A 57,671-nucleotide genomic window follows, 5' to 3' on the forward strand; every position below is an offset into this window, starting at 1 on the left:
TTGATTAATCGAAATAATTTTCATTGATTGATTGGTTTAAATTACTCGAAGTTTATTTGAGCGAAATTTAAGTCAGTAATTGATGAGCCAGAATTGGTACCTTGTCTTTAAATAAGGTACAAAATGATTTTAACTGAAGAGTTTGATCATGGCTCAGATTGAACGCTGGCGGCAGGCTTAACACATGCAAGTCGAGCGGAGAGAGGTAGCTTGCTACTGATCTTAGCGGCGGACGGGTGAGTAATGCTTAGGAATCTGCCTATTAGTGGGGGACAACATCTCGAAAGGGATGCTAATACCGCATACGTCCTACGGGAGAAAGCAGGGGATCTTCGGACCTTGCGCTAATAGATGAGCCTAAGTCGGATTAGCTAGTTGGTGGGGTAAAGGCCTACCAAGGCGACGATCTGTAGCGGGTCTGAGAGGATGATCCGCCACACTGGGACTGAGACACGGCCCAGACTCCTACGGGAGGCAGCAGTGGGGAATATTGGACAATGGGGGGAACCCTGATCCAGCCATGCCGCGTGTGTGAAGAAGGCCTTATGGTTGTAAAGCACTTTAAGCGAGGAGGAGGCTACTTTAGTTAATACCTAGAGATAGTGGACGTTACTCGCAGAATAAGCACCGGCTAACTCTGTGCCAGCAGCCGCGGTAATACAGAGGGTGCAAGCGTTAATCGGATTTACTGGGCGTAAAGCGCGCGTAGGCGGCTAATTAAGTCAAATGTGAAATCCCCGAGCTTAACTTGGGAATTGCATTCGATACTGGTTAGCTAGAGTGTGGGAGAGGATGGTAGAATTCCAGGTGTAGCGGTGAAATGCGTAGAGATCTGGAGGAATACCGATGGCGAAGGCAGCCATCTGGCCTAACACTGACGCTGAGGTGCGAAAGCATGGGGAGCAAACAGGATTAGATACCCTGGTAGTCCATGCCGTAAACGATGTCTACTAGCCGTTGGGGCCTTTGAGGCTTTAGTGGCGCAGCTAACGCGATAAGTAGACCGCCTGGGGAGTACGGTCGCAAGACTAAAACTCAAATGAATTGACGGGGGCCCGCACAAGCGGTGGAGCATGTGGTTTAATTCGATGCAACGCGAAGAACCTTACCTGGCCTTGACATAGTAAGAACTTTCCAGAGATGGATTGGTGCCTTCGGGAACTTACATACAGGTGCTGCATGGCTGTCGTCAGCTCGTGTCGTGAGATGTTGGGTTAAGTCCCGCAACGAGCGCAACCCTTTTCCTTATTTGCCAGCGAGTAATGTCGGGAACTTTAAGGATACTGCCAGTGACAAACTGGAGGAAGGCGGGGACGACGTCAAGTCATCATGGCCCTTACGGCCAGGGCTACACACGTGCTACAATGGTCGGTACAAAGGGTTGCTACACAGCGATGTGATGCTAATCTCAAAAAGCCGATCGTAGTCCGGATTGGAGTCTGCAACTCGACTCCATGAAGTCGGAATCGCTAGTAATCGCGGATCAGAATGCCGCGGTGAATACGTTCCCGGGCCTTGTACACACCGCCCGTCACACCATGGGAGTTTGTTGCACCAGAAGTAGCTAGCCTAACTGCAAAGAGGGCGGTTACCACGGTGTGGCCGATGACTGGGGTGAAGTCGTAACAAGGTAGCCGTAGGGGAACCTGCGGCTGGATCACCTCCTTAACGAAAGATTGACGATTGGTAAGAATCCACAACAAGTTGTTCTTCATAGATGTATCTGAGGGTCTGTAGCTCAGTTGGTTAGAGCACACGCTTGATAAGCGTGGGGTCACAAGTTCAAGTCTTGTCAGACCCACCATGACTTTGACTGGTTGAAGTTATAGATAAAAGATACATAACTGATGATGTAAGCTGGGGACTTAGCTTAGTTGGTAGAGCGCCTGCTTTGCACGCAGGAGGTCAGGAGTTCGACTCTCCTAGTCTCCACCAGAACTTAAGAGAAGTTCGGATTACAGAAATTAGTAAATAGAGATTTCGGTCTTGGTTTATTAACTTCTGTGATTTAAGTATCACGGTATTAAGCATGACCTGACGAAGGCGTGTTTATTCATTAACAGATTGGCAAAATTGAGTCTGAAATAAATTGTTCACTCAAGAGTTTAGATTAAGTAATTAATCTAGATGAATTGAGAACTAGCAAATTAACTGAATCAAGCGTTTTGGTATATGAATTTAGATTGAAGCTGTACAGTGTTTAAGTACACAGTACTCTAAACTGAAATGTTGAAGTTACTAACTTGTAGGTAACATCGACTGTTTGGGGTTGTATAGTCAAGTAATTAAGTGCATGTGGTGGATGCCTTGGCAGTCAGAGGCGATGAAAGACGTGATAGCCTGCGAAAAGCTCCGGGGAGGCGGCAAATATCCTGTGATCCGGAGATTTCTGAATGGGGGAACCCACCTACTTTAAGGTAGGTATTGCAACATGAATACATAGTGTTGCAAAGCGAACGAGGGGAAGTGAAACATCTCAGTACCCTTAGGAAAAGAAATCAATTGAGATTCCCTCAGTAGCGGCGAGCGAACGGGGATCAGCCCATTAAGTTATGTGTGTTTTAGTGGAACGCTCTGGGAAGTGCGAACGTAGAGGGTGATATTCCCGTACACGAAAGGGCACACATAATGATGACGAGTAGGGCGAGGCACGTGAAACCTTGTCTGAATATGGGGGGACCATCCTCCAAGGCTAAATACTCCTGACTGACCGATAGTGAACCAGTACCGTGAGGGAAAGGCGAAAAGAACCCCTGTGAGGGGAGTGAAATAGATCCTGAAACCGCATGCATACAAGCAGTGGGAGCCGACTTGTTCGGTGACTGCGTACCTTTTGTATAATGGGTCAGCGACTTATATTCAGTAGCGAGGTTAACCGTATAGGGGAGCCGTAGAGAAATCGAGTCTTAATAGGGCGTTTAGTTGCTGGGTATAGACCCGAAACCAGGCGATCTATCCATGAGCAGGTTGAAGGTTGGGTAACACTAACTGGAGGACCGAACCCACTGTCGTTGAAAAGCCAGGGGATGACTTGTGGATAGGGGTGAAAGGCTAATCAAGCCTGGTGATAGCTGGTTCTCCCCGAAAGCTATTTAGGTAGCGCCTCGGACGAATACCATAGGGGGTAGAGCACTGTTTCGGCTAGGGGGTCATCCCGACTTACCAAACCGATGCAAACTCCGAATACCTATGAGTACTATCCGGGAGACAGACTGCGGGTGCTAACGTCCGTAGTCAAGAGGAAAACAATCCAGACCGCCAGCTAAGGCCCCAAAATCATAGTTAAGTGGGAAACGATGTGGGAAGGCATAGACAGCTAGGAGGTTGGCTTAGAAGCAGCCACCCTTTAAAGAAAGCGTAATAGCTCACTAGTCGAGTCGGCCTGCGCGGAAGATGTAACGGGGCTAAAACTATGTGCCGAAGCTGCGGATTTGACATTAGTCAAGTGGTAGGGGAGCGTTCTGTAAGCCGATGAAGGTGTATTGAGAAGTATGCTGGAGGTATCAGAAGTGCGAATGCTGACGTGAGTAACGACAAAACGGGTGAAAAACCCGTTCGCCGAAAGACCAAGGGTTCCAGTCCAACGTTAATCGGGGCTGGGTGAGTCGACCCCTAAGGCGAGGCCGAAAGGCGTAGTCGATGGGAAATTGGTTAATATTCCAATACTTCTGTGTAATGCGATGAGAGGACGGAGAAGGTTAAGTCAGCCTGGCGTTGGTTGTCCAGGTGGAAGGATGTAGGTATGTATCTTAGGCAAATCCGGGGTACTCTATACTGAGATCCGATAGCAAGCTGTACTTGTACAGTGAAGTGGCTGATACCATGCTTCCAGGAAAAGTCTCTAAGCTTCAGTTACACAGGAATCGTACCCGAAACCGACACAGGTGGTCAGGTCGAGTAGACCAAGGCGCTTGAGAGAACTCTGCTGAAGGAACTAGGCAAAATGGTACCGTAACTTCGGGAGAAGGTACGCTGTTGTTGGTGATGGAACTTGCTTCCTGAGCTGATGACAGCCGCAGAAACCAGGCCGCTGCAACTGTTTATTAAAAACATAGCACTCTGCAAACACGAAAGTGGACGTATAGGGTGTGATGCCTGCCCGGTGCTGGAAGGTTAATTGATGGGGTTAGCGTAAGCGAAGCTCTTGATCGAAGCCCCAGTAAACGGCGGCCGTAACTATAACGGTCCTAAGGTAGCGAAATTCCTTGTCGGGTAAGTTCCGACCTGCACGAATGGCATAATGATGGCGGCGCTGTCTCCAGCAGAGGCTCAGTGAAATCGAAATCGCTGTGAAGATGCAGTGTACCCGCGGCTAGACGGAAAGACCCCGTGAACCTTTACTGCAGCTTGACACTGAACTTTGACCTTACTTGTGTAGGATAGGTGGGAGGCTTTGAAGTTGGAACGCTAGTTCCAATGGAGCCGTCCTTGAAATACCACCCTGGTAATGTTGAGGTTCTAACTCTGTCCCGTTATCCGGGACGAGGACCGTGTCTGGTGGGTAGTTTGACTGGGGCGGTCTCCTCCTAAAGAGTAACGGAGGAGTACGAAGGTGCGCTCAGCGTGGTCGGAAATCACGCGTAGAGTATAAAGGCAAAAGCGCGCTTAACTGCGAGACCCACAAGTCGAGCAGGTACGAAAGTAGGTCTTAGTGATCCGGTGGTTCTGTATGGAAGGGCCATCGCTCAACGGATAAAAGGTACTCTGGGGATAACAGGCTGATACCGCCCAAGAGTTCATATCGACGGCGGTGTTTGGCACCTCGATGTCGGCTCATCTCATCCTGGGGCTGAAGCAGGTCCCAAGGGTATGGCTGTTCGCCATTTAAAGAGGTACGCGAGCTGGGTTTAGAACGTCGTGAGACAGTTCGGTCCCTATCTACCGTGGGCGCTGGAAATTTGAGAGGATCTGCTCCTAGTACGAGAGGACCAGAGTGGACGAACCTCTGGTGTACCGGTTGTGACGCCAGTCGCATCGCCGGGTAGCTATGTTCGGAAGGGATAACCGCTGAAAGCATCTAAGCGGGAAGCCTACCTCAAGATAAGATTTCCCTAGGAATTTATTCCTCTAAAGAGCCGTTCGAGACTAGGACGTTGATAGGTTGGATGTGGAAGCATAGTGATATGTGAAGCTGACCAATACTAATTGCTCGTGAGGCTTGACTATACAACACCCAAGCAGTTGTATATAAAGCATCAATCGATTCATAAATCTACAAACAAACTTGATTTAGTTACTTCACTAGATAAAATGAACAAGTCAGATTCAATCAGCCCAATCTGTAAAGATTTGGAAAACGCTTCGGCAATCAATAAGACCAAAGCAAGTATCCATAAACAGTTGTGCTGGCGACCATAGCAAGAGTGAACCACCTGATCCCTTCCCGAACTCAGAAGTGAAACCTCTTAGCGCTGATGGTAGTGTGGGGTTACCCATGTGAGAGTAAGTCATCGCCAGCTCATTATTCAAACACCCCGGTCTCGAAAGAAACCGGGGTGTTTTTTTATGGATAATAAAAAAATAAAGATAAAAAACAACTCTAAAAGAACATTTGTACAGCCGCTCTGATTCACAGATATAGTGTCTTAATTCAATTAAATTGCCTTGTAATAAAAAAACATTTCATAATATTCCAATATTTGCTTACTCTATAAATAGTTAAACTTGAGTTTTCATCTATGCAGTTCAAAATTATCGCAGCCCAAGATCTAGATAAAAATCAACGTCATCAGATTGCTGAGTTATGTTTTTCTGCTTTTGATGAAGATCCATGGAGCCAATATGCTTTCATGCAAAAAGCGATTCATGTCGTTGGTATATTGGACAATCAAATTGTCTCACATGCCTTATGGACGGATAGAGTTTTTACCATAAATGGTAGTTCCGATGTAAAAACAGCTTATGTAGAGTATGTGACCACTGATTACACGATGAGAGGTAAGGGGCTTGCATCACAATTATTAAAACATTTAGTTGAAGCGTTAACTGACTTGGAATATGGACTTGCTGCATTACAACCGGAAGATGAAGCATTTTATAAAAAATTAGGTTGGACTACTTGGCGGGGTGATTTGTACATCAAACAAGATACATCTACTTATCTGACTGATGACTATGAAATTATGCTATATCCTTTGAGTATCCATATGAAAGATCTACTCTCACATAGTTCAGAGGACGATAGTATTTCCGCAGAATGGCGAGAGGGTGAGGTTTGGTAGTTCTAATGATCTAATAAATTCATTTTTTTATTCTGTCTAAAATAGATGTAGCTGTCATTTTTTCATATTACTTAACTTTTTCTACTTTCCTGTTTATTAGACAAGCCTATAATGATTCAGAATCATTCCAAATCTAATAAGGATATAACATGTCTACCGATCAGCAATTTCCAACTCCCAACAATTTAGGTATCGCGGTATATTCAAATAATGCCGAAGCCATTGGTAATACACCTTTAGTACGTATTAACCGATTGATTAAAACAGGTGCAACCGTATTAGCAAAAGTGGAAAGCCGTAACCCTGCATTTTCTGTGAAATGCCGCATCGGAGCGGCACTTATTGCAGATGCGGAAAAGCGTGGTGTATTAAAAGAAGGTATGCATATTGTTGAGCCAACCAGTGGTAATACTGGTATTGCATTGGCGTTTGTTGCTGCGGCAAAAGGTTATCCAATTACTCTAACTATGCCTGCAAGTATGAGCCTTGAGCGCAGAAAAGTACTAAAAGCTTTAGGTGCTAATTTGGTATTAACTGAACCCGCAAAAGGAATGAAAGGTGCAGTTGATGAGGCTGTACGATTAGCAACTGAACAGCCAGATCTTTATTTCTTGCCACAACAATTTGAAAACCCAGCGAATCCACAAATTCATGTAGACACAACTGGTCCTGAAATTTGGCAAGCTACAGGTGGGCAAGTCGATATTTTAGTTGCGGGCGTCGGTACTGGCGGTACGATTACGGGTATTTCTCGTTATTTTGAACAGGTTCAAAATAAACCTTTGTATTCAGTAGCAGTTGAACCTGCTGAGTCTCCAATTATTACTCAAACTAAAAATGGTGAGAACATTACACCTGCACCGCATAAAATTCAGGGAATTGGTGCGAACTTTATTCCAAAGAATCTTGATTTGGACCTTGTAGATGAAGTCTTACCCGTGACTAGCGAAGAAGCAATTCAATGGGCGAGAAACTGTGCAACTCAAGAAGGTATTTTAGTGGGTATTTCAAGTGGAGCTGCATTAGCAGCCGCTGCAAAAATTGCAGAGCGTCCTGAAAATGCTGGTAAAACTATTGTTGTTATTCTGCCAGACAGTGGGGAGCGTTATTTGTCTTCTGTGTTATTTGAAGGTTTATTTGACGAATAAAATTAGTCGCATAAAAAAGCCCATCTATTGATGGGCTTTTGTTTAAGCTTATTTATAAGGCACTTTTTAAATTTTTTTGATGGTGCTTAATAGATCGAGCATATTTTTTCGCTTTGTGACGGATCCAGAAGCTTCGCTCATATCCTGTTGGTCCAACATTATAATAGGCCGTGGCTTTAAACCAGCTATCTGCGGTTTGATAGTAATGATTTAAAATATAAGCACCACATTGGATATTTGTAGATTCATCATACAAATTACCAGCACAAGTTTGTTGCCAATAGCTTGGAATAATTTGAGTTAAACCAACAGCCCCAGTCGGAGAGCGGGCATTACTATTGTAATTCGACTCTTTTCTTATAACTGCCGCGAGTAAAAGTGGAGGAACATTATATTTGTCAGCACTTTGAATAATCATTGGAGATAATCGATTGGCTGTACTCGGTGGAACCGAATAAGCTTTTTGTAAACCAGATGATAGCTTATTTGAACGCCAAGTAAATGAGCCACTATTAGGGCCTAAGCTTGTACATCCTGTCATTATGATCATTAAAAAAGTTATGAAAAATTTCAGACCAAGAATGTGTAATTGTGATGGTTCAAAACGATTTTGGGTTAAAGATGAGGTAAGCAAAATACAAAACCAATAATGAAGTTTCAAATGAAATAATCGTATTTAGCCGTACTTATCGGATCAATATTAGTTCTGTTGCTCAGCACATCTAAAAAGTAAGAATTTTGTATAATTGAAATGAAAAAACCCCGACATCCTGTCGAGGTTCCTTCGTATTCAGCTTTATGTAGCTAACTCCTGTCAACTACCGCTTCCTGCGTTCTTATTCTTCTTCAATGAGACATCCTGTCTCTCTATGATTCATATATTATGAAATAATACTAAAACTGAATATCCGCAAATCACCGCAATTTTTGTACGTTTTAACTTACAGATCAACTTACTTAAATACGATGTCGACTAGTTTCTGGGCGATAGGAGCACAAATCAATACACTTGGAAAAGCTAATATCCATGCAATAATCTAAGCTGATACCCACAATGAAACGAGGTGATGATTTAGTTCTACTACTTTAAAAGTTGAAACACCTGAAACGATAAAAGACATCATTCCCATAAAATGAAGAGGAATAAAAGTTTCTGTGCTTTCATGGATTTATATTCCTTGATAAGCACTTAAGGTCAATGCAAAATTTTCTCCAAATTGTTGAGCAGTTTTAATATCTCCTTCATCAAACCTATCGGCATTACTGCCATGTTCAGCCTGAGCCATTAAGCCTGACCATGAACCGAGACGGTTGGCTGCTTGAGTATAAGGAATACCTTGGTGTTGCTCAGGTATAATCGGGTTGCCGACCCATAACATGCCGTGTTGCATACAGAAGGTAAAAATCGAAATTAGTGTCGATTGTTTATCACCTGCGGGAAGAGAGGAAACGGTAAATCCAGCTGTTAGCTTTCCTTTAAAACTCTGTTTTTTCCATAATGGTCCCGTCGCATCCATGAGTTGTTTTAACTTGGAAGACACGCCACCTAAATAAGTAGGAGACCCCCAAATTAAACCATCATATTTAATTAGTGTTTCTGGGTTTTCGACGAGATGTTCGGCATTGAGTAAATCTACTTCAATATCTTGATGACTCAAAATACCAGTTTGAATTTGCTGAGCGATAAATTGTGTATGCCCTTGGCGACTATAGTAAATAATGGCAACAGTTTTCATGGATAGTTTCCTTTTTATTTAAATTTGAAAAATTTTTGCAGTGAGATATAAGCCATAACCAAAAACACTATGATTCATCAAACTTTTTAGACAGTTCAAAAAAGGATGAGGTGTTTTTGATGAAGCAAAACCACTACCCATGGCGGGTTGCATAATAAAAAAAGGGATGAGAACGGTGACTACACCAAATACTAGTGCTGAGAAAAACTGAGGATGACTAAGCCAAGTTGAGCCAACAATGAAAAGAAAGCTAGATGAAAAGATTAGCCCGACACTACAGTGAGCAATCCAACCTAAAAAATATTCACCCTTAATTTGAGGGCTTTGAGCTATAGATTGATGGATAAGTTTTCCTTGAAACATCCAGCCTACCCAGCGTCCGAGAAAAGCAAAATTTAAGGTTGGGATCTTAAATATTTTTAGTATTAACAGCCATATATCCATAATGACTGTTGCACCAATACCAAGACATAAAGCTTGGAAGAATAATGTGGAGGTATTCATTTTTACACCTTGCTTTTATACGTATGAAACGTGATAAATTTATTGTGCAAGTTCAAGTTCACTTGAAGTCAAGAGGTGATTATGGATATTGGTGAAGTTGCTAAAAAGGCAAAAGTCACAACCGCTACACTACGTTTTTATGAAGAGAAGGGGCTAATTAAGTCGATTGGGCGGCAAGGTTTACGTCGGCAGTATGGTAAGCAGGTGCTTGATCAACTGGCACTTATTGCTTTAGGACGTGCTGCGGGTTTTTCTTTAAATGAGATCGCTACCATGTTTGGACAAGATGGTAAGCCTGATCTTGATCGTCAGAAACTAAAAGATAAAGCTGAACAACTAGAGCACATGGCAAAGCGATTACATTTTATTAGTCAAGGATTAGAACATGCTGCTGTATGTCCTGCTGAAAATCATATGGAATGCCCAACGTTCCAGAGCTTTTTAAAAGCAGCAATTGCTGGAGAATATCAGCCAACGAAACTTTAATTCTTTTTGATGAAGTCATTTAGTTTGTGTTTGTATTGAACAGTTGAGTTTGTCATATTTTCGCCATAAAGATTTCATCTTTTTGAAGTAAAAACTTCATATAAGCTTGATTAAATTTGCTTAATTTTTTACCAAACGTACAAATTTATGAGCAAAAAAACTTTAGTGGCATTATTATGCTGCGCCAGTTTAGGATTGTCGGCATGTAATGATGACAACGACCAAGAACAAACCTCACCTACCGAAAATGTTACTGAACCAACTTTAATTTCTTTTGCCAAATTGCCTGTAGAAACTTATGCTGCTGGCCCAGACTCTGGTGCATATGTAAAAGGTGCAAATGGAATTTATCCTCCATTTAAAGGCCAGCCTGTACAAGGTTTTTCGGCTGCATTAAAAAATGAAGATGGTAGCTATATGGCAATGGCCGATAATGGCTTTGGTACACAAGATAATTCAGCAGACTTTTTGCTTCGTATTTATAAATTAAAACCTGATTTCAAAACTAAAACCAAAGGTACAGGGCAGGTTACTGTACAAAGCTTTATTCAATTGCGTGATCCAAACAAGTTAATTCCTTTTAATATTGTGAATGGTAACACGCCTGAGCGTCTATTAACGGGTGCTGATTTTGACCCAGAGTCAATGCAACGTACTAGCGATGGCACTTATTGGATTGGGGATGAGTTTGGACCTTATTTACTTCATTTTTCAGCCGATGGTGTGTTACTAGATACACCTATCGCTTTACCAAATCCATTAAATCCGACCCAAGAATTACGTTCACCACAAAATCAGTTTAATAAAGCGCAAATTAATTTTGTAGAGCCTTTGGTTCAGCAAAGTGGTGGTTTTGAAGGAATGGCAATTTCACCAGATGGGCAGTATCTTTACCCGCTTATAGAAAAGCCAATTAAATCAATTCGAGAAACGGAAAGACAGTTGCTGATTTCTCAATTCGACATTAAGAAAAAAGCGTATACAGGGAAATATTATTGGTTCCAATTAGACAGCAAGGCAACCAATATTGGTGACTTCCAACTCTTTAATAATAAAGAAGGCATTATTATTGAGCGTGATGCGACTCAGAATAATTTAGGCGGATATAAAAAATTAATCCGTATTAAATTGAATGAGTCAGGTCAGCTAGTAAGCCGTGAAGATTTAGTCGATTTAATTAAAATTGCTAACCCGAATATGTTGTATGGCACAGCTAGAGCAGGGGATATTGGTACGGGACAAGTTTTTGCTTTCCCGTTTGAAACTATTGAAGATGTGATTATTGAAAATGGCACAACGCTCACGGTACTAAATGACAATAATTTCCCTGGTTCGACAGGACGTAACGCAAAACTGGCTGACGATAACGAAATTATTCAGATCCGTTTGCCAAAAGCTTTGTTCTAATACCTATAAATAAATTGTGTTAAGACTACGGCGGATTTAATTCCGCCGTATTTATTCCGAGAATAAAATATTGGATAAACTTTAATCAAATTAATTTCTATATTATTGTTTTCGTATGTTTTATAAACAAGGAAAATGAATGGAATTCATGTTAAAATGATCGGCTTTCATCTTTAGATGTCTCTCCTTCATCTGCTAGCCGAGATTCGCAAGCCATGTCTACCGCTTATACCATGCAAACTGCGCCAAAAGCGCTGTTTGATTACGACAAATATTGGGCGTCGTGTTTTGAACCAGCGCCATTTTTGCCGATGTCACGAGAAGAAATGGACCAACTCGGCTGGGATGCGTGTGACTTTATTTTAGTCTGTGGTGATGCTTATATTGACCACCCATCATTTGTATCGGGTGTGATTGGGCGTGTACTTGAAGCACAAGGTTTCCGTGTCGGAATTATTGCGCAGCCAGATTGGACCAATGTTGAAAGCTTCCGCGTTTTAGGTAAGCCAACGATTGCTTGGGGTGTAACCGCAGGTAATATGGATTCGATGATTAACCGTTATACGGCAGATCGTAAAATCCGTTCGGATGATGCATATTCTCCAAACAATGAACCAAACAAACGTCCTGACCGTGCTGCAACAGTATATTGCCAGCGCTGTCGTGAAGCTTTCCCAGATGTACCTGTGTTATTAGGTGGTATTGAAGGTAGTTTACGTCGTATTGCGCACTACGATTATTGGTCAGATAAAGTCCGTCGTTCGATTTTAATGGACTCAAAAGCTGATTTGCTCATGTATGGTAATGGTGAGCGTGCCATTATTGATGTGATGCATCGTTTGGCTAAAGGTGAAAAAATCCACGAGATTACTGATGTTCGTGGTACAGCATTTATTATTAATAAACACAACAAAGCATCAAAAGCGAAGTTTGTTGAAGTTGCGAGTAATGATGTAGATACGGTTGGGCGTGTTGACCCAATTATTAACCCATATGTCATGACAGAAGATATTGATGGCTGTGAGGTTGAAAAAGAAAAGGGTAACTCTTTAGCTCAGTACCAAAATTTCCAAAAAGAGATTGTTGCAAATCCGATTGTACGTGAAGGCGACAAACTCGATGACGATACTCAAATCGTTCAATTAAAGCCAGCACCGTCAAAAGCAATTAAACACAAATTACCACCACGAGAGTTGGCAGTAATCCGTTTGCCTTCTTTCGAAGAAGTGGCTAATGATCAAGTGCTTTATGCACATGCAAACCGTATTTTGCACCTTGAAACTAATCCGGGTAATGCTCGTGCGTTGGTTCAACGCCATGGTGAGCGTGATGTGTGGATTAACCCACCTCCAATTCCTCTAACTACTGAGGAAATGGATTATGTGTTTGATTTACCATATGCACGTTTGCCACATCCTACTTATGGTGATGCGCGTTTCCCTGCATTTGATATGATCAAATTCTCGGTCAATATTATGCGTGGCTGTTTTGGCGGCTGTACATTCTGTTCAATTACAGAACATGAAGGACGTATTATTCAAAACCGTTCGGAAGATTCGATCTTACGTGAGATTGAAAAAATTCGTGATACGGCACCAAATTTCACCGGCATTATTTCTGACTTAGGTGGTCCAACGGCAAACATGTATCGTTTGCATTGTAAGGACCCAGAAATTGAAAAGAACTGTCGTAAACCTTCTTGTGTTTATCCGGGCGTTTGTCAAAACTTACATACCGATCACGCGCCTTTAGTGCAGCTTTACCGTAAAGCACGTGCAATTAAAGGTGTGAAGAAGATTCTGATTGGTTCAGGTTTACGTTATGACCTTGCAGTATTGAACCCTGAATATGTCAAAGAGCTGGTGCAACACCACGTTGGTGGTTATTTAAAAATTGCTCCTGAACATACTGAGCAAGGCCCGTTATCTAAGATGATGAAACCGGGTATTGGTACGTATGATCGCTTCAAACAAATGTTTGACCGTTTCAGTAAAGAAGCAGGAAAAGAGCAGTATCTAATTCCTTACTTTATTGCTGCGCATCCGGGTACTTCAGATTATGACATGATGCACCTTGCTATTTGGTTGAAAAAGAATGGTTTCCGTGCCGATCAGGTACAGACGTTCTATCCATCACCAATGGCAACTGCAACCACCATGTATTATTCGGGCAAGAACCCGCTTGCTAAAGTTGCTCGTTATACTGAAAAAGTTGATATTGTAAAAGGTGAAAAACGCCGTCGTTTACATAAAGCATTCTTGCGTTACCATGATCCAAACAACTGGCCATTACTTCGTGAAGCTTTAAAAGAAATGGGCCGTGCTGATTTGATTGGTAATTCAAAGCAGCATTTAATTCCGACTTATCAGCCAAAAGGGACTGAAGGGGAATATAAATCTGCCCGTAAGAAAAACTCGTCTACGGCAGGGGATTCGGTTAAACGAAATAACCAGCAAACGAGTAATCATTCAAATCAGAAGCGTCCACAAAAAGGTCAGGTACTAACGCAACATACGGGTTTGCCTCCGCGTGAAACAGGTGAGAAGAGACCGTTTGGTGGGAAAAGTAAAGCAAAGTCAAAAGCACGTGGATAATGATAAAAAAGGCTCTTAAACAGAGCCTTTTTTGTTTTCCATGAGGTTATTTAAATCGTATAGTGAGATTTTTGAAGATTTAAAGTACAAAAAACGTAACGAATAATGATAAATATCCAAAATCTGACGAGCTGCACTTGATTGTTGTTGACTCTATGATTATAAATAATGTTGAGGGTGGCTAAATTTAAGCCAAGCTTGATAACTACAAGTGAAATTACTAAGTGAACCTTTTAAAAAACGGCTGTGTCGTTATCAATTAAAACAAAGCGTGATCTAGCAAAATCATTATAAAAAACTTAAAGGATTAGACCCATGTACTATTTAATTACGATCTTACTACTCTTTTTGACTGTCATTATGGCGGCGAAAAGCCTCTCAAGAAAACACCAACAAGACAGTGCTTTAAAGCGCCGTGCCGTATTAAGTAGTCATGAGCAAATGACTCTTACTCGTTTACAAACAGTATTTCCTAAATTTACTGTATTAGCTCATGTCTCATTTGATGCTTTATTAACAACTAAATATGCTCACACCCGTCGAAAATATCAAAATATGACGGCTGACTTTGTGGTACTTGATCAAAATTACCAAGTTTTTGTGGTGGTTATGCTTGAAGAAAATGGTTTACGTCGTGCACATCAGCAGTATGAACGCCGTTTATTACAACTTGCGGGTTACCGTGTACTACGTTATAGCAGTGTGCCTGATTATAATGATTTAAGAAGAGATTTATTGACCCCTGAATCAGAGATGGCAACTTTACATGCCACGCCGCAGTTAGAGCGAATCTCAAATGCTTTTGTGAAGTCTTAACAAGTAGACATTATAAAATTTTGATTTTAGGGTTTATTAAAGACGATATGAATAAAATGCTGATATTAGAATTTTTTTATTGATTAAAATCAATAAGAACTATGGAAGTACCGCAACGACAGTCATTTCTACTAGTACGTCAGGTGCGTAAAGTTTAGACTCCACACAAGTACGAGCAGGTGGATTTTCTTTGCTAATCCATGCATCCCATACAGCATTCATGGCTGCATAGTCTGTTTCAATATCTTTTAGAAAAATCATGACTGAAAGAATATGACTTTTGTCTGTACCAGCTTCAGCAAGTAAGCGATCAATATTGTCTAAAGTTTGTTGAGTCTGTGCCGTAATGTCTACACTGGTGTCATCAGCGAGTTGGCCTGCTAAATGGACTAAATTACCTGAAATCGCAACTTCGCAGTAGCGTGAAGTCACGTGTAAACGTTTTACCGTCATAAAAATGCTCTAAAGTGTATTTATTGAATAGCTTTGATTTTATGAATAGATGCAGGGTTGGTGCAAGCAAGTACAAAGGAATTTAAGTAGATTATTGTGATGAAAAAATCTAAGCCATGTATCAGAAGAGCCCTGTAATATTCGGATTTGGTCGTCACGCCAATCACAGGACGATATGCCTAAAGTAAAGGTTGCTTTGGCATGTTGCAAATACATGGGTAATGAATATGCGCTAATTAGATTACTGTAATTTTTGATCAAAAGGTAACTGTTTTTGTCTAAAACTTGTTCTTTTGAATAAAAAAACATCAATTATAATAATGAAAGTTGGAAGTCGTCAGCTTTGATCTGTAACTGATAAACACCAATCCCAATAAGACGAAATTGGAAGTTTTCGGGAATATGCATTTCATTTAAAAGTAAGAATAAAACTTGAATCAAATCTTGTTGAGAATGGATTGGAGTTTTAAAACTTTTACTGTGTTGTAAAGTCTGAAAATTTTTAAGTTTGAGTTTAATATTTACACCACGAGCATGGAGTTGTTTTTTCTCTAAACTTTGCCAAACTTTTTCAGCTAAGCCATGCCAATAAGGTTGGCACTGAGTTAGGGTTAAATCACTATCAAATGTGGTTTCTTTCGAAATTTGCTGACGAGCACGTTCAGCTTGAACAGGGCGGTTATCAATACCTTGGGCGTATAAATAAAGCTGTTGCCCATATTTACCAAAGTGATGAACTAAAACCGCTTCTTCAATTTTTTGCAAGTCACCTAGTGTGTGCAATTCAAGCTGTTGGAGTTTTTCTTGGGTAACTTTGCCCACGCCAGGAATCTTTTTTAGCGGAAGGTCTTGAATAAAAGTAGCGACTTGAGATGGTTTTATTACACATAAACCATTCGGTTTATTCCAGTCAGACGCGACTTTTGCCAAAAATTTATTAGGTGCTACACCAGCCGAGGCGGTCAGTCCTGTTAGTCTAAAAATATCTTCCCGAATATGCATAGCCACTTCGGTTGCACTCGCGATTTGCTTTAAATTCTCAGTGACATCTAAATATGCTTCATCAAGCGATAAAGGTTCAATGAGAAGAGTATACTGCTGAAAGATTGAATGGATTTGAGCCGAGACTGTACGATATTTTTCAAAATTAGGTTCGATAATAACAACTTGAGGGCATAGTTTTCTTGCTTGGCTCATAGACATAGCAGAGCGTAAACCGAACTCACGGGCAGGATAAGAAGCTGCCGCAATTACAGCGCGCGGATGATGCGAAGAGATAACGACAGGAAGATGCTTTAAATCAGGACGCTCTCGCAATTCGACCGATGCATAAAAGGCATCCATATCGATATGAATGATTTTGCGCATATTATTGTGCTTTCACGATGCCTTGTTGCTGTAAAAATTGATGCCACTCTTTGACTGAACCCTCATAAACATTTAAGTCTACTGGCTTTGTCATACCTTCAATTTTACCTTGATTACTATGCTGCCAAAAGAGCCATTTTCTTTTGTCTTTCAGTTCAGGTTTTCCTTCATAATCTCTAACCCAAAGCGGCGTATTAGGGAAATTTCCTATTAACACAATATGGTAAAAAGTTTTGGAGATATAAAAGATAGGTTGTTTGCCATAATGCTGTTTTAAGCGGTCATGCATAATGCCTATTTCTTTAAGTAATTGTTCTTTGGTGTGTGCATTAATACAGTTGCTGTCATATTCGAGATCGATAACAGGTGGAAGCGCATCGATTTTCTTTGGAACAGTTGCAATAAAATTTTCTGCCTGTGTTTTACCATCACGACATAGACGATAAAAATGATAAGCCCCAACATGAAATCCATGTTCGCGTGCTTTTAACCAGTTTTCTTGAAATTTTGGATCTTTATAATCACCACCTTCAGTCGCTTTTAAATAGACGAACTGGAATTTTTGGGGTGATATTTTTTTCCAGTTAATCTCTTCTTGATGATGAGAAATATCAAAGCCTTGAACTGGATAATCTTGAGCAATTGCTTTTTGTTGATAGAACAGACCGAAGTAAGTGAGAACCCCCATGACACAAGCTAAAACAATACCGATTATGGTGTTGTAGCGTGGTGCAGAAAAGGTTTTTGCCAGCTTGGTCATGCAAAACTCAGTATCAAGATGAAGCTCACATGATACCGTGATTTACGAGCGAGAAACCATGCTAAAAATGCAACTGCTTACACAGGTGTATTTTTTGGAATTTGCCAAAAGATAAGCGCAGTAATGACGTTAATACAGCCTAAACAGACCAGAGTGACATGAAACGCTGTTGTGACATGGGCTGTACCATAGTAATTGGTAAATACATTAATGAGTGTACCTGCCAATGCAACACCGATACTCATAGAAAGCATCATAATCATTGATAAGAAACTATTCCCGCTACTCGCATCTTGTTGAGGCAAGTCTTTTAAAGTCAGTGTATTCATACCTACAAACTGTAATGAGTTTAATGTACCAAACAAGAAAAAGTGTAAGGCTCTAAACCAAGTAGGCGTGTCGACAGTCATAATCGCAAAAGACGCAATACATAGACCGACTAATGTGGTGTTAATTAACAAAAAACGGCGATATCCCATTTTCTGAATAATAGGTCTAACAATTGGCTTAGAAAATAGTGAACCTAGCACTAGTGGAATCATCATTAAACCCGCAATAAATGGTTCAAATCCAAAAGCCACTTGCAACATGAGTGGTATGACGAAAGGTAAAGCGTTACCACCAAAGCGAGCGAAGAAATTACCTAAAATCCCGATTGCGAAAATTTTATTTTTAAATAATCGACTACGGAATAATGCATTTTGATGAGTATGGGAATGATAGGCATACCAAAGCGTTGCAATTACTCCGACTATTAATAGAGAAATACTGAACCATTTGGAATATTCAGGCGAGGCAAGATGTTCAATACCTAAAGACCAGCCAATCATTGCAATCACCAAGAGTACAAACCCCATAAGATCAAAGGTTTTAACTGTAGGTTCTTTTACATTTGGCATGACCTTTAATGTCATTAATATACCGAGTACACCCATTGGAATATTAATAAGAAAAATCCAGTGCCAAGTTGCCACTTCAACTAACCAGCCCCCTAATGTTGGACCTGCGAGAGGGCCAAGTAAACCCGCCAGACTCATGAGGCTCATAGCAGCTAGAAATTGGGTTCGGGGAATAATTTTTAAAAGTGATAAACGACCAACGGGGAGTAATAGTGCTCCTCCCACACCCTGAATGACACGGAAAAATAAAAGTTCATTCAGATTTTGAGACAGCCCACACCCCAAAGACGCTAAAGTAAAAATAATAATTGCTGATAAAAATGTATTTCTAACGCCAAACCGATCGGCTAACCATCCACTTAAAGGAATGCAGGCAGCAACCGACAAAACATAAGCCACCACCACGCTATGCATACGTAATGGGTCTTCATTTAAATGGTGTGCCATTGCAGGAATAGCAGTATTTACAATTGTGGTATCTAATGCCTGCATAAAAAAGCCAATAGACACCAAAAGTACGAGTAAGCGATATTCAGGTTGCAAGGCTTGGTGAGTCGGCGTGGCATTCATAACATTTGAAAGTTAACGTTTTGGTCTAGTTTAAAACAAATTGAAAGTAAAAAAAGTAAGACAATGTTGAGTACCCCTTTACTAAATCTAATTGCTCTTGAAGGCAACGGTGAAAATAGTGAAAACAAAAAAAGCGGAAGAACCGCTTTTTTATTGGGAGAGGAGAGTTTACACAACAAATCTTTTTGGCATTTTTAAGTTTCGGATGACGTTGTAAATTTGATCGATTTCTTCACATACAATTAATTTTGCTCGGTGTTGAAGGGGAAGAAAACCTTCTTGGACTGCATGGTCTAACTGAGCAATTAATGCATTATAAAAACCATTTACGTTATATAAAATCATGGGTTTTTGGTGCTGATTGAGTTGGCCCCAAGTCGCAATTTCCAAAATTTCTTCGAATGTTCCTAAACCGCCAGGTAATGCAATAAATGCACTTGCACGCTCTGCCATCATGGCTTTACGCTCATGCATGGTTTCGACCACATGCAATTCGGTTAGTCCTGCATGTGCGACTTCATAATCAAGCATAAATTCAGGAATGACACCTACAGCTTCTCCACCATGTGCAAGCACACTTTCTGCAACTTGGCCCATTAAACCAATGCTGGCACCGCCGTAGACTAAACCAAAACCTTGTTCCGCTATTCCGCTGGCTAATTCAATTGCCTTTTCTCGATAAATCGACTTATTTCCTGCTCGTGAGCCACAATATAATGCAATAAGAGGTTGTGTTGTTTTTACAGATGTTATTGGTGAATCGTTTACTGCCATTGTTAATACGCTATTCATTGCTTTATTTTCACCTTATCACGTTCATATTTCTTGTCTACACTAAGCAAAAAATATGACAACTTTATAAGCAGTTTTATAGGAAAGACCCATGTTTTGTATGGGTTTGGTGAATACATATAATGATCAAATAAAAATGATGAATTTATGTTAAATCTTGCCTATACTGAAAATTCGTTTAACAACATATGAACAAATATGGGTAGTGGTTGTAGTCGCTCCGTTTTAATTTCTTGTCCTAAAAAAACATTATTCCCCCTTTGTCTAGGTACGCCTGTTGCGTTGCCCAATAAAGATAAAATCTACCCAGCACAGGAGCAGGATCAATGATCTTTGAATGGATGTCTGATCCGTCTGCTTGGGTAGGCTTAGCTACATTAATTGTTCTTGAAATCGTACTAGGGATCGATAACCTCGTCTTTATTGCTATTTTGGCTGAAAAGTTACCGCCAGAACAACGTACTAAGGCACGTATAGTGGGTTTAATACTCGCTTTGGGAATGCGTCTTGTCCTCTTGGCTTCAATTGCTTGGGTTGTGACACTCACCCAACCGCTTTTCCATATTTTTGATCATCCATTCTCTGGTCGTGATTTGATTTTATTATTCGGTGGTGTGTTCTTGTTATTTAAAGGCACCATGGAATTGCATGAGCGAATGGAAGGTAAACAGCTTCATAAAGAAGATAACCCTGTCCATGCCGCGTTCTGGATGGTGATTGTCCAGATTGTTGTGCTTGATGCCGTATTCTCATTAGACAGCGTAATTACTGCGGTGGGTATGGTCAAAGAGCTGTCAGTGATGATGGTTGCTGTTGTGATTGCTGTGGGTATCATGTTGTGGGCTTCGAGACCACTCATGGACTTTGTAAATAAGCACCCAACAGTCGTTATTCTGTGTCTTGGCTTCTTAATGATGATTGGTTTCTCTTTGGTGGTGGAAGGTTTTGGTTTCCATATTCCGAAGGGTTATTTATATGCTGCGATTGGTTTCTCGATTTTAGTCGAAATGATCAACCAAACCATGCGTCACAATCAAGAGAAGTTAGTGACCACCACCGATTTACGTTATCGCACAGCATCTGCCGTTTTACGTATGTTAGGAAGTAAGAACAGTAGTTCTACTTCGGACTCTCAAACGGCGGATAAAGAAGATGTTTTGGCAACCCAAGCTTTTGCTGACGAAGTTTTCGATGAAGAAAACGGTGTTTACCATAGTGTACTTGTGCAAGGTGTACTTGGCTTATCTGAACGTCCAGTAAAGTCGGTGATGACTCCACGACCTGAACTTGAATGGATTGATTTAGACGACGAACCGGAAGTTTTGAAAGAACGTTTAATGTCGATGACACATTCACGTTTAATTGTTGCTCGTGGTGAACTTGATAATATTGAAGGTATCGCGCTTACGCATAAAGTTTTAAATAACTTTATTGAAACGGGTGTTGTCGATTTCCAAAAGCACTTACGTGAACCAGTTATTGTGCATGAAAATGCTCAAGTGCTTATGGTGATGGAGCAATTACGTCAGGCTCCTTTACAAATGGCCATTGTTCTAAATGAATATGGTTCAATCGAAGGTATTGCGACACCAATTGATATTTTAGAAGCTATTGCAGGTGAGTTCCCTGATGACGACGAACTAGATGCAGCAGCTGAAAGCTTAGAAGATGGTTCTTTAATACTTGAAGGTTCAACCGATATTCGCCACGTATCTCTTTTACTTGGTCGTGACTTGGTAGATGAAAGTGAACAATATTCTACTTTATCGGGTTATTTGTTATTCCATTTAGGTCGTTTACCTGAAAATGGTGAAACTGTAGAAGCGGATGGTTATCGCTTTGAAGTTGTAACTATGGAAGGTCATAAAATCGAGAAAGTTCATATTGTTTCTATCGAACAAGATGAATCAAAAGATTAATTTTTAATACAATTAAAGAGTTATTTTGCCATACAGCCTCATAAGGTGATTTAGACTCGATTAAGTTTGATTAGGCAAACCTCCTTACTTTTCAAAGATGAAAAGTAACAAAAATCTTTGTTGGTCAGAGGGTACATCCCTGTAACCCCTGACCAACAGGCGACATCCATGTCGCCGTCCATCTAGCCAAAATTTGGTAAATCTTTTTTCTGAGAAACTTAATGACAGAACAAATTTGTCCATGTGGAAAAGGCAGTTATGCAGAATGTTGCGAGCCTTTACATTTAGGCACAGCAAAAGCCCTGACAGCGGAGCAGCTTATGCGTTCCCGTTATAGTGCTTTTGCATTACAACAAATTGATTATATTGTTCAAACCACAGCACTAGGACAGCAATCTGCTCTTGATAAAGAAGCTATTGCAGATTGGAGTAAACAAAATCAATGGTTGGGTTTAGAAGTTATCCAAGCCAAAGAAAAGTTGGATAAGACTCATGCACAGGTGGAGTTCAAAGCTCATTATCATGATGGAAAAAGTGCTCAAATCCACCATGAAGTTTCACATTTTGTGTATCACCAGCAGCAATGGTTTTTCCTTGATCCAACGGTCGATATGCAAGTCACTATGAAACAGGCTTGTATCTGCGGTTCAGGAAAAAAATTTAAACAATGCTGTGCACAATTCCTATAAGTTTATCTTAAAATACGCCCACCGTTTGGCCTGAAGGAAAGGGCAATGTTACTCACCGTTATTTATATTATTGCGATTACTGCCGAAGCCATGACTGGAGCATTGTCTGCTGGGCGACGGAGTATGGACTGGTTCGGTGTCGTACTGATTGCCTGTGTAACGGCCTTGGGTGGTGGTTCTGTACGTGATGTATTACTTGGGCACTATCCTTTAACGTGGGTGAAGCATCCTGAATATTTAGTTTTAACGTGTTGTGCTGCCTTTGTTACCATCATTATTGCTAAATGGATGCGCCATTTACATAACATTTTCTTGGTACTTGATGCTTTAGGTTTGATTGGCTTTACCATTATTGGTTGTCAGATTGCCTTACAAATGGGGCATGGCTTTGTCGTTTCAGCCGTAGCAGGTGTTTTGACTGGGGTTTCGGGTGGTATTTTACGTGATATTTTATGTAACGATGTGCCATTTGTTTTCCGCCGTGAACTCTACGCGAGTATTTCTTTTGTGGCAGTGATCTGTTATTGGGTCTGTCAGGATATAGGATTAAGTCTAGAGTTAACTGTTATTTCGACTCTAATTTTCGGCTTTACCTTACGTTTGATTGCCATTTATTTTGGTTTGGAAATGCCTAAATTTATTTATAAAGATGATGATGCAGAGTCGGCTTCTTCTACCGACGAACATTAATCATTCAGAACTTGATGTGGGCATGATATAACAATTCTATATATGGTCTTGCTCACTTAATCTTTCCAGTAGAGTTAATCCTATGGATCTGGTTTCACGTATACAAAATCTCCCAATCGGCAAATTTCACTACACGCTTTTATGGGTAGTAGGGTTGGGATGGATGTTTGATGCGATGGATACCGGCATTATTGCTTTTATTATGACAACCCTTGTTAAAGACTGGTCATTAACACCGGCTGAAAGCGGTTGGATTGTCAGTATCGGCTTTGTGGGCATGGCTATCGGTGCAGTTTGTTCTGGTGCCTTAGCAGATCGTTTTGGCCGTAAAACGGTATTTGCGATTACGATGGCCATTTATAGTATTGCTACAGCTTTATGTGCTTTTGCCCCCGATCTAAAGTGGTTATTAATTTTTCGGTTTATTGTTGGTCTTGGACTAGGTGGTCAGTTACCTGTAGCAGTCACATTGGTCAGTGAGTATGTTCCTGCTCATGTTCGTGGCCGATTTATTGTTCTGCTTGAAAGTTTTTGGGGACTAGGGTGGCTGGTTGCAGCGCTCATTTCTTATTTTATTATTCCTAAATTTGGCTGGCATATCGCCTTTCTTATGGGTGGCCTACCACTTCTTTATATTTTAGTGATTTGGAAAAAAGTCCCTGAGTCGATACCTTACCTGATTAACCGTGGATGTATTGAAGAAGCGCATGCACTGGTACAAAAACTAGAAGCCAAAGCATGTGTGCAAATAGTTCACCATATTGAAGTCGTACCTGTGGCGATGCGACAAAAAGTTTCATTTAAACAGCTCTGGAGTGGTCAATTTGCTCGTAGAAGTTTAATGCTCTGGCTGATCTGGTTTGGAATTGTGTATTCCTATTACGGGATCTTTACTTGGTTACCAAGTCTATTGGTGAAACAAGGCTACGATGTTGTTAAATCATTTGAATATGTATTGCTTATGATTTTGGCGCAGCTACCGGGCTACTTAGCTGCTGCTTGGTTTGTTGAACGCTTAGGTCGAAAAATTACACTCGCGGCATTTATCGGTTTTTGTGCCTTATCTGCATATTTCTTTGGACAAGCCGACAGCGTAAATAGCATTATGTTTTGGGGTTGTCTCATGTCATTCTTTAATTTGGGTGCATGGGGAGTGTTATATACCTATACGCCAGAACAATATCCGGCCAATATTCGTGCTTTTGGTTCGGGTTGGGCATCGGCAATGGGGCGTATTGGTGGCATTGTCGCGCCAATCGTCGTGACTCATATGATGGTTGCTAAAAACGGGTTTAATCACGTTTTTATGATGTTTACTGTTGTTTTACTTGCTGTGGCATTGGTTATTTTGATATTAGGTGAAGAGACTCAAGGTAAAAGACTAGAGTCGATCGGGCTATAGTTTTGCCTAACTTTATAGCAAGTAACTAAAAATATTGAGAGATAAGACATAATTTGACGCTCAGGTGACAGAGCCCCTCTTGTGTCTGTAACATAGCCCACTTAGCATAATACACACTTAAAATAACGACTGATTTGGAAGATAAGCTGACTATGACCAGCCTTGCGCATCATGCGACAGAAAACCGCTCTGTAGCCGAATTTACTGAACAGGCTTACTTGAATTATGCCATGTACGTCATTATGGACCGTGCATTGCCGCATATCAGTGATGGCTTAAAGCCTGTACAGCGCCGTATTGTCTATGCGATGAGCGAACTAGGCTTAAAAAATAGTGGTAAGCCTAAAAAATCAGCGCGTACTGTGGGTGATGTACTTGGTAAATACCATCCACATGGTGACTCGGCTTGTTATGAAGCCATGGTCTTAATGGCTCAGCCTTTCAGTTATCGTTATCCCTTAATCGAAGGTCAAGGTAACTGGGGAGCACCAGATGATCCTAAGTCATTTGCTGCAATGCGTTATACAGAAGCCAAACTTTCGGCTTATAGTGAGTTGTTGTTAAATGAGTTAGGTCAGGGCACAACTGAATGGCAAGATAACTTTGATGGTTCACTAAAAGAACCGATTACATTGCCAGCGCGTATTCCTAATATTCTACTCAATGGCACAACTGGTATTGCTGTAGGTATGGCAACCGATATTCCACCGCATAATTTACGTGAAGTGATTAAAGGAACGATTGCCTTAATTCGTAACCCACAAACTTCAGATGAAAAATTAGCTGAATATATTCCAGCTCCAGACTTACCAACCAAAGCTGAAATTATTACTCCGCCAGAAGAGTTGCTTAAAATCCAGACAACTGGTCGTGGTAGTTATCGCATGCGTGCGGTTTATACCGTTGAAAAGCATGAAATAGTGATTACCGAGTTACCATATCAAGTATCTGGCTCTAAAGTGATTACTCAAATTGCCGATCAGATGCAGGCTAAAAAGCTACCATTGGTGGTGGACATACGTGATGAGTCTGATCATGAAAACCCAACACGACTGGTGATTGTGCTGCGTTCTAACCGTATTGATGCAGAAGCAGTGATGAGCCATTTATTTGCGACCACCGATTTAGAGTCAAGCTATCGTGTCAATTTGAACATGATTGGTGAAGATGGTCGTCCTCAAGTTAAATCGATTCGCCGTATCTTGCTTGAATGGATCGAAATCCGTAAAAAAACGGTAACTCGTCGTTTGCAATATCATTTAAATCGTATTGAAAAGCGCCTGCATATTTTGGCGGGTTTGTTAATTGCTTATCTTGATATTGATACAGTGATTCGTATTATTCGTGAAGAAGATCAGCCTAAGCCAGTATTGATGGAACATTTCAATATTGATGAAATACAAGCAGAAGCGATTTTAGAGCTGAAATTACGCCATTTGGCAAAGCTTGAAGAGATGGAAATCCGTCACGAACAAGATGAGCTCGCTGCAAAAGCTGCGATTATTCGTGAACAATTGGAAAATCCTGAGTCTTTGAAAAATCTGATTATTGGCGAACTAAAAGAAGACGCGAAAAAGTTTGGTGACGAACGTCGTTCTCCAATTGTTGCACGTGCCGAAGCTGTTCAAATTAAAGAACAAGATTTAATGCCAGCTGAAGCGGTAACAGTCGTTTTATCAGAAGCGGGTTGGGTTCGTGCAGCAAAAGGAGCAGATGTTGATGCTGAAAACCTAAACTACCGTGTAGGGGATCAATATTTAAGCCATGCAGTAGGTAAAACCAATCAAAGAGTTTACTTCCTTGATGAAACAGGGCGTAGTTATGCCTTACCAATTAGTAGCTTACCTTCAGCCAGAGGCTTAGGTGATCCATTAAGTTCGAAACTATCTCCAGCAAGTGGGGTAGCGTTTATTCAGGCTTATTTAGATGATGATGAATCTGAACTAATTGCTGCAAGTTCAGCGGGTTATGGTTTTAAAACTCAAGTTAAACAGCTAGATACAAATGCCAAAGCTGGTAAGACATTCTTAACAGTGCCTGATAAGGCAAAAGCTTTACCGCTTATCTCTGCACAAAACATGACACATTTGGCTGTGCTTAGCTCAGCAGGGCGTTTGTTAATTTTAGATTTGGCAGAATTACCAAATTTAAATAAAGGTAAAGGTAATAAGTTGATACAACTTGAAGCTAAAGAGCAGATTTTATCCATGACAACCTTGAACCTAGATGAAATAATTCAGGTGGTTGCAGGTCAACAACATCTGAAATTAAAAGGTGATGATCTGCAAAAATACATGGGTAAACGTGCTTCGAAAGGTCAGCTCTTACCACGTGGATATCAAAAAGCAAATAAACTGTTGATTCAGAGATAAAGCTAGCGTCTGGCAACATAAATACGCTATATATGGCAACAAGTTCAAGCAATGAACTGAACTTGTTGGTATTGAATAATGATTAAAAGGGCAGCAATTTGGAGTACGTAATTTGTACTCCATGCAAAAAATTTGACAGGGACAAATTGTCAAAACTTCTGTCTCATAATCTTGTTCGAAAGTGTCATGAATGTGCCAATAAGTTTTAAATATGTTCTGGCACCAAGAAGCTAAAGAATAGCTGGGGCATTGAATAACAGTTATTACTAAGGATTACGAATCGGAGATAATGGCATTATGGAAAAGATTTGGTTTGCAGAATACCAAAAGACAGGGATACCAGAAACAGTAGCATTGCCTGCAGAAAATACCTCAATTGTTGATATTTTTGAGCGTAATTTCCAGAAATTTGGTTCTCGTGATGCCTTTATCTTTATGGATAAAGCCATGTCATTTAACGAGTTGGAGCTTGCAAGCCGTAAATTCGCGACCTATTTGCAAAATTTGGGGTTAGCAAAAGGAACTCGCGTGGCAGTGATGATGCCAAACGTATTGCAGTATCCTGTAGTGGCTTTGGCGGTTTTCCGTGCTGGTTTAATTTTAGTGAATGTTAACCCGCTATATACTGCACGTGAGCTTGAGCATCAGTTAAATGACTCAGGTGCTGAAGTTCTTGTCATTATCGAGAACTTTGCAAGCGTTTACCAAAGTATTTTAGGTAAAACTCCAGTCAAGCATGTTGTGGTTGCTTCTGTTGGAGACATGTTAGGTACACTTAAGGGGACTTTAGTCAATTTTGTTTTGCGTAAAGTGCGCAAACAAATTCCAGCTTGGAACATTCCGGGCCATGTTAAATTTAATAGCGCATTAAATAAAGAAAATCCAAGCAATTACAAACGTCCGAATTTAACTTTAAGCGACACAGCTGTGCTTCAATATACGGGTGGTACAACGGGCGTTTCAAAGGGTGCTGAGCTGACTCACCGTAATTTGGTTGCTAACCTTTTACAGTGTGATGGTATTTTCCAAAGTAAATTTGGTGCAAATGATGGGGCGAAAGGTGACCGTATTGTTTGTGCATTACCGCTTTACCATATTTTTGCATTCATGGTTTGTGCGATGTACGGTATGTACAAAGGACAGGCAAATATCTTAATTCCAAACCCTCGTGATTTACCTGCCGTAATTAATGAGTTGCGCAAATATCAACCATCATTTTTCCCAGCAGTAAATACATTATTTAATGCTTTAGTAAATAATGAAGAGTTTAAGCAACTCGACCATAGTAATTTAAAAATGGCGATGGGCGGTGGTATGGCAGTTTTACCTTCTACAGCAGAAGCTTGGAAGAAAATTACGGGTACAACCATTATCGAAGGTTATGGTTTATCAGAAACTTCGCCAGTTGCAACTGCGAATCCACCGACATCGACTGAATTTAGCGGTACGATTGGTATTCCATTACCTTTAACCGATGTTGCAATTTTGGATGATGATGGAAAAGAAGTACCTTTAGGTGAACAAGGCGAAATCTCAATCCGTGGTCCTCAGGTCATGAAAGGATATTGGAACCGTCCGGATGAGACCGCTAAAGTGATGACAGCCGACGGCTTCTTCCGTACTGGTGATATCGGTATTATGGACAGCCGCGGATATACAAAAATTGTAGACCGTAAAAAAGATATGATTTTGGTTTCTGGCTTCAACGTTTATCCGAGTGAAATTGAAGAAGTTATTGCCAAACATCCAAAAGTATTGGAAGTTGCCGCAATTGGTGTTCCAGATGAGAAATCAGGTGAAGTGCCAAAACTCTTTATTGTGAAAAAAGATCCAAGTTTAACAACTGAAGAAATTTTGAACTTTGCTAAAGAAAACTTAACAGGCTATAAACGCCCTCGTTATGTTGAGTTTATGGATGAATTACCAAAATCAAATGTAGGTAAAATTTTACGTAAAGATCTACGTAAACCTGCTTAATCGTTAGTGATTAAAAAAAGCGCCGTAGGGCGCTTTTTTATTTATTGGCTTTTCATAAACCAGCGATCTACATAAGGACGGCCGATTCCAACCATACCAACGAAAATAATCATTGTGCCGAGTTGTAGGCGTAAGTGAGACAAGTCAAGTTGGCCATAACTAAGGTAATTATCTATCAGACAATACACGGTAATTACAATGAGCCAATGCCATAAAGGAAGTCTTTTGACACCCACTGCAATAAAAGTGATTGTCAAAATGACAAAGGTACCCAGTGTCGATTGCCAATTTAAATTTGCACAAATTACACTCAGTAAAAAAGCGACGATAGGTAATACAATTTTAAATATGAGGTCTACCTGAAGCTGATTCTTCTTTTGCTTTTCTAAGACATCAAACAATTCTTTTTGATCAGGTTGTTGCATACATAGCCCTATAAATCAATGATGACATGCGATTGCATAAAATTTCAGGTAAAAACGATCAGTTATGATAGCATGATCAACAGTATTTTCAGTGATGGATGGCACTATGCACGGCATCAGCAGCATTATCTATATTATTTTAGTGGCATGTTTGCTGCCATACGCATTTACCGTAATTGCAAAATTTAAAGGCGGTTTTCAACCCGTTGATAATCAGAACCCAAGAGATTTTCTTGCTAATACAAAGGGTATCGCTGCTCGGGCAAATGCAGTACAACAAAACAGTTTTGAAAGTTTACCTTTATTTTTAACAGCTATTTTGATGGCTGAGTATATGGTGGTGCCTGAATACTTTATTTTGAGATTGGGTTGGGCATATATTATTTTACGTATCATTTATGGCATCTGTTATTTATGTAATTGGGCAACTTTACGTTCGATTGTCTGGTTTTTATCATTATTATGTCCAATATTTTTGTTGATCGTGACAATTAAGCTGACTTGAGTGTCATTCTGTCACCATTCATATCAACTTTCGCGTGTGCGCATTGTATAATCGGCATCATTTTGATGATATCCACGTTATAATCGAGTGGATTTTACATCTGACTTCATAACGAAAGAGTATTGATATGAGTTACAGCAATATCCCAGCAGGTAAAGATGCACCAAATGACATCTATGTCATCATTGAAATTCCTGCAAATGCAGCGCCAATTAAATATGAAATTGACAAAGATTCTGATGCATTGTTTGTAGACCGTTTCATGGGCACAGCAATGTTCTATCCAGCAAACTATGGTTATGTACCAAATACTTTGTCTGAAGATGGTGACCCATTAGACGTACTTGTTGTAACTCCACATCCTGTTGCTGCTGGTTCTGTAATTCGTTGCCGTCCAGTTGGTAAATTAAACATGGAAGATGACGGTGGTATCGATGCGAAATTAATCGCAGTTCCACACGAGAAATTATCTCCACTCTATAAAGACGTGAAGGAATATACAGACCTTCCTCCGTTGTTGATTAGCCAAGTTGAGCATTTCTTCAGCCACTATAAAGATTTAGAACCAGGCAAATGGGTAAAAATCAGCGGTTGGGAAGGTGCTGACGTTGCTAAAGCTGAAGTATTGAAAGCAATCGAAGCTGCTAAATAAGCTCTGATTTTATGAGCCTAGAGTGTCTCAATTGATATTCTAGGCTCAATAAAAAACCTACCTGTGTTACCAGAGGTAGGTTTTTTTATGCTTGATAGATCTATGAATTAGAATAATTTCACAGGAATATCAAGGAAGATACGCCATTCGTTTGTATCACCGATGTACGCACCTTGGTAAGAATCACTTGCACGGTAATAAGAGTTACGGACACGAAGACTTGCATCTTTAGCAAAACCACTTTGAACTGTGTATTTTACTTGGTTGAAGAATTCGCGCTCTTGAGCATTGTCAGTTACATCACGAACTTTGATGTCCCAACCGTATACAAATGCAGTTGTCCAGTTCAAACCAGGTAATACGCCTAATTTACCGAAATCAACGTTGTATTGAATTTGTGCAGATTTCTCGTGGTTACCAATGAAATCAGACATATAAGAGTTTGGTAAATAAATACTTTGGAAACCGTCAGCGTTTTGACCATAGTCATAACCAACATTACCAGTGTTTTGTTGGTAAGCAAGCATCACACTGTGTGGACCAGTAGCATAAGTTCCTGAAATTGCCCAAATGTTGTTGGTCTTTTCTTCGCCTGCTTTACCATTATCAGCATAATCTGGTGCTACAAAGCCAGTTGCTGAGTAAGTAATAGCATCTTTATCAAACTTAGTGTGATAACCACTAAAGTCATAAGTTAATGAACTGTCATTTGTTAAAGGCTGTTTAAAGTTCACATTAGCATAATGACGTTCAAGTTTATTTTTGCTATCTAAACCATAGTAAGAGGCATTTAAGTTATCATTGAACTTATATTTACCGCCCCAAACGATTGCACGATCAAGCCCATTGCCGTTTACATCAGCATCGGTATTAATTTGGTTAGACATTTGGTCTTTTGTGAATTTACCAGCAACTAACTCAAGATTCTTGATTTCATGGCTTGTTAATAAAGTACCTGTAAAATATTCAGGAACCATACGGCCGGTGTTACTTGCTAAAACTGGTAAATCAAGCACTTGAGTACCGTAGCGTACAGTCGTATTTGAGAAACGAGCTTTAACACTACCGCCACCACGACCCCAATGGTCATAAGCTGAACCATCATTGTTTTTAGGAATCATTTGGTTACCGGCATTTTTATTTTCACCGATTTTAAATGAGCCGTCACCAACAACACCTACACCGAAACCAACAATACCAGGGGTAAAGCCAGATTCAAGATTTACAATTGCCGATTGAGCAAATGAGCTAGTATCTTTCGCGCCTTGTTTCTTGTCGCGAGTTAGATAACCTGTACGGAAGAGAATAGAACCGTTCGCATCTTCAACAAATCCTTTTGCCTCACTTTGCTCGCTTGCCTGAGCTGAGGAAATTATTGCCGCAGAAATGAGAACTGCTAATGTAAGTTTTTGTGCATTTAGCATATTTAAAGAACCTCATAAAAACGATAAATCCTGTGCCTTGTTATAATTCAGGGCCTAGGATTTCCATCAATTGTATAAGTAATCTATAAAAAAGATATATTTTTGTTGATTTTATTTTATATATGCTATGCAGAAATTGATTAATGTGGTACTGGATGTTTAGTAAATTTACTAATAGTGTTTTATACTTAATGTATTGTTTAAAATAAAAAAAGTAATTTATTTTTTAGTTGATTTTTACCATTTATTTTATATTCAAACTTTAAAAAATAGTTGATTCTTGTGTTCGTTTTTTGCTCTTTTTTGCTGGATGTGTTTACTTTTTAACCTTGCTTTAAGTTGGTTTTTTCGACGATTCATTTTAAACACTATCCGAAGTGTTACAATGTAACGTTGTTTTAAAAGTGCAATATATTAAGAATAGGTTGTTATAAAAAGCCAATAATGATTTAGTTGAGCTGATCAAAATGAGTGCAATATTTTGCGTAAGTTTTGTGCAGCATCCTTTTTGTTTATATTGTTGGTTGAAAAAGACCCAAAATAGTTCATTGACTTTAACTCACAAATAAATAAAGAGATGAATTAACCAGATATGCTCCCTCACAGAACATTACTAGGATCGCCCCCAATAATTTACATACTTTTTATATCTAGTCTTTAAATCTAAATAGAAAATTTACGCACATCAAATGAATACTTCCAACCTCGGTAATAATTTCCGATAAGGGGTTTTTCTATGTTGAGCATTTTTAGCTTTGTAATAATTTTATTTTATTTTATTGTTTTTTATAAATATATTTCTATGTGCGTTAGGCGACATTTTCATTTTAAAAAGAATTTGATTTCAAAACTGATGCAGCGCAGCGATATCAAATATGGACTTGGCACAGCAATTGCTAAAGCTTAAGTAACAAAATTTGTTTAATTCAATTAAATCGTGCGTTCATTGTGGGGGAGATCAAAATGATGAAATTTGCACTTAAAGCAGTAGCATTCGGCGTACTCACGGCAGGTTCAACCATGGTTATGGCTGAAAATGCTCCGTCATCTTTTTACGGCATCACGACAACTGGAAGTGTAGCAGCGACCACAGACTATCGCTTCCGTGGTGTTACCCAATCCTCAAATAACCCTGCCATTCAAGGTGGTTTCACTTTTTCTCATAAATCAGGGGCTTATTTATCGCTTTGGGGCTCAAGTGTTGATTTTGGCGTAACAGGTAACTCAACTGAAACAGATGTGGCTTTGGGTTATACCAATACTTTAAAGTTATCCGATAAGCTTGCACCTACTTATGATGTTGGTGTAATTCATTATGGTTACATTGGTTCGGGTCATAGTTTTGACCGTAATGGTGTCGGTTACGATGGCAAAAATGGATTAGATTTTAATGAAGTTTACGGTAAATTAACGTTTGCTGATTCTTTACTTAAAGGTGATGCACTCAGTGTGGGCGTCAACTATTCAAATGACTATTGGGCGAACTCTAAACAGTTCTGGTATTTTAACGTTGGTTATTCTGCACCAATTGCAAACACTGGATTTACTGGACTTGCATCAGTTGGCTATAACAAATTTAAAAATAAAGAAGCTTTAGCTGTAGTGGCTGGTGGTCCTGGAACAGACGACAGCTATATCGATTACAAAGTTGGTATCAACCGTAATATTTTAGGTGTTTTGGCTGAGTTAGATGTAGTGGGTACAGATGTCAGTACTTCTGGTATGACTGATGCTCAGAAAAAACTTTACGACGCTGGGTTAGTATTTAGTTTAACTAAAACTTTCTAAGTTTATGCTGTAAAAAAGCGGGTTATTTACCCGCTTTTTTATTAGTTTTCTATTTCAGAAAGTAGTTGTTTTAAATGGTTAAGCTCAGTATTTGTGGCCTTCGATAAAGGTTTTCGTGGTGAGCCTGCAGAGACACCTTTTAGTTCTAAGCCTGCTTTAATCGTTTTGGGTAAACCACCATTTACAATAAAGCGGAGTAAAGGAAGTTGTTGGTAAAATGACTTCTGGGCCTGACTTAAATCACCATTTTTGACATGCTGAATAAGTTGCGTAGGTTGCTGACCTAACAAGTTTGGTGCTGCTGTACACCAACCGCTTGCTCCTGCACATAAGGCTTCTAACGCTAGAGGGTTGCAACCGTTATAAAATGGAAGTTCACCTTTTGAGAGTTCCTGAATTTTATGCATGCGCTGAATATCACCGCTACTTTCTTTCACCATCGTAATATTTGCAATGTTATTAAACATACGCACAATTAACTCTGGAGACATATCAACACCACTGGTTGCTGGGTTGTTGTAAATCATAATTGGTAGTGTGGTCGCTTGAGCAATCGCTTGGTAATATTCAAAAATCTCTTGATCAGTTAGTTTCCAGTACGATACAGGAATCACCATAAGTGCATCTGCACCATAGCTTTGCGCGATTTGCGCCTTTTTGATGGCTTGCTCAGTGGTGAGTTCTGAAATCCCTATAATGACAGGTAAGCGTTTATTAATGCTTTCAATTGAAGTTTTAGCGACTAAACACCACTCATCCCATTCAAGATAAGCGCTTTCACCTGTACTGCCTAAAGGTGCAATCGCATCGCAGCCATTTTCAATAAGCAAATCGAGCATTTGTTTTAAAACAGGAATGTTAATGGTGTTGTCATCAGAAAATGGCGTAACAGGGTAGCCAATAATGCCGTGTAGTTTCATGGTCGAAATCTCTTTTTAAATACAGTCAGAATGTTTTTTCAAAGCTTTACGTGCGTAGTAAGCAAAGTTCACTTTGTTACGTTTATCGGTCGATACCCAGTTATGTGCTTCTGTGGCTAAATCGTGTGGGATCGGCTGAATTTGCCCAGCAGACATGGCTAGTAGTTGCAGTTGAGCTGCGCGTTCAATTAAAAGAGCCAAGTTACATGCTTCTTCAATGTTTTTTCCTGTAACCAGTTGACCGTGGTGAGACAACAAAACAGCGCGGTTTTTACCAAGAGCAGAGGAAATCAAAATACCTTCTTCATTGCCCACAGGAACACCCGGCCAGTGGCCTACAAATGAGCAATCTTCGTAAAGTGCACAGACATCCATTTGAGAAATCATGAGCGGAATTTGAAGCATGGAAAGAGCCGCGACATGCGTAGGATGTGTATGGATAATGCAGTTCACCTCTGGGTGTTCTTTATAAATCCATGTGTGAAAACGGTTGGCTGGGTTTGCCATTCCTTCTTGATGGATGGGTTCTAAATCTTGGTTCACTTCAAGTAAGTTTGAAGCAGTAATTTCATCAAAACCTAAACCGAAACGTTGGGTAATAAAGGTTTCTTTATTTTCACTACGGCATGTAATTTGACCTGCCAAACCAGCATCATGGCCATGGTCAAATAAAATACGACAAGTGAGTGCAAGCTTTTGGCGGTCAGTTAAATCTGAGTCGCTAATCCACTTTTGCATGTCTTGCTGTGCGTGTTGCATCAGGTCTTGTTTATTTACAGAAGCAGTCTTCATCTCTTCTCCAGTCCAAGTTGACCAAATTAAGTAGGTGAAGGCAGAATAGAAAACAACTGGATGAATCAATACATCCAGTTTTAATAAGTTATATGGTCCAGATGGGGCGAATATGCTAAGACCTTGGCAAGTACATTTTCGTATCGATGAAAGAGAAGAGAAAACAGTTTTTTTAAAGCTTACTAACTTGATTAGTCAGGAAATTTTAAGTGGCCGTTTAGGGCAGGGGACTATGTTGCCGGGGTCTCGTAGCTTGTCAAAAGAACTAGGAATTAATCGGAAAACCGTGCAGGCAGTTTATGAAGAACTAGAAGCACAAGGATGGTTGGTGACTCGTCCCCGAAAAGGCACATTTGTGGCAGATATTTTGCCTGAAAGTTCAATTGAGATAGAGCCAGCCTTTGAGCAAATAGAACAAGAGAAATCTCTAATTCAAAGCACTGCTGTCTATCCACATAACGATGGTGTGCCAGATCCACGACTTATTCCCTACGAACTATTTTCACGCGCCTATCGGCATGCACTGATTAAAATTACGCAAAACCAGTACATGGGCTATGGCGACCCGCGGGGAATGATCGAGCTAAGACAAGCCTTACAACAAATGCTCTCGATGGAACGCTTTATGAATGTTGCCGCAGATGAGATTTGTATTGTACGTGGTAGCCAGATGGGAATTTTTCTTGCCTCTCGGGCATTACCTAATCGGCAGGGTGTTATTGTCGTTGAAGAGCTTTACTACCCATCTGCTGTTAAAGCATTCCAATCAAATGGTTTTCAGGTCGTTTCTGTCAAACTAGATGAACAGGGTATTATTATTGAAGATCTAGAACGAATTTTAAAAGAACACTCGGTTGCTGCCATTTATACAACTCCGCATCATCAATATCCTACAACTGTCACGATGCCAATGAATCGCCGTCTTCAACTCTTAGAGCTTTCAAAAAAATGGGGTTTTTATATTATTGAAGATGACTATGACCATGAATTCCATTATGACAGCCGACCTATGCCGCCCTTAGCGAGTTTGCCTCATTCTGAATTAGTCATTCATGTGGGTTCATTGTCTAAAGTTTTTGCACCGGGTATTCGTTTGGGTTACATCGTGGCATCTTCACCAGTTATTCAATCCATTACTGAAGATATTTTACTGATTGATCGTCAAGGTAATAGTATTACTGAACTTGCCTTAGCAGATTTAATGCATCGAGGGGAGATCAAACGGCATATCCGTAAAATGAAAAAAATATATCAACTACGCCGTGACCATGCCTTAGCTGAGTTTCAACGAGTTTTTGCTGAGACTGTTCAGATACAACCACCTGCGGGCGGAATGGCCTTATGGGCGAAATTCCAGAAACCATTTACTCAAGATCAGCTTATACAGTTAAAAGATCTTAACATTGATACAGAGCATAAGTTTAAACAAAACGAGTCTTCTAATCGTTGTATTCGCTTGGGTTTTGCCGCTTTATCAGAGAAAGAAAACACTGCTTTAATCGAGAAGCTAAATGAGATTCTTAATAAAAGAACAGTGAACTCATAATCTGTTATTTCATTTTAAGAAAGTTCACTCTAATTGGTCTTTATACTTTTGAATCTCTAAGACAAAGCTAAACAGGAATGGGGTAATTTGTGACTTATATTCTTTAGTATGTAGCATTTCAAAAATTTGTTCGGGAGATTTACTGAGAAGAGAAAAGCGTAAAAATAAATCTTCAAAAAAATTGCTGCTCACTGTCGAAAGTACTCTTCTTAAAGAAACTAGCATGTCGTCACCGCGACTAGATGCATGAACTAGAACAATCGGCTTGTCTATAATTTCGGTACGAGAAACCATCCAATCAATTGCATTTTTAAGACCGCCCGGAATACAACGAATATATTCAGGACTTGAAATAATAATTCCATCTGCATCAGAAACAGATTTGATGAAATCTCCCACTACAGTAGGCGTTTTTTCTCCTTCATTATCTGGAGAAAAGATAGGCAGATTATTAATTTGATCAAAAACTGTAAACTCAATACTGGACGGTGCTATATCCCTCATTGCTTTTAAGAGCGCCGTATTGGTAGATACTTTTCTTGCACTACCCGATATAGCCAAAATTTTCATAGCGTCCTCTTTTTTGCCTTTTTATATAGGCTTTAATAAACAACTCAGTTACATATTAAAAAAGCGGATACACGATCCGCTGTTTCATCTTAAGAATGATTACCTCGATAGGAGAGTGCTTCTGTAAGATGAGGACTTTGAATCATCTCACTTTGTGCTAAATCAGCAATAGTTCGCGCGACTCGTAAAACACGATGATAAGCACGAGCCGATAAATTTAAACGTTGCTGTGCCATTTCAATCATTCGCTGTGAAGTACTATCAAGGACAGCATATTGCTCAAGTTGTTTCGGTGAAAGCGCCTGATTCAAACAATCTTGTCTTTGCATTTGTTGTTCATAAGCATAAATCACACGTTGTCGCACAGTTGTAGAATCTTCGGCGGGTGTCGGGTCTTGTAGTTCCTGAGCTTTTAAAGGTGGTACATCAATATGTAAATCGATACGGTCAAGTAATGGCCCTGATATACGGTTCTGATAGCGTTTAATACTCTCTGGTGAACACTGACAACGACTGTCTTGATTAAATGCATAACCACATGGGCAGGGGTTCATGGCTGCAATCAATTGGAAGTTGGCAGGATAGGTAATTTGCCGTGCTGCCCGTGAAATAATAATTTCTTTTGACTCGAGCGGCTGGCGTAAAACCTCTAATACTTTGCGATCAAACTCGGGCAATTCATCTAAGAATAGAACACCTAAATGAGATAAGGTAATTTCACCCGGTTTAGGATGTGAGCCGCCCCCAACTAGTGCAATTGCGGATGCAGTATGATGTGGTGCACGAAAAGGACGCTGTCCAAAAGTATGTGGCGTATTTGAAATAGAATAAATACTAGCAACTTCAAGCGTTTCTTGAGTAGATAGTGGCGGTAAAATTGAAGGAAGGCGTGAGGCGAGTAAAGTCTTCCCTGTGCCCGGTGGTCCTTTAAAGAGCAAGGAGTGCCCTCCAGCGGCAGCGATTTCTAGTGCACGGCGCGGGCGTAGCTGGCCTTTTACATCTGCAAGGTCAAATTTATACGGCATGTCATTTGAGCGGGAAGATGATTGCACCTGAGATAGCTTAGTATTTCCTAAAAAGTGTTCACAAACTTCTTTTAAATGACTCACCGGATAACACTCAAGATTTGGTAAATGACTAATATCCTGACTATTATCTTGGGGTAAAACAATTTTATGCTGGGCTTGTTGGCATGCCATTGCCAAAGTTAAAGCGCCTGAAACTGGTCTTACATGACCATCTAGTGCTAACTCTCCAATAAATTCAAAGTCTTCTGTACAGTTCTCTGGAAGCTGACCTGAGGCAATTAATATCCCTAATGCGATCGGTAAATCTAAACGTGAACCATCTTTGGGCAAATCTGCGGGAGCAAGATTAATGGTCAGTCGTTTAGTCGGAAACTGAAATCCACTATTAATAATGGCTGAGCGAACCCTGTCCTTACTCTCCCTCACTGCTGCTTCAGCAAGCCCTACAATCGTTAGAGAAGGTAAGCCTTGACTCACGTGCACCTCTACTTCTATGAGAGGTGCATGCAATCCTAAAAGTCCCCGAGTATAAATTTTAGAAAAAGACATCTTATTGTTCCATTATGGTGCTTCATTTTTAATCGTTGTAAAGTATAAGTGCGCTACGTTGGTGCTTATTTTTTATTCTTTAAAGTTTCTTCTAACAGACTTACTTGTTTTTGTAGCTCTTCTAAACGTTGGTTGGCTAAATGGAGGGCGGTTTTCTGTCTTTCGATTTCTTGTTTCGACACGAGGTCTAATTTCTCGACAGTTTCATTTAATAATGCACGTAAATTTTTTTCTAAATCTTTTTTAGGCTCGTCAATTTGTTCCAAAATGGCCTGTAATAGAGTTTCTAACATGGGATATCCAAACTGTTGTATTCACTTTACTTGTCAGTTTAACACTGCTTGAAGCTCGGATATAGGCTTCTTGGCTTTCCGATATTGCATAACAATAAATTGAAATAAAAACAGGACTGCAAATTCATTTTATTTTTAGTAGCTCATCTACATCTTGATAACTAAATAGGTTATAAAGAAAGCTCATGCAAAAGATTCATCTCCTCCAACCTTTGAAATATTGGCATGAAAATTGAACATAAAACCTTACTGGTGAAAAGAAGCCGAAGGAAACAAACATGAAGCTTGTAACTGCAATTGTAAAACCGTTTAAATTGGATGATGTGCGAGAAGCACTCTCTGACATTGGTGTACAAGGGATTACCGTAACTGAAGTTAAAGGTTTTGGTCGTCAAAAAGGGCATACAGAACTTTACCGCGGCGCGGAGTATGTGGTTGATTTCTTACCTAAAGTAAAAATCGAAATTGCGATTAGCGATGAAATGGTCGACGCAGTAATTGAGTCAATTACTCGTGTGGCAAGTACTGGGAAAATCGGCGACGGTAAGATTTTTGTGACTAACCTGGAACAAGTCATCCGTATCCGTACGGGTGAAACAGGACCAGATGCTGTCTAAATTGGCACAAAGCTTGCTGAGCAATAAATAGCTCGCAAATGAGGTTGGGGGACACGAATGAAAAAAATGCTTATGGCGCTGAGTCTAACAGGCGCACTTTTGGGTGGTACTGCCGCTTGGGCAGAAGAGACTGTAACAACACCGACATCTGAGGTTACAGCAACATCAACATCTGCAGCTCCTGCAACAACTGCAGCAGCACCAGCCGCCGCAGCAACTCCGGCAGCTCCAGCACCGACACCAAAACTCGATACAGGCGATACATCTTGGATTTTAGTTTCAACAGCTTTAGTACTGTTGATGACGATTCCTGGCTTGGCATTGTTCTACGGCGGTATGGTCCGTAAGAAAAACGTCTTAAGCACCATGATGTTCAGCCTTTCTGCTGCAATTTTGGTAAGTTTAATTTGGGTGATTGCTGGTTATTCACTCGCGTTCTCTGGCACAGGTGCATACTTTGGTGACTTGTCTAAAGCGATGCTCAACGGCGTAGGCTTTAATGCACTAAGTGGAACAATTCCTGAAAGCTTGTTTGTTATTTTCCAAATGACTTTTGCCATCATTACTGTCGCAATTTTGAGTGGTTCGATTGCTGACCGTATGAAATATTCAGCTTTCATGGCCTTTATTACTATTTGGGTACTCGTAGTTTATGCGCCAATTACTCACTGGGTGTGGGCAACAGATGGTTGGTTATTTAAAGCAGGCGCGTTAGATTTTGCTGGTGGTACAGTTGTACATATCAACTCTGGTGTTGCAGGTTTAGTTGCAGCTTACATGCTTGGTAAACGTATTGGCCTTGGCCGTGAATCTATGGCACCGCATAACCTAACTTTAACTGTAATCGGTGCAAGCTTACTTTGGGTGGGTTGGTTCGGCTTCAACGGTGGTAGTGCGTTAGGCGCTGGTGCTCGTGCAAGTATGGCAATTTTAGTAACTCAAGTTGCTGCCGCTGCTGCTGCGTTCTCTTGGTTAGTTGTAGAACGTATGATTCGTGGTAAAGCTTCTGTATTAGGTGGTGCATCTGGTGCTGTGGCTGGTTTGGTTGTGATTACACCAGCAGCTGGCTTCGTCGGTGTAGGCGGAGCTCTAGTGATGGGCTTAATCGGTGGTGTTGTTTGCTTCTGGGGTATTACAGCACTTAAACGCTTACTCAAAGCAGATGATGCATTGGATGCCTTTGGTTTACATGCAGTAGGTGGTATTGTCGGCGCGATTTTAACTGGTGTGTTCTACAGTGATGAAATCATCAAAGCAGCTAGTGTAACTTTAGCTCCAACATTTGCTGGTCAATTGTGGGTACAAGTTGAAGGTGTACTTGCAACTATGGTTTATAGCGGTATTGTTACCTTCATTATTCTTAAAGTGATTGACGTGGTGATTGGTCTGCGTGTTAATGCCGATGATGAACGTATGGGTCTGGATTTAAGCCAACATGGCGAACGTATTGAATAATACATAATATATCTGCTGTATTAAAAACAGTCTTGAGCTGTGATCAAAGCGATGCTTTGATCTGGCTCAAGGCTGTTTTTTTGTCTCATAGAATGCTGGTTCAGTAAGCGTAGAAATTTTGCTACACTAGGTCAAAGTAATTGACCCTATTAAGTCCGCTATGCATTGTCCATTTTGCAACGCCGCAGATAGTAAAGTCATCGATTCTCGGCTAGCCGCAGAAGGCTGTCAGATTCGTCGACGTCGTGAGTGTGTAGTTTGCGGTGAACGTTTTACCACTTTTGAGAGCTATGAAGTGGTGATGCCCCGTGTGATCAAATCGAATGGAAAAAATGAACCGTTCGATGAAGCGAAGCTACGTCGTTCGCTTATGCATGCTTTACAAAAGCGTCCAGTGACACAAGAGCAGATCGAAACGGTTCTAAGCGATATTCAATTGCAGATTCGCCGTTTAGGTGAGCGTGATGTTAAGTCTAGAACAATTGGTGAAATTGTCATGCAATCTTTATTTGCACTTGACCACGTTGCCTATGTTCGTTTTGCTTCGGTTTATCAGGACTTTCAGGATGTTGAAGCGTTTCGCCGTCAAATTGAGCAAATGCAACAACGTGAACATTAATCATTTGAGATTTATATGTCTGAGTTGAAACAAGATCAGTACTGGATGCAGCAAGCGATTGAACTTGCTAAACGAGGACTTTATTCGACAAAACCAAATCCAAATGTTGGGTGCGTGATTGTCAAAGATAATCAGGTCATTGGTGAAGGCTTTCACCCAAAAGCTGGTCAACCCCATGCTGAAGTTTTTGCATTACGTGAAGCTGGTGAGCAAGCACAAGGTGCAACCGCTTATGTAACACTTGAACCATGTGCTCATTATGGTCGAACTCCTCCATGCGCTGAGGCACTCGTGAAGGAGCAGGTTAAAAAAGTGGTTGTGGCATGTCCCGATCCAAACCCGCTTGTTGCGGGTAAAGGGGTTCAGATTTTAAAAAATGCTGGTATTGAAGTAGAAATCGGTATTTGTGAAGATTCAGCAGCCAAACTTAATCAAGGCTTTTTAAAAGCGATGTCTACGGGCATGCCTTATGTGCGCTTAAAAGTCGCTTCAAGTCTAGATGGTCGTACAGCCATGGCATCTGGTGAATCGAAATGGATTACAGGTACTGCTGCCCGTCAAGATGTACAACATTGGCGTGCAATTTCAGGTGCTGTGATTACAGGTATTGATACTGTGATTGCTGATGACTGTCAGCTTAATGTACGCAATCTAAATCAGATTGATATTGATACAGTCGTGCAGCCAAAACGAGTGATTCTAGATCGAAAAGGGCGTTTGCCGCTTACTGCTAAAATTTTAGAAAATCCTGAAACGGTGATGGTCATGGGGCCGTATCGTCAAGAACTCTCGGACTTAGGCGTGGTACAATTAGAAATTCAGCCTTTAAAAACGTTATTACAGTCCTTATCTAAGCAATACCAAATTTATGATGTGCTGATTGAGGCTGGTGCAACATTATCGAGTGCCTTTCTAAAAGAAGGTTTGGTCGATGAAATGATCAGTTATGTCGCTCCGACTTTATTGGGGCAAAGTGCAAGAGCCATGTTCAACGCAGATTTTGAATATATGGCTCAGCAACTCCGTTTTAAACTTCTTGATGTAACGCAACTTGATCAAGATATACGCTTAAGGTTAATCCCTACGCAAGAGAAAGTATGAATTCAGAGCCATCGGTTTACCACAAACGTCGTCATGCAGCCCGCACGACCGACGAATATCTTTTCCATCAGCTTGTGCCGTACTTGGGTAACAAGCGCCGATTGCTCCATCTAATTTTAGAAGCCCTAGAAATTACAGGGACGCTGAACAGCAAGAAAAAGAATCCTCCGATTTTTGCCGACTTTTTTGCGGGTAGTGGTGTGGTATCTCGTTTGGCACGTCAAAATGGTTACCGTGTCATTGCGAATGACTGGGAACCTTATAGCCATGCTTTAAATCATGCGATTTTAGCCTGTGTCGATGCGCCTGCTTTTAAAGAGCTTGGCGGATATCAAAAAGCCATCGATTATTTAAATAGATTGCCTGAGGTTAAGGGCTGGGTTACACATAACCTTTGTCCTCGTAACGATGATGTATACGATCCAACCCGTGACCGTTTGTTCTTTAAACGCCGTAATGGTATGCGTATCGATGCGATTCGCCAGCAAATCGCAACATGGCAGGCACAAGGTGCAATTAATGATGTAGAGATGAGTGCTTTACTTGCACCATTGCTCTATTCAGCTAGCTTTGTGAGCAATACAAGTGGTGTATTTAAAAGCTTTCACCAAGGGTGGGGCGGACGCACACAAACGGCTTTAGAGCGTATTGAATCATTACTTTGGTTAACACCGAGCCGTTTCTGTGAGATTGGTGATCGTAAACGTCCAGCCGCTGAAATGTGGTGTGTAGATTCACAACATTTAGCAAATCAGATGAGTGGTTTTGAAGTAGATGTTGCCTATCTTGACCCACCATATAACCAGCATGCTTACAGTAGTAACTATCACGTTTTAAATGCATTAACTTTATGGGATCAGGTTGATTTACCTTCACCAGATACCAAAGGTTATAAGAGCGGTATTGATCGTGCATGGCGTAAAGAGCGTCCAAGTCCATATAACTCTTCTAAACATGCAAAAGATGCGTATGAAAAATTACTTTCAACCATCAATGCACGTTATATTCTGACCAGCTATTCGACCGATGGTAACATTGAGCCAAAAGATTTACTTATGGCCAATCTGGAGCGCGGAAAAGTCACTTTACTGACTCAAGATGTTCCACGTTATCGCGTAAGTAAACAACGTCAGTCAGAACGTGCACGCGTGCTCGAGTTTATTGTGATTACAGATACACATGCCAAACCCGGACCACCGTTACGCCAATTGTTAGGCCAGCTTTACCACTTTGCCGAGCTAGGTGGTGTAGATACTTCAGGTAATAGTACGCAACTTGCACTTTGGTAAGCGCTGCAACTTAAGCAGTGTGAAAGATTTGGAGATTGAGCCATGTTTACAGGCATTATTGAAAGTTTAGGTAAAGTAGAAAGCCTGCAAAGTGTAGGTGGCGATGTGCGTTTACGTATTCAAACCGATTTGGATATGTCGGATGTACATTTGGGTGACTCAATTGCAACCAATGGAATCTGTCTCACCGTGATTGAGTGGGGCGACAACTGGTATGCTGCCGATGTTTCTCGCGAAAGTTTAAACCGTACTACTTTGGGTAACTGGAAAGTGGGTCAACGTGTCAATGTTGAAAAAGCGATGCTACCGACAACCCGTTTTGGTGGACACATTGTTAGTGGTCACGTTGATGGCGTAGGTGAAATTACCGTAGTACGTGAAGATGCTCGCTCAATTTATTATGAAGTGACAGCGCCTGTAGAACTAGCTAAATATTTGGCAGAAAAAGGTTCTGTAACTGTAGATGGTATTAGTTTAACCATTAACCATTTGCGCGGTAATATTTTAAGTTTGAACTTAATTCCACACACAGCAGAACGTACCAATATTGGAACATGGCAAGTAGGTAGCAAAGTTAACCTTGAAGTCGATGTATTAGCACGTTATATCGAGCGTTTATTACTGGGTGATAAAGCTGCTGAACAGAAGACTGAGTCAAATATTAGTATGGCTTTTTTAGCTGAAAATGGTTTTTTAAAATAAATTTTAAATCGCCAAAATAAAAAACCGGACATATGTTCCGGTTTTTTTATTTTAAAAAATTAATGCTTGGTGAGAGTAACCGAATGTGTGCCAACCCATGGTTTATTATGCTGGGTGCGTGTAATTGAAAATTGCCCTTTTTCTGACGCTCGTGTCAGCAAAATAGAAAGTGAATTAAAGTCGTTATGACTCATATAAAGTTCTTGTGCTGAAAATGTCCATTGGTCACCCTGATTAAGCTGCTCAAGTTGCGTTGAAATCTGATGTGGAATGTCCATTTTTACTCTCTTTAATTTTGATAAATAACCATGCATTATTCTAATAATTATTTGAACTAAAAGAATATTATGCATGACTATTTTGTGACAATTAAATGTCATTTTGATGACAAAGAGCGTTTTTAAAATTTTACTTTTCTATTTTTTCATCAGAAAACTTAGAATTATTTAATATGTATTCAATTTCTTCTTGAGCTGCCGCCTCTAGTTTGGCACGGAAAGCCGTTACAGAATGTTCAATTAAGTTTTCAGCTTCAAGTTCTAAACGAATTCGTAAACTTTCAAGCTCCGATAAGATTTGATCATCGGTAATGCTAAGTTTTACACCAGAAGAATAGTCTACAGCAGGTGTTTCAGGGTTTTTTTGATAACGTGCAGTTTGTTCAGCAACTTCTTGTTCTAAATGACTGCAGAAAGCTTGTAGAGCTTGGGTCTGCTCATCAAACTTACGAACTTCATCGGCTTGCAATTCAGCAGCATAGGCTGCTTCAACTGCACGCTTATCTGCAAGAGATTTTTCTAAAGCAAGCTGACGGCGAATTCGTGCTTGTTCGATTAACTCTGCTTTGAGGTCTGCATAAGCTTGTTCAATGTTTTTCTGCGACTCTAGCTGTGCTTTCTCGTCATTGAGTACCCAAAGTTGAATAGGCGTCTGAGGCTCTAATAAATCGCAAATACGTGCCAAATCCTGTTGATAGGCATGACGGACAGCTTCAGGCGCATTTAACCATCTTTTTTTAAAATCTTGCCCGACATTTAATGCCACCACAGTTCTCCTTTACTCAACAGTCTCAACATTTTAGCGCTTTATAATTTAAAGGTTCGAGGTTCTATACCCAAACGACGATACATTTTAAATTTTTCTCGGCCAATTTGCTTGGCTGCTTCATTATTTTCAACAATTTCTATAATGTGGCTAAAATGATTCACTTGTTCAAGTGCATGATTGTTAAAATTAAATGCCAACCAACCCTGTTCAGTAGGTTGTTTAGCCGAAATACATACTGCTGCGTCTGCCTGATCAATACCATGAGCAATGAAGCTGGTCGGATCAAAGCTCCAAAGTTTTTCATCAAGTGTTTGTTGTAACTGCACATCTGTGCAGTACCACCAGATTTGTGAGTGCTTCAGTAGAATCTTTCGGCACAAACGGCAAGCACTATCGACTTGCCGTTCTTCACTCGTTTCAAACAAATAAAAGCTAACTTTAGCCATTCGTATTTACACGGTTGGCTAAGAATTGCATAAGTAACGGTACTGGACGACCAGTTGCACCTTTTGCTGCACCTGATAACCAAGCTGTACCGGCTACATCTAAGTGAGCCCAGCGATAATCACGTGTGAAACGTTCAAGGAAGCAGGCCGCTGTAATCGCACCGCCATGTGGACCACCAATGTTAGCGATATCTGCAAAAGGTGAGTCTAGTAGTTCTTGATAGTCATCAATCACTGGCATACGCCATACTCGGTCGAATGACTGCTCACCCGCTTGTTGAAGCTCAATTGCTAAAGCATCGTCAGGAGAGAATAAGCCGCTTAACACTTTACCTAGTGCAACTACACAAGCACCAGTTAAAGTTGCGATATCAATGACTACTGCCGGATTGAAACGTTTGATATACGTTAACGTATCGCAAAGAACCAGACGACCTTCTGCGTCGGTGTTTAAAATTTCAACCGTTTGACCACTCATGGTCGTTACGATATCGCCCGGACGAGTTGCTTTACCTGAAGGCATATTTTCTGCTGCAGCAATCGCGCCCACCACATGGATTGGAAGGCGTGCTTCACATAATGCGCGGATTGTACCAAGCACAGAAGCTGCACCACACATATCGAATTTCATTTCATCCATGCCAAGGCCTGGTTTTAAAGAAATACCACCTGTATCAAAAGTAACGCCTTTACCTACAAGTACAACAGGGGCTTGTTCAAGGTTTGCTTGGTATTCAAGAGTGACAATACGACCCGGACGTTCAGATCCTTTACTTACAGCGAGGAATGCATACATGCCTAAATCAGCCATTTGCTGCTCATTTAAGACAGTCACTTTAAGTAAGTCTGGGAATTCTGCAGCTAAAGCTAATGCCTGTTCAGCTAAATATTCAGGGAAACAGATATTACCTGGACGGTTTCCTAAGTCACGAGCATAAGACTGACCAGATTGTACGGCATGCACCAAGGCAAGTTGGCTTTCATCAAGATTGGTTTGTGAACTAATTAAATCAACTTGTTGTAACACAAATTCATTTTTTTTCGATTTAAACTCATCATAACCATAAGCTGCTTGAGTTAAGCTTAATGCAAATAAATAATGGTATTCGACAGGTAACGCAGCAATATCAATTGCGATATGCTTAAATTTATTTTGTGTCGATTTGATAATGGTTTGTGCCAATTTTGCTAACTTAACTGCTTGAAGTTCAGCTGCTTTTCCTAAACCAAGTAATTGGGTATGAGTTTGATGAGTAAGCTGACCAAACAATGGCAACGTTTCGTTGAAGTTGGCTTTAAATTGAGTCGCTGTAAGAATGTTTTCTATATTATTGATTTGATATGTGTTGAGGTTGGTTTGTAGCTGTTCTGAATCAACTAAAACCCACAAAGATTCATTAGATGTTTGTTCAGGGAAAGTTGTATAAGTTGTAAATTTCATGGCTGCCGTGATTGCCTATAGAAAGTTATGTTGGATTAAAACATTGAAACACTTTCAAGCATAGCGTTGCAATGTGCGGTTTTATATTTTTAACATTCGGGTAAACTAGCGTTCGTCCTGTTTAGCCTTTTGGAAGTATTAATTTGATTATTCGGCGTTATCTCGTCAAGCAAGTTGTCTCTACCTCATTGGTGGTCATTGCATTATTGACCTTAATCATGATGGGTGGTCGTCTGATCAAATACTTTGGTGTGGCGGCGCAGGGGCGTTTAGATGCTAGTATTTTATTTAGCATCGTAGGATATCGTTTACCCGAATTCCTTACCCTTATTTTACCACTAGGTTTTTTTATTGGCTTAATGCTGGTGTTCGGTCGCTTATATGTTGACCATGAAATGGCCGTACTCAATGGTAGTGGAGTAAGTCGTCATCAGTTAGCACGCTTACTCATTCCAATGACACTGGTTTACATGGTTTGTCAGTCTGTGCTCATGTTATGGATGACGCCGTGGGGACTACGTGAATTTGAAAAACTAACGACAACCCAAGCTGTACGGACTGGTTTTGATTTGGTTCGGCCAAGAGAGTTTATTTCTTCAGGGCCTTATACGATTTATGCAGGCTCACTGTCGGAAGACCGTAAAAACCTCAAGGATATTTTCTTTTATCAACGCGCTACTAAAGAAGATAAGCCAGATGTCATGATTTTGGCAAAAGAGGCAACACGTGTTGAGATGGCTAATGATACAGCCAATGTTGTCGATCTGGTTCAAGGTCGCCGTTATGAAATATATCCGGGACAACCGAAATATACGCAAGCAGAGTTCCAGTCTTATCGTCTGCGCTTAGAAAATGATAAGGATGTTAAGTTTGAAAGTAGTGATGTAGGAGCACTTCCAACCTCTAAACTATTGGATAAAAGTAATGATCCTGTCATTAGAAGTGAGTTGGGTTGGCGTTTATTTGGTCCGTTTACCATCATTGTTGCTCTCATGATGTCAGTTGCATTGTCTGAGGTAAATCCACGACAGGGCCGTTATTATCGTCTTATTCCATCTATTTTTATTTTCGCGAGTCTGATTGTACTTATGATTGCGATTAAGACTCGTATCAGTAGAGGAGAGCTGGACATTTGGGCTTATCCAGCAGCTTTATTGGTTTATGCAATTGCAGCTGCCTTATTTTCACGTAAACAGAAATTAGGGCCGAAAATCAAGAAACAGATCAAGCGGGTGAAATTATAATGTTAGCACGTCGAATAGTCGCCAAATATGTGACGAAAACCACTGCGCTTGCAATGTTTGGTACCACCATTGTTTTATCTGTTTTACAGGTTTTGTTTACTTATTTGGGTGAGTTGGGTGAGTTAAAGCCTGACTATAATGCATGGCAAGCTTTTATCTATGTGTTATGGGGTGCCCCTCGCTATCTATATGAGATTTTACCTATTTCGGCCTTAATTGGGGCTGTGATTGGATTAGGGGCTTTAGCATCCAACAGCGAGCTGATTGTGATGCGCTCAGTTGGTATTAGCTTGTGGCGTATTGTAGGTTGGGTGATGCGCTCAGCTTTGCTGCTTATTATTTTATCTTTTGCACTTAGTGAGTGGGTTGTTCCTTATACAAATGAGCAAGCACAAAGTGTTAAAAGTCACCGTTCAGCAGCTGCTTTAGGTGAAGTGAAAGGCTATTGGTCACGAGAAGGACAGCGTTTTATCTATATTGACTATGCAAACTCGCAAGGAAATTTAAGAGACATTCAAGTTGTAGACTTTGACAAAGATTACCGTTTGCAATCTCTAATTAATGCAGAGCAAGGTAAGTTTATCAAAGATGGTCAATGGTCTTTACAGAAAGCTAGCCAAACAGACATTCTTACAGATGGTAATTCAATACAAAACAATCATGAACAGCAGTCTTTAGGGTTGGCTTTGCAACCTAAATACGTACACATGGTGACTTTAGATCCTGAAGACTTATCTCCAAGTCAGTTGGTTAGCTTCATGCGTTATATGGATGAATATAGCCAAGTCCCTAAAACGTACCAATTAGCTTTTTGGCAAAAAGTTGCCTCTCCATTTTCTCTCATTACCTTGGTGTTAGTCGCTTGTTCTTTTATTTTTGGGCCACTACGTCAACAATCAATGGGTTTCAGATTGGTGATCGCACTCTTTATTGGTTTGGGTTTCTATTACTTACAAGATTTCTTGGGTTACGCAAGTTTGGTATACGCACCTTCACCTGCTTGGTTTGTGCTTATACCTATTGCTTTGCTATTCGGTGCAGGTAGTTATTTACTTTACCGCGCCCGTTAATTCAAAAGAATATGAATAGCTTTCTCAATGATAGGCATTGGTGAAAGCTATAGGAAAAATTAGAGTCTTCACCGAAAATTCGGTAAGATATTGCGATGAAATTGTAGACAAAAGAGAAATTGATTATGACGGATGCAACTGCTGGCAAGATCCCTCACGTTCTGGTCATTATGGATGGTGTTGGACACCGTGAAGCGATTGAAGATAATGCTTTTCTTGCAGCAAAAACCCCGAATTTAACTGCAATGAAAGCAAAGCATCCAAATAGTCTCATTTCTGGTTCTGGTGAAGATGTAGGTTTGCCTGATGGACAAATGGGGAACTCTGAAGTTGGCCATATGAACCTTGGTGCTGGCCGTGTGTTGTATCAAGATTTTACCCGTATTACTAAAGACATTCGTACTGGCGATTTTTTCAAACATGAAGTATTGATTGACGCTGTTGAAAAAGCCAAAGCTGCTGGTGGCGCAGTTCATATTATGGGCTTACTTTCTGAAGGTGGTGTTCATTCACACGAAGATCATATTGTGGCGATGTGTGAGCTTGCATTAAAACGTGGTGCAAAAGTTTATCTTCATGCATTCCTTGATGGTCGTGATACTCCTCCACGTAGTGCTCAACCTTCATTAGAAAAATTAGATGCTCTATTTGCTCAATATCCGGGTCAAGGTCGTATAGCAACTATGATTGGTCGCTACTTTGCAATGGACCGTGACAACCGTTGGGACCGTGTAGAACAGGCTTACCGTTTATTGACTGAAGGTGAAGCACTTCGTACTGCACAAACGGCAGTAGAAGGTTTAGAGCTTGCGTATGCTGCAAATGAAAATGACGAGTTTGTAAAAGCAACTCGTATTGGTGATGTAGCTAAAGTTCAAGATGGTGATAGCGTCGTTTTTATGAACTTCCGTGCTGACCGTGCTCGTGAAATTACTCGTGCGTTTGTTGAAAAAGACTTCGCTGGTTTTGAGCGTAAAGTTGTGCCGAACCTTTCTAAATTTGTCATGTTGACGCGCTATCAGGCCAGCATTGATGCGCCTGTGGCATATATGCCAGAAGCACTAAAGAACTCATTAGGTGAATATTTATCTTCACTTGGTAAAACGCAATTACGTATTGCTGAAACTGAAAAATATGCTCATGTAACGTTCTTCTTTAGTGGTGGCCGTGAAGATGAATATCCAGGTGAGAAGCGTATTCTCATTCCATCACCAAACGTTGCAACATATGACCTAAAGCCGGAAATGAGTGCTTATGAAGTAACTGATGAGCTCGTTAAGGCAATTAACTCAGGTGAGTATGATTTATTGGTTGTGAACTTTGCCAATGGTGATATGGTAGGTCATACAGGCGTATTTGATGCTGCGGTTAAGGCTGTTGAAGCAGTTGATAGATGTTTAGGTCGTGTATACGAAGCTGTGATGGCTAAAAAAGGCCACATGCTGATTACTGCTGACCATGGTAACGTTGAGCAAATGCAGGACTATGAAAGTGGTCAGGTTCATACTCAACATACAACAGAGCTTGTACCATTTATTTATGTTGGGCCAACTCAAGCGACAATTGCAGAAGGTGGTGTACTTGCAGATGTTGCACCGACTATCCTTAATCTAATGCAGATTCCAGTTCCTGCTGAAATGCAAGGCCGTAATCTCATTACATTATCTGCATAAGCGATAGGTGACTAAATGCTGCAACACAAAATATATAAAGCTTTTTTGGGTAGTGTATTGATGTGTTGCAGCTACCTCGCTCTTGCTGCTCCTGTTGTAAAAGAAAAACTATCACCGCAGCATGTTGATCCGGCAGAATCAGAAGAAAGTTATGCAGAAGTCCCTATTGAGTCGATTCAGCAGTTTGTACAAATTTATGGGATTGTTCGGGATAACTATGTCGATGAAAAGTCGGACGATGCTTTATTTTTACAAGCAATTAAAGGATTAGTCAGCGGTTTAGATCGTTATTCACGCTATTTGTCTCCTGAAGAATACCGTCAACTCATTCAATATACCGAAGGTGATCTAGCCTCGGTTGATTTTGCATTAAGTCCAGAAGCACATATTCATAAATGGATGATTCGCGACCTTAAGACAGGTTCAGATTCATATAAACTTGGCTTAAGAAATGGCCAGACAATTTTAAAAATTGATAATCAAGAACTTAAGAACCTGACGCAAGATCAAATATCTGGTTTGCTGTATGGTTCAATAGGATCAACACTTCAGGTACAGACCGAGGAGTCAAATACTCCAATCAGTTTAGTTCGTAATAAAAAGATTGAAACTGACATCGAACCTGTCATGTTACACAATCAGGTATTGGTACTAAAAATTAGAGTGTTCCAGCAAGATACTGCTAATGAAATTAAGCGTTTGATTGAAGAAAATAGTTCTTCGCGTTTAAAAGCAGTATTAATTGATTTACGAAATAACCCAGGCGGGTTGCTATCTGCTGCTGTTGAGTCAGCCGATTTATTTTTAAATCATGGCATTATTGTTTCTACAAAAAGTCGTTCAGAAGGTAATCAGCAATTTCAGGCTTTACCGGGCAATGATTTTCAAAATATAAAGGTCGGTATTTTAATTAATCATCGATCCGCATCAGCAGCAGAAGTTTTTACTGCTGCAATGAAAGAGCATCAGCGTGCTTGGGTCATTGGCGAAAAAAGTTATGGAAAAGGTGTTGTACAAAAGCTTTTCCCTCTGCCTAGTGGGGCAGCCTTGCAAATGACGGTCTCACATTACTACACACCAAATGGTAATATGATTGAAGGACAAGGTATTCAACCTAATCAGACCTATCCCTTACCGCCAGAAATGAAAGAAGATGTTTATTTGGAGCGTGTTGCCGATTTACTTCTAAAAAGGAAGTAACCTTTACACTTCCTGTTCAGTCTCGGTGTCTAAGCCAAATTTTTTCAAACGATAACGTAAAGAACGAAACGTCATTCCTAGTTTTTTTGCTGCTAAAGTTCTGTTCCAATGGGTCATATTGAGTGCATTGAGCAGAATATCTTTTTCAATGTTCTCTAAATAACGCTCCAATCCTTCAGTTGGCAATTTTTTTACAACTTGAGGCGTTGTCACGTTATTTTGTATAGTCTGAGACACCAATGGTACTGAGCTAGATATATTTGCTCTTAATGGCGCTGGATGTAAGTGTGGTACATCAATTTGAGCATCGTCACTTAGGGTGATTGCTCGCTCAATCATATTTCTTAATTCGCGAACATTGCCAGGAAAGTGTTGCTGTAAGAGATAAGTCTCGGCTGCGTCGCTTAATTGTTTGGGTGGTGTTTCCCATTCCATACAAATTTTCTGAATAAAGTGATTTGCAAGTAAAAGGACATCTTCGCCACGTTCTCGTAGCGGTGGTAACATCAAGTCCATAACATGGATACGGAAAAACAAATCCTGACGGAATTTGCCTTGTCTAACCAATAAATCCAAGTCTTGATGACTCGCACTAATGACACGGAAATCAACATCAATTTCCTGATCGGAACCGAGAGGACGGATCTTTTTTTCCTGTACCGCACGCAGTAGTTTGACTTGCATACTAAGTGGTAATTCGGCAATTTCATCTAAAAATAAACTACCGCCGTGAGCCGATAAAATCAGACCCTGTTTATCTTGAGTTGCCCCAGTAAAACTGCCTTTTTTATGTCCAAACAGCTCACTTTCCATGAGTTCAGTTGGAATGGCACCGCAGTTAATTGCAATAAAAGGACCTTCACTACGGTTACTTAACCGATGAACTAGGTTGGCAACTACTTCTTTACCTGTTCCTGACTCACCTGTAACAAATACAGGTGCTTGAGAGCGAGCAATTTTTTTAATTGCAATGCGTAATTGTTGAATAGGTAGAGAACGGCCGATTAATAATTTATTTTCTAGCGCTGTTTCTGCAAAGTCTTGATCTGTTTGTTGCCGATTGAGCGCCTTTTGCAATAACTGATCTAAATGGACTTGGTTAATAGGTTTATTCACAAAATCAAAAGCACCTGCTTTTAATGCAGCAATTGCAATATCCATATTGCCGTATGCAGTTAAAACTGCAATTGGGGTGTTGGGGTAGTTTTGAGAGACATGTTTGACTAAGTCTAACCCGCTACCATCAGGTAGATTTAAATCGGTTAAGCATGCGTCGTAATGAAACTGAGTGAAGAGTTGTTTGGCCTGTTCAACCCGATAAGCAAGATGTGTTTTAATCCCCATTCGTGCAAGTGTCATTTGCATTAAAAGGCACAAATCTTCTTCATCGTCTACAAGCAAAACCAGTGGTTGCTGTTCTGCCATTTCCCCAAAAACCTAATAAAAAAATCAATATATTATTGGGCACTCTATTCTGAAGCATGCCCCTTGTTTTTGCTCTACATAAGTGAGCTTTGCATGGTTTGCCTCACAGAAACTATGAGACAAGTATAATCCTAAACCAGTTCCATTAATTTCGGTACTAAAAAATGGTTTAAATAGTTGAGATATATCACGTTTTGAGACACCTTCGCCGTAATCGATCACATCAATATAAATTTTATTTGCTTGTGAATGAATATTGATCGTGACATTAGGTGAATCAGGTGCATTATGCCGTAAAGCATTTCGCACCAAATTGATCATAACTTGTCGTAATTGTTTTTCGTCAAATAAAAATTTTAGATAATTATCAGATATTTCGAGTCTGATAGAGTGCTTAACGTCTGATAAATCTTCTTCGAATAAAGTTGTTATAAAATGACTTAAGTCAATCTGAATAGGATGAGTTCTTTCACTACGTGCAAGTCCCAAAGTATCTTGAACAATACTGTCAATACGTTTGGCTTGTTTACCAATCATATGTCGCAAAGTATTTTGTTGTTCTGGATCGCTATCTTTAAGTAGCTCATTTGCTTGTACAATTGCAGCCAAAGGATTGCGGATTTCATGTGCAATACTTGCTGAAAGTTGTCCTAAAGCAGCAAGTTTGAGCTGTTGTGCTTGCTGATTAATTTGCTGGGCATCTTGTAAAATGAGCAGTGTCAGTGCTTGTTGTGGCACCAAAAGGTGCTGCACTTTAATATTAATGGAATAAGTCGATAGGCGGGACTCAAAAATAAATCGGTCACCTTCTTGTAAGTCACCAAACTTAAGAATCTCATATAAGTCGGTATGCCACTTGGCTAAAGGATATTTTTCGTTGGCAAATTGGGGTGGAATACCGAGTAGTGAGCAAGCAGCTGGATTGCTGAGCACAATGTCGTAGTCTTCATCTAAGACTAAATAGCCTTCTTCAATTTGTTCTAATATATAACGGTTAATATTTTGAAGTTGATAAAGTTCAACTGACTGGTGAAAGGTCAAAGCTTCAAGTAATTTAAAGCGTTGAACCGCAATTTGACCAATACCATGAACGACAAAAAATAAGAAAGCGAGTAAGGCACTATTCCCAATCGTGTTTAGATTGTTGTAGTCGAACAAACTCCCCACGAAGCGTTGGTAAATAACTGCAATGATCGCAAGCAAGGTAATGATTAAAGACATTCTTGCGCTGAGCAAAATTGCCGAGGTAAAGATTGCAATTACATAAAGTAGACTAAGCTGTAAATTTGGTTCACCAACAGAAAAAGTCAGTAAACTCAAACAAATAACATCGACAATAAAAAATAAAGCAAGCTGGCGTGTTGCCTGAGCTGCGATAAATTTAAAGCCTAACAATTGAACAAGACTGACAATTGAGTAGCTTAGTAGCGTATAAAAATATAAAGATGGTTGCTGCAAACTATTGTCAGTTTGAGCATTGGTTGAAACCAAAATAATAGTCAGGCTAACCGCAATAATAAGACGGTATAAACCATACCAAGTGCCCAAACGAAAAATCGTATGGGACAGGGATGAATTTAAAGGAGAGTGCATGTAAGTCTGATTATGGTTTAATCAGACCGTAGCGAATCGCAAGATGTGTAAGTTTTACATCGCTATCAATTGCTAACTTTTCAAAAATACGATAACGGTAAGTATTTACAGTTTTCACGCTCACAAAAAGTTTATCGGCAATTTCTTGTGCGCTAATACAGTTGACAACCATCATGGCAACTTGCATTTCACGTTCCGATAACGAATCAAAAGGGGATTGTTGGGTGTCGGATAAATATGAGCTTGCTAGTTGTTCGGCAATATCAGCACTAAAATATTTACCACCTTGCATCACTTTGTTAATTGCACGAACCATCTCGGCAATTGGTGCACCCTTGGTGATATAACCTTTTGCACCAGCTTTTAGCAATAAAGACGGGTAGGGTTCTTCGGCAAGGCCGCTCACAGCAATCACTTTAGTCTCTGGAGCTGTTTGTAATAAACGACGAGTTGTTTCTACGCCACCGATGCCCGGCATGTTGACATCAAGTAGTACGACTTGCGGATGTTGTTGGCGAACGATAGCAATTGCTTCTTCCCCAGATTCGGCTTGTCCAATTACCTCAACATCTGCATGATCTTCTAACATACGGCAAATACCCGTACGTACCAGTTCATGGTCATCGACAACTAAAACTGTAATCAAGAAGACCTCCTTTCTTTCAAAAAACAAGTTTTTTGTTACATAAAGCAAAATAAGCTTGCAATGGAATGACAAAATTAGCAATCCTATTCTTCTATAGTGAGCGAATAGTTGTGCACAATTGTGTCGGTAAACCTTTATACCTTATATCTCAAATGTAAGGCATAATGATAGTAAGCGCAAATGTGTGTCACCCTGAGTCGAGTATTGTGCCGTGAAAAATTCTAAAAAGTCTTTAATGCATGTGCTAAGCATGTCTATTTTGCTTAGTTTGAGTTCAACAAGCTTTGCAGAACTCGTCAATAACCCGTCCTCAGGGAGTACTGGTACTGCAAGTTTAAATTGGTCGGCAGCGGATGCTAGTCAACTTTTAAATGATGAAGATGATGAACCAACTCCGCAAGGTTCAACATCTGTAACTACAACTTTGCGTGGCAGTAATGCACCGAAAGTTATTAGCTCTACACCTAGAGTTGCTCCAATTCGTGATACCGGGGGTTTTAATGCCCAGCCGAGTGTAAGTGCGCGTGCTGCACTTGTCATGGATGCGCAAACAGGTGAGGTTCTTTATAGTAAAAATACCAATGCATCGGTACCAATTGCGTCTATTACCAAATTAATGACAGCAGTTGTAACGGCAGATGCGCGTTTAAACATGTCAGAAGAAATTACACTTGAGCAAATTGATTTTGCTGGTGCAAATGGTAAAAACTCAAGCTCAACCTTACGTGTTGGCGACAAGATGAACCGTGCAGAAGTTCTTCTGTTTGCTCTAATGAAATCTGAAAACCCAGCGGCAGCAGCTTTAGCG

General features: G+C 40.3%; 49 protein-coding genes, 2 tRNA genes, 3 rRNA genes and 2 pseudogenes (1 of these 56 running past the window's edge). 33 read left to right on the forward strand and 23 right to left on the reverse strand.

Annotated features, from left to right (window positions below; translation table 11 throughout):
- Positions 1 to 130: 130 nt before the first annotated feature.
- The 7 genes from ACLCEG_RS17880 (at position 131) to cysK (ending at position 7,369) form a co-directional block, all read left to right on the forward strand.
- Positions 131 to 1,668: ribosomal RNA gene (locus ACLCEG_RS17880) — 16S ribosomal RNA — on the forward strand.
- A 59-nt stretch (positions 1,669 to 1,727) separates the two neighbouring features.
- Positions 1,728 to 1,804: transfer RNA gene (locus ACLCEG_RS17885), tRNA-Ile, on the forward strand.
- A 55-nt stretch (positions 1,805 to 1,859) separates the two neighbouring features.
- A tRNA-Ala gene (locus ACLCEG_RS17890) sits at positions 1,860 to 1,935 on the forward strand.
- A 340-nt stretch (positions 1,936 to 2,275) separates the two neighbouring features.
- A 23S ribosomal RNA gene (locus tag ACLCEG_RS17895) occupies positions 2,276 to 5,166 on the forward strand.
- 178 nt (positions 5,167 to 5,344) lie between these two features.
- Positions 5,345 to 5,459 (forward strand): 5S ribosomal RNA (gene rrf / locus ACLCEG_RS17900).
- Together the 16S, 23S and 5S rRNA genes with 2 tRNA genes alongside form the textbook arrangement of a ribosomal RNA operon.
- Before the next feature lie 219 nt (positions 5,460 to 5,678).
- A complete protein-coding gene (locus ACLCEG_RS17905) occupies positions 5,679 to 6,221 on the forward strand; it encodes a GNAT family N-acetyltransferase (protein WP_410568619.1) in 543 nt (180 codons plus the stop codon).
- A 149-nt stretch (positions 6,222 to 6,370) separates the two neighbouring features.
- Positions 6,371 to 7,369 carry a cysteine synthase A gene (gene cysK / locus ACLCEG_RS17910; protein ID WP_077165272.1) on the forward strand — a complete coding sequence of 333 codons (999 nt, stop codon included), beginning with the start codon at positions 6,371 to 6,373 and terminating at the stop codon, positions 7,367 to 7,369.
- 52 nt (positions 7,370 to 7,421) lie between these two features.
- On the opposite strand, the gene ACLCEG_RS17915 is transcribed toward cysK, so the two are convergent.
- The 4 genes and pseudogenes from ACLCEG_RS17915 to ACLCEG_RS17930 form a co-directional block, all read right to left on the reverse strand.
- Entirely contained in the window at positions 7,422 to 8,030 is a 609-nt protein-coding gene (locus ACLCEG_RS17915; protein WP_410568621.1) for a lytic transglycosylase domain-containing protein, read from the reverse strand.
- Positions 8,031 to 8,322: 292 nt separating this feature from the next.
- A pseudogene (locus ACLCEG_RS17920) lies at positions 8,323 to 8,534 on the reverse strand (DUF2798 domain-containing protein).
- 4 nt (positions 8,535 to 8,538) lie between these two features.
- Positions 8,539 to 9,105 (reverse strand): flavodoxin family protein, encoded by a 567-nt coding sequence (locus ACLCEG_RS17925; RefSeq protein ID WP_410568623.1) that lies wholly within the window; start codon positions 9,103 to 9,105, stop codon positions 8,539 to 8,541.
- 18 nt (positions 9,106 to 9,123) lie between these two features.
- Complete coding sequence (locus ACLCEG_RS17930; protein ID WP_410568625.1) at positions 9,124 to 9,609, reverse strand: DUF2938 domain-containing protein; 486 nt, start codon at positions 9,607 to 9,609, stop codon at positions 9,124 to 9,126.
- An 81-nt stretch (positions 9,610 to 9,690) separates the two neighbouring features.
- Between ACLCEG_RS17930 and ACLCEG_RS17935 the strand changes: the two genes are divergently transcribed.
- From ACLCEG_RS17935 to ACLCEG_RS17950, 4 genes are all read left to right on the forward strand, one after another.
- Positions 9,691 to 10,095, forward strand: coding sequence for a helix-turn-helix domain-containing protein (locus ACLCEG_RS17935; RefSeq protein ID WP_410568627.1), 405 nt, complete (start codon positions 9,691 to 9,693; stop codon positions 10,093 to 10,095).
- A 147-nt stretch (positions 10,096 to 10,242) separates the two neighbouring features.
- On the forward strand, positions 10,243 to 11,502 hold the full coding sequence (locus tag ACLCEG_RS17940) for an esterase-like activity of phytase family protein (RefSeq protein ID WP_410568629.1): 1,260 nt from the start codon (positions 10,243 to 10,245) through the stop codon (positions 11,500 to 11,502).
- A gap of 215 nt (positions 11,503 to 11,717) precedes the next feature.
- On the forward strand, positions 11,718 to 14,096 hold the full coding sequence (locus tag ACLCEG_RS17945; protein WP_107973096.1) for a YgiQ family radical SAM protein: 2,379 nt from the start codon (positions 11,718 to 11,720) through the stop codon (positions 14,094 to 14,096).
- A gap of 315 nt (positions 14,097 to 14,411) precedes the next feature.
- Complete coding sequence (locus ACLCEG_RS17950) at positions 14,412 to 14,912, forward strand: DUF2726 domain-containing protein (RefSeq protein ID WP_004699315.1); 501 nt, start codon at positions 14,412 to 14,414, stop codon at positions 14,910 to 14,912.
- A gap of 99 nt (positions 14,913 to 15,011) precedes the next feature.
- Here ACLCEG_RS17950 and ACLCEG_RS17955 read toward each other — a convergent pair whose 3' ends face one another.
- Positions 15,012 to 15,365, reverse strand: coding sequence for a RidA family protein (locus ACLCEG_RS17955; RefSeq protein WP_004699313.1), 354 nt, complete (start codon positions 15,363 to 15,365; stop codon positions 15,012 to 15,014).
- A 191-nt stretch (positions 15,366 to 15,556) separates the two neighbouring features.
- Here ACLCEG_RS17955 and ACLCEG_RS17960 point away from each other — a divergent pair.
- Positions 15,557 to 15,619: pseudogene (locus tag ACLCEG_RS17960) on the forward strand (hypothetical protein); the annotation flags it as partial.
- A 58-nt stretch (positions 15,620 to 15,677) separates the two neighbouring features.
- Here the strand turns inward: ACLCEG_RS17960 and dinB are convergent.
- The 4 genes from dinB to ACLCEG_RS17980 all read right to left on the reverse strand — a co-directional run bounded on the left by dinB (position 15,678) and on the right by ACLCEG_RS17980 (position 19,754).
- Positions 15,678 to 16,733, reverse strand: a complete 1,056-nt coding sequence (gene dinB, locus ACLCEG_RS17965) for a DNA polymerase IV (protein WP_410568631.1) — start codon at positions 16,731 to 16,733, stop codon at positions 15,678 to 15,680.
- A 1-nt stretch (position 16,734) separates the two neighbouring features.
- Positions 16,735 to 17,493: a GH25 family lysozyme gene (locus tag ACLCEG_RS17970; RefSeq protein WP_410568633.1), complete on the reverse strand. Its 759-nt coding sequence runs from the start codon at positions 17,491 to 17,493 to the stop codon at positions 16,735 to 16,737.
- Between the two features lie 77 nt (positions 17,494 to 17,570).
- Entirely contained in the window at positions 17,571 to 18,962 is a 1,392-nt protein-coding gene (mdtD, locus tag ACLCEG_RS17975) for a multidrug transporter subunit MdtD (RefSeq protein WP_077164296.1), read from the reverse strand.
- 168 nt (positions 18,963 to 19,130) lie between these two features.
- Entirely contained in the window at positions 19,131 to 19,754 is a 624-nt protein-coding gene (locus tag ACLCEG_RS17980; protein WP_410568635.1) for a TIGR00730 family Rossman fold protein, read from the reverse strand.
- A 326-nt stretch (positions 19,755 to 20,080) separates the two neighbouring features.
- On the opposite strand from ACLCEG_RS17980, the gene ACLCEG_RS17985 reads away from it, so the two are divergent.
- The 6 genes from ACLCEG_RS17985 to ACLCEG_RS18010 all read left to right on the forward strand — a co-directional run bounded on the left by ACLCEG_RS17985 (position 20,081) and on the right by ACLCEG_RS18010 (position 28,803).
- The gene (locus ACLCEG_RS17985; protein ID WP_410568637.1) at positions 20,081 to 21,673 is read left to right on the forward strand and encodes a TerC family protein; all 1,593 of its coding nucleotides are present in this window, start codon (positions 20,081 to 20,083) and stop codon (positions 21,671 to 21,673) included.
- A gap of 221 nt (positions 21,674 to 21,894) precedes the next feature.
- A complete protein-coding gene (locus tag ACLCEG_RS17990; protein ID WP_151749977.1) occupies positions 21,895 to 22,362 on the forward strand; it encodes a YchJ family protein in 468 nt (155 codons plus the stop codon).
- A gap of 45 nt (positions 22,363 to 22,407) precedes the next feature.
- Positions 22,408 to 23,052, forward strand: coding sequence for a trimeric intracellular cation channel family protein (locus ACLCEG_RS17995; protein WP_004699296.1), 645 nt, complete (start codon positions 22,408 to 22,410; stop codon positions 23,050 to 23,052).
- An 82-nt stretch (positions 23,053 to 23,134) separates the two neighbouring features.
- A complete protein-coding gene (locus tag ACLCEG_RS18000) occupies positions 23,135 to 24,454 on the forward strand; it encodes an MFS transporter (protein WP_410568640.1) in 1,320 nt (439 codons plus the stop codon).
- Between the two features lie 152 nt (positions 24,455 to 24,606).
- Positions 24,607 to 26,826: a DNA topoisomerase IV subunit A gene (parC, locus tag ACLCEG_RS18005; protein WP_086497144.1), complete on the forward strand. Its 2,220-nt coding sequence runs from the start codon at positions 24,607 to 24,609 to the stop codon at positions 26,824 to 26,826.
- 297 nt (positions 26,827 to 27,123) lie between these two features.
- On the forward strand, positions 27,124 to 28,803 hold the full coding sequence (locus tag ACLCEG_RS18010) for a long-chain-fatty-acid--CoA ligase (protein ID WP_004699291.1): 1,680 nt from the start codon (positions 27,124 to 27,126) through the stop codon (positions 28,801 to 28,803).
- 41 nt (positions 28,804 to 28,844) lie between these two features.
- Here the strand turns inward: ACLCEG_RS18010 and ACLCEG_RS18015 are convergent, their stop codons facing one another.
- The gene (locus ACLCEG_RS18015; RefSeq protein WP_410568642.1) at positions 28,845 to 29,228 is read right to left on the reverse strand and encodes a hypothetical protein; all 384 of its coding nucleotides are present in this window, start codon (positions 29,226 to 29,228) and stop codon (positions 28,845 to 28,847) included.
- Between the two features lie 106 nt (positions 29,229 to 29,334).
- Here ACLCEG_RS18015 and ACLCEG_RS18020 point away from each other — a divergent pair, with 106 nt between their 5' ends.
- Together ACLCEG_RS18020 and ppa are read left to right on the forward strand one after the other, a co-directional pair.
- Entirely contained in the window at positions 29,335 to 29,733 is a 399-nt protein-coding gene (locus ACLCEG_RS18020) for an MAPEG family protein (RefSeq protein WP_039254267.1), read from the forward strand.
- Positions 29,734 to 29,860: 127 nt separating this feature from the next.
- Positions 29,861 to 30,385: an inorganic diphosphatase gene (ppa, locus tag ACLCEG_RS18025; protein ID WP_002121243.1), complete on the forward strand. Its 525-nt coding sequence runs from the start codon at positions 29,861 to 29,863 to the stop codon at positions 30,383 to 30,385.
- A 107-nt stretch (positions 30,386 to 30,492) separates the two neighbouring features.
- Here the strand turns inward: ppa and ACLCEG_RS18030 are convergent, their stop codons facing one another.
- Entirely contained in the window at positions 30,493 to 31,809 is a 1,317-nt protein-coding gene (locus ACLCEG_RS18030) for an OprD family outer membrane porin (RefSeq protein WP_410568644.1), read from the reverse strand.
- A gap of 963 nt (positions 31,810 to 32,772) precedes the next feature.
- On the opposite strand from ACLCEG_RS18030, the gene ACLCEG_RS18035 reads away from it, so the two are divergent.
- Positions 32,773 to 33,597 carry a TorF family putative porin gene (locus tag ACLCEG_RS18035; protein WP_004699283.1) on the forward strand — a complete coding sequence of 275 codons (825 nt, stop codon included), beginning with the start codon at positions 32,773 to 32,775 and terminating at the stop codon, positions 33,595 to 33,597.
- A gap of 41 nt (positions 33,598 to 33,638) precedes the next feature.
- Here ACLCEG_RS18035 and ACLCEG_RS18040 read toward each other — a convergent pair whose 3' ends face one another.
- Together ACLCEG_RS18040 and ACLCEG_RS18045 are read right to left on the reverse strand one after the other, a co-directional pair.
- Positions 33,639 to 34,517, reverse strand: coding sequence for a dihydrodipicolinate synthase family protein (locus ACLCEG_RS18040; protein ID WP_410568646.1), 879 nt, complete (start codon positions 34,515 to 34,517; stop codon positions 33,639 to 33,641).
- Between the two features lie 15 nt (positions 34,518 to 34,532).
- Positions 34,533 to 35,309 (reverse strand): aldolase, encoded by a 777-nt coding sequence (locus tag ACLCEG_RS18045; protein ID WP_086497468.1) that lies wholly within the window; start codon positions 35,307 to 35,309, stop codon positions 34,533 to 34,535.
- Between the two features lie 112 nt (positions 35,310 to 35,421).
- Between ACLCEG_RS18045 and ACLCEG_RS18050 the strand changes: the two genes are divergently transcribed.
- Positions 35,422 to 36,855, forward strand: coding sequence for a PLP-dependent aminotransferase family protein (locus ACLCEG_RS18050; protein ID WP_410568648.1), 1,434 nt, complete (start codon positions 35,422 to 35,424; stop codon positions 36,853 to 36,855).
- A 24-nt stretch (positions 36,856 to 36,879) separates the two neighbouring features.
- On the opposite strand, the gene ACLCEG_RS18055 is transcribed toward ACLCEG_RS18050, so the two are convergent.
- The 3 genes from ACLCEG_RS18055 to ACLCEG_RS18065 all read right to left on the reverse strand — a co-directional run bounded on the left by ACLCEG_RS18055 (position 36,880) and on the right by ACLCEG_RS18065 (position 39,295).
- Positions 36,880 to 37,425: an NADPH-dependent FMN reductase gene (locus tag ACLCEG_RS18055; RefSeq protein WP_410568650.1), complete on the reverse strand. Its 546-nt coding sequence runs from the start codon at positions 37,423 to 37,425 to the stop codon at positions 36,880 to 36,882.
- A gap of 89 nt (positions 37,426 to 37,514) precedes the next feature.
- Positions 37,515 to 39,002 carry a YifB family Mg chelatase-like AAA ATPase gene (locus ACLCEG_RS18060; RefSeq protein WP_410568652.1) on the reverse strand — a complete coding sequence of 496 codons (1,488 nt, stop codon included), beginning with the start codon at positions 39,000 to 39,002 and terminating at the stop codon, positions 37,515 to 37,517.
- Positions 39,003 to 39,067: 65 nt separating this feature from the next.
- On the reverse strand, positions 39,068 to 39,295 hold the full coding sequence (locus ACLCEG_RS18065) for an accessory factor UbiK family protein (protein ID WP_002048939.1): 228 nt from the start codon (positions 39,293 to 39,295) through the stop codon (positions 39,068 to 39,070).
- A gap of 278 nt (positions 39,296 to 39,573) precedes the next feature.
- Here ACLCEG_RS18065 and glnK point away from each other — a divergent pair, with 278 nt between their 5' ends.
- From glnK to ACLCEG_RS18095, 6 genes are all read left to right on the forward strand, one after another.
- Positions 39,574 to 39,912, forward strand: coding sequence for a P-II family nitrogen regulator (gene glnK / locus ACLCEG_RS18070; protein ID WP_000780326.1), 339 nt, complete (start codon positions 39,574 to 39,576; stop codon positions 39,910 to 39,912).
- Between the two features lie 57 nt (positions 39,913 to 39,969).
- A complete protein-coding gene (locus ACLCEG_RS18075; RefSeq protein ID WP_019456996.1) occupies positions 39,970 to 41,367 on the forward strand; it encodes an ammonium transporter in 1,398 nt (465 codons plus the stop codon).
- Positions 41,368 to 41,527: 160 nt separating this feature from the next.
- Complete coding sequence (nrdR, locus tag ACLCEG_RS18080) at positions 41,528 to 41,986, forward strand: transcriptional regulator NrdR (protein WP_004710970.1); 459 nt, start codon at positions 41,528 to 41,530, stop codon at positions 41,984 to 41,986.
- A gap of 15 nt (positions 41,987 to 42,001) precedes the next feature.
- Positions 42,002 to 43,087 carry a bifunctional diaminohydroxyphosphoribosylaminopyrimidine deaminase/5-amino-6-(5-phosphoribosylamino)uracil reductase RibD gene (gene ribD / locus ACLCEG_RS18085; protein ID WP_410568654.1) on the forward strand — a complete coding sequence of 362 codons (1,086 nt, stop codon included), beginning with the start codon at positions 42,002 to 42,004 and terminating at the stop codon, positions 43,085 to 43,087.
- Positions 43,084 to 44,376 (forward strand): DNA adenine methylase, encoded by a 1,293-nt coding sequence (locus tag ACLCEG_RS18090; protein WP_004699273.1) that lies wholly within the window; start codon positions 43,084 to 43,086, stop codon positions 44,374 to 44,376. The genes ribD and ACLCEG_RS18090 overlap by 4 nt, the downstream gene beginning before the upstream one ends.
- Positions 44,377 to 44,418: 42 nt before the next feature.
- A complete protein-coding gene (locus ACLCEG_RS18095; RefSeq protein ID WP_004710964.1) occupies positions 44,419 to 45,078 on the forward strand; it encodes a riboflavin synthase in 660 nt (219 codons plus the stop codon).
- Positions 45,079 to 45,137: 59 nt separating this feature from the next.
- Here the strand turns inward: ACLCEG_RS18095 and ACLCEG_RS18100 are convergent, their stop codons facing one another.
- From ACLCEG_RS18100 to ACLCEG_RS18115, 4 genes are all read right to left on the reverse strand, one after another.
- A complete protein-coding gene (locus ACLCEG_RS18100; protein ID WP_077164309.1) occupies positions 45,138 to 45,356 on the reverse strand; it encodes a hypothetical protein in 219 nt (72 codons plus the stop codon).
- 130 nt (positions 45,357 to 45,486) lie between these two features.
- Positions 45,487 to 46,125: a hypothetical protein gene (locus tag ACLCEG_RS18105; protein ID WP_019456998.1), complete on the reverse strand. Its 639-nt coding sequence runs from the start codon at positions 46,123 to 46,125 to the stop codon at positions 45,487 to 45,489.
- Positions 46,126 to 46,163: 38 nt separating this feature from the next.
- The gene (locus tag ACLCEG_RS18110; protein ID WP_004699269.1) at positions 46,164 to 46,571 is read right to left on the reverse strand and encodes a DNA polymerase III subunit chi; all 408 of its coding nucleotides are present in this window, start codon (positions 46,569 to 46,571) and stop codon (positions 46,164 to 46,166) included.
- Complete coding sequence (locus ACLCEG_RS18115) at positions 46,564 to 48,012, reverse strand: leucyl aminopeptidase (RefSeq protein WP_410568656.1); 1,449 nt, start codon at positions 48,010 to 48,012, stop codon at positions 46,564 to 46,566. The genes ACLCEG_RS18110 and ACLCEG_RS18115 overlap by 8 nt, the downstream gene beginning before the upstream one ends.
- 143 nt (positions 48,013 to 48,155) lie before the next feature.
- Here ACLCEG_RS18115 and lptF point away from each other — a divergent pair, with 143 nt between their 5' ends.
- The 4 genes from lptF to ACLCEG_RS18135 all read left to right on the forward strand — a co-directional run bounded on the left by lptF (position 48,156) and on the right by ACLCEG_RS18135 (position 53,199).
- Positions 48,156 to 49,256 (forward strand): LPS export ABC transporter permease LptF, encoded by a 1,101-nt coding sequence (gene lptF, locus ACLCEG_RS18120; RefSeq protein WP_004699267.1) that lies wholly within the window; start codon positions 48,156 to 48,158, stop codon positions 49,254 to 49,256.
- On the forward strand, positions 49,256 to 50,326 hold the full coding sequence (gene lptG / locus ACLCEG_RS18125; protein WP_019457001.1) for an LPS export ABC transporter permease LptG: 1,071 nt from the start codon (positions 49,256 to 49,258) through the stop codon (positions 50,324 to 50,326). The genes lptF and lptG overlap by 1 nt, the downstream gene beginning before the upstream one ends.
- A gap of 125 nt (positions 50,327 to 50,451) precedes the next feature.
- Positions 50,452 to 51,999, forward strand: coding sequence for a 2,3-bisphosphoglycerate-independent phosphoglycerate mutase (gene gpmI / locus ACLCEG_RS18130; RefSeq protein ID WP_410568658.1), 1,548 nt, complete (start codon positions 50,452 to 50,454; stop codon positions 51,997 to 51,999).
- A gap of 15 nt (positions 52,000 to 52,014) precedes the next feature.
- A complete protein-coding gene (locus ACLCEG_RS18135) occupies positions 52,015 to 53,199 on the forward strand; it encodes a S41 family peptidase (protein ID WP_004699262.1) in 1,185 nt (394 codons plus the stop codon).
- A 3-nt stretch (positions 53,200 to 53,202) separates the two neighbouring features.
- On the opposite strand, the gene ACLCEG_RS18140 is transcribed toward ACLCEG_RS18135, so the two are convergent.
- Genes ACLCEG_RS18140 through ACLCEG_RS18150 form a run of 3 tightly spaced genes read right to left on the reverse strand, consistent with a single transcriptional unit; the run spans position 53,203 to position 56,863 of the window.
- Entirely contained in the window at positions 53,203 to 54,624 is a 1,422-nt protein-coding gene (locus ACLCEG_RS18140) for a sigma-54-dependent transcriptional regulator (RefSeq protein WP_004699259.1), read from the reverse strand.
- 24 nt (positions 54,625 to 54,648) lie between these two features.
- Complete coding sequence (locus ACLCEG_RS18145) at positions 54,649 to 56,217, reverse strand: sensor histidine kinase (protein ID WP_410568660.1); 1,569 nt, start codon at positions 56,215 to 56,217, stop codon at positions 54,649 to 54,651.
- Between the two features lie 10 nt (positions 56,218 to 56,227).
- Entirely contained in the window at positions 56,228 to 56,863 is a 636-nt protein-coding gene (locus ACLCEG_RS18150) for a response regulator (RefSeq protein ID WP_019457005.1), read from the reverse strand.
- Positions 56,864 to 57,074: 211 nt separating this feature from the next.
- Between ACLCEG_RS18150 and pbpG the strand changes: the two genes are divergently transcribed.
- On the forward strand, positions 57,075 to 57,671 hold the 5' portion of the coding sequence (gene pbpG / locus ACLCEG_RS18155) for a D-alanyl-D-alanine endopeptidase PBP7/8 (RefSeq protein WP_134263468.1). Its footprint extends 450 nt past the window's final position; 597 of the gene's 1,047 nt are visible here — the first part of the coding sequence; the start codon lies at positions 57,075 to 57,077; its stop codon lies off the right edge, out of view.

The sequence above is a fragment of the Acinetobacter sp. H1(2024) genome, from assembly GCF_046557555.1.
GTDB classification, from domain to species: Bacteria; Pseudomonadota; Gammaproteobacteria; order Pseudomonadales; family Moraxellaceae; genus Acinetobacter; species Acinetobacter seifertii.

Bases quoted from the DNA above. Each gene is read 5' to 3' on its own strand.
- ACLCEG_RS18115 (WP_410568656.1), bottom strand. From the start codon at position 48,012: ATGAAATTTACAACTTATACAACTTTCCCTGAACAAACATCTAATGAA.
- glnK (WP_000780326.1), top strand. From the start codon at position 39,574: ATGAAGCTTGTAACTGCAATTGTAAAACCGTTTAAATTGGATGATGTG.
- ACLCEG_RS18050 (WP_410568648.1), top strand. From the start codon at position 35,422: ATGCTAAGACCTTGGCAAGTACATTTTCGTATCGATGAAAGAGAAGAG.
- ACLCEG_RS17935 (WP_410568627.1), top strand. From the start codon at position 9,691: ATGGATATTGGTGAAGTTGCTAAAAAGGCAAAAGTCACAACCGCTACA.
- ACLCEG_RS18110 (WP_004699269.1), bottom strand. From the start codon at position 46,571: ATGGCTAAAGTTAGCTTTTATTTGTTTGAAACGAGTGAAGAACGGCAA.
- ACLCEG_RS18010 (WP_004699291.1), top strand. From the start codon at position 27,124: ATGGAAAAGATTTGGTTTGCAGAATACCAAAAGACAGGGATACCAGAA.
- ACLCEG_RS17990 (WP_151749977.1), top strand. From the start codon at position 21,895: ATGACAGAACAAATTTGTCCATGTGGAAAAGGCAGTTATGCAGAATGT.
- ACLCEG_RS17985 (WP_410568637.1), top strand. From the start codon at position 20,081: ATGATCTTTGAATGGATGTCTGATCCGTCTGCTTGGGTAGGCTTAGCT.
- ACLCEG_RS17945 (WP_107973096.1), top strand. From the start codon at position 11,718: ATGTCTACCGCTTATACCATGCAAACTGCGCCAAAAGCGCTGTTTGAT.
- ACLCEG_RS18015 (WP_410568642.1), bottom strand. From the start codon at position 29,228: ATGCAACAACCTGATCAAAAAGAATTGTTTGATGTCTTAGAAAAGCAA.
- ACLCEG_RS17995 (WP_004699296.1), top strand. From the start codon at position 22,408: ATGTTACTCACCGTTATTTATATTATTGCGATTACTGCCGAAGCCATG.
- ACLCEG_RS18100 (WP_077164309.1), bottom strand. From the start codon at position 45,356: ATGGACATTCCACATCAGATTTCAACGCAACTTGAGCAGCTTAATCAG.
- ppa (WP_002121243.1), top strand. From the start codon at position 29,861: ATGAGTTACAGCAATATCCCAGCAGGTAAAGATGCACCAAATGACATC.
- ACLCEG_RS18060 (WP_410568652.1), bottom strand. From the start codon at position 39,002: ATGTCTTTTTCTAAAATTTATACTCGGGGACTTTTAGGATTGCATGCA.
- ACLCEG_RS18135 (WP_004699262.1), top strand. From the start codon at position 52,015: ATGCTGCAACACAAAATATATAAAGCTTTTTTGGGTAGTGTATTGATG.
- ACLCEG_RS18075 (WP_019456996.1), top strand. From the start codon at position 39,970: ATGAAAAAAATGCTTATGGCGCTGAGTCTAACAGGCGCACTTTTGGGT.
- ACLCEG_RS17905 (WP_410568619.1), top strand. From the start codon at position 5,679: ATGCAGTTCAAAATTATCGCAGCCCAAGATCTAGATAAAAATCAACGT.
- ACLCEG_RS17940 (WP_410568629.1), top strand. From the start codon at position 10,243: ATGAGCAAAAAAACTTTAGTGGCATTATTATGCTGCGCCAGTTTAGGA.
- ACLCEG_RS18045 (WP_086497468.1), bottom strand. From the start codon at position 35,309: ATGAAGACTGCTTCTGTAAATAAACAAGACCTGATGCAACACGCACAG.
- ACLCEG_RS18095 (WP_004710964.1), top strand. From the start codon at position 44,419: ATGTTTACAGGCATTATTGAAAGTTTAGGTAAAGTAGAAAGCCTGCAA.
- ACLCEG_RS17950 (WP_004699315.1), top strand. From the start codon at position 14,412: ATGTACTATTTAATTACGATCTTACTACTCTTTTTGACTGTCATTATG.
- ACLCEG_RS17970 (WP_410568633.1), bottom strand. From the start codon at position 17,493: ATGACCAAGCTGGCAAAAACCTTTTCTGCACCACGCTACAACACCATA.
- parC (WP_086497144.1), top strand. From the start codon at position 24,607: ATGACCAGCCTTGCGCATCATGCGACAGAAAACCGCTCTGTAGCCGAA.
- ACLCEG_RS18035 (WP_004699283.1), top strand. From the start codon at position 32,773: ATGATGAAATTTGCACTTAAAGCAGTAGCATTCGGCGTACTCACGGCA.
- ACLCEG_RS17930 (WP_410568625.1), bottom strand. From the start codon at position 9,609: ATGAATACCTCCACATTATTCTTCCAAGCTTTATGTCTTGGTATTGGT.
- lptG (WP_019457001.1), top strand. From the start codon at position 49,256: ATGTTAGCACGTCGAATAGTCGCCAAATATGTGACGAAAACCACTGCG.
- ACLCEG_RS17980 (WP_410568635.1), bottom strand. From the start codon at position 19,754: ATGAATAGCGTATTAACAATGGCAGTAAACGATTCACCAATAACATCT.
- cysK (WP_077165272.1), top strand. From the start codon at position 6,371: ATGTCTACCGATCAGCAATTTCCAACTCCCAACAATTTAGGTATCGCG.
- ACLCEG_RS18065 (WP_002048939.1), bottom strand. From the start codon at position 39,295: ATGTTAGAAACTCTATTACAGGCCATTTTGGAACAAATTGACGAGCCT.
- ACLCEG_RS17955 (WP_004699313.1), bottom strand. From the start codon at position 15,365: ATGACGGTAAAACGTTTACACGTGACTTCACGCTACTGCGAAGTTGCG.
- ACLCEG_RS18030 (WP_410568644.1), bottom strand. From the start codon at position 31,809: ATGCTAAATGCACAAAAACTTACATTAGCAGTTCTCATTTCTGCGGCA.
- gpmI (WP_410568658.1), top strand. From the start codon at position 50,452: ATGACGGATGCAACTGCTGGCAAGATCCCTCACGTTCTGGTCATTATG.
- dinB (WP_410568631.1), bottom strand. From the start codon at position 16,733: ATGCGCAAAATCATTCATATCGATATGGATGCCTTTTATGCATCGGTC.
- ACLCEG_RS18040 (WP_410568646.1), bottom strand. From the start codon at position 34,517: ATGAAACTACACGGCATTATTGGCTACCCTGTTACGCCATTTTCTGAT.
- ribD (WP_410568654.1), top strand. From the start codon at position 42,002: ATGTCTGAGTTGAAACAAGATCAGTACTGGATGCAGCAAGCGATTGAA.
- ACLCEG_RS18140 (WP_004699259.1), bottom strand. From the start codon at position 54,624: ATGGCAGAACAGCAACCACTGGTTTTGCTTGTAGACGATGAAGAAGAT.
- ACLCEG_RS18000 (WP_410568640.1), top strand. From the start codon at position 23,135: ATGGATCTGGTTTCACGTATACAAAATCTCCCAATCGGCAAATTTCAC.
- mdtD (WP_077164296.1), bottom strand. From the start codon at position 18,962: ATGAATGCCACGCCGACTCACCAAGCCTTGCAACCTGAATATCGCTTA.
- ACLCEG_RS17925 (WP_410568623.1), bottom strand. From the start codon at position 9,105: ATGAAAACTGTTGCCATTATTTACTATAGTCGCCAAGGGCATACACAA.
- nrdR (WP_004710970.1), top strand. From the start codon at position 41,528: ATGCATTGTCCATTTTGCAACGCCGCAGATAGTAAAGTCATCGATTCT.
- ACLCEG_RS18145 (WP_410568660.1), bottom strand. From the start codon at position 56,217: ATGCACTCTCCTTTAAATTCATCCCTGTCCCATACGATTTTTCGTTTG.
- ACLCEG_RS18055 (WP_410568650.1), bottom strand. From the start codon at position 37,425: ATGAAAATTTTGGCTATATCGGGTAGTGCAAGAAAAGTATCTACCAAT.
- ACLCEG_RS18020 (WP_039254267.1), top strand. From the start codon at position 29,335: ATGCACGGCATCAGCAGCATTATCTATATTATTTTAGTGGCATGTTTG.
- ACLCEG_RS18090 (WP_004699273.1), top strand. From the start codon at position 43,084: ATGAATTCAGAGCCATCGGTTTACCACAAACGTCGTCATGCAGCCCGC.